The organism is Methylomonas sp. MgM2 (assembly GCF_054172045.1).
Map to the genome: position 1 here is coordinate 1 of NZ_JBSYXO010000028.1, position 54,181 is coordinate 54,181.

Genomic DNA, 54,181 nt, shown 5'->3' on the forward strand with positions numbered 1-54,181 from the left:
GGCTAGCAGACCACCCGGCGCTTCAAAAAATGGCGTCGAAACCGAAGGTATGGCGGCAAATTTCAACAGCCTGCTAAAGCTTTTTACTCCGAAAAACAACACGAAGCGCAAAGTTCTAGCTATTGCAATCGCCGACCCCTCTAAAAAAGCTAAAGCTTTTTACTCCCAAAAGCAACACGGAGTGCGATAGCTTTAGCTATCGCACCAAACGGCTTGTATTGCAAAACCGCTCATGTTAGCTCCAGGCGGTCTTTAAAACTTGCACCAACACCATCCGCGCCCGGCCGCATTGCTTCTATCTGCAACTTTGCAATCGCATGCCCTAACGACGCTGCTTTGGCAATCCACATGACGGCCAAATGCCGGTCCTTTTCGACCCCGAGGCCGTTTAAATAACACTCACCCAACCATTGCATCGCATCCGGAAAATTCTGTTTAGCCGCCGCCTCCAACCAATAGATAGCGCTCTTCCACTTCCCGTGCGATACGAAAACCAGGCCCAAGTCGTTTTGAGCGGCCGCCACCCCCGCATCCGCCTGTTCGACCAATTCGACATCGTCGGACGACAAGGGGATACACAAGTCCCGCTCAATCGATTCAAAACGAATCAGCGTCTTATTGTACGTTCCGCTTTCCTCCGCGCACGTCAAAGTACCATCGGCAATACGGCGCCTGATCGTGCGCTCGCTCCATTCGGTCAGAGTCATCGCGGCTTGCAGACTGATATTCGGGAAATTACTCATACCAATAGCCTTGTATGCCTATAAAAAAGCGTTTGTGTTTTATTAACTGTTACCGGAAACAATCAATATCGTGTCGTTTTTAAACCGGCACGAGCAAGCTTAGCATCATTCCGGCCCCAAACCGGCACTTGGCAGACAAATTTTTCCGGCAAAATCCGGTCTGGCACAGCCAACTATCTGCCAGACGGCGAATCCCGATCAATATCAACCGGCATCTTTGTTTTTTCTTAGGGCGTTCTTCGAGCGATAGAAAGTCGATCCGAGCTTGCCCGCAAGCAATGTAGATATATTTCAAATACTTATAAATACACAAGCATTACCATTTTTTAATAAATAAACATTGGCACACAAACTGCTTTAGTCATTTCGAACTTTTTCACCCCATGAGGATAACTCCATGAACACACTACCCATGAACAAAGTACAACAAGGTTTTACCTTGATCGAATTGATGATCGTCGTAGCGATCATCGGTATCCTGGCTGCAATTGCGATTCCGGCTTATCAGGACTATCTAGGAAGATCCCAAGCCGCCGAGGGTGCGGAACTCCTAGGCGGTTTAAAAACGCCTGTTGCCGAATATTACGGCACTTATGGAACGTTCCCTACCATCGCCCAACTCGGTAGCCCAACAACCCAAGGAAAATATGTATCTGGAATTGCTGCTGACACTACAGCCGGCACTTATACTGCGACATTCAAATCGACCGCCGGAAGCATTAACCCTAAACTTGCCGGCACTTCTATCGTAATGACTTTCAATACCGGCACCAATGATTTCACCTGGGGCTGCGGAAGCGTTCCTACCGGCATGCAACCAAGCATGTGCAAATAATACTAATATGCTCATAAAAGAGCACAAAACCAACGAACCCCTGCTAACGCAGGGGTTTTTTTTGATCGCCATTACTCTGGCTTACTGTTGGATCAGCCGCCCCGGTTTGGCCGGCGGATTCATCCTGGACGACTGGCCTAACCTGGCAGGACTTGATCAGGTCAAGATACACGGCCAATTATCATTGTTCAGCCTTAGCGGAGCCGCCAGCGAATTGGGCCGCCCTATCAGCTTACTGAGTTTCGCGTTACAAGCGCAGGACTGGCCCGATAATCCTTATCCTTTCAAACTCGCCGGCCTGATTATTCAGGTTGTCAACGCCTGGCTGGTCTACGCCTGCTGCTATCTGATCGGCCGAATCAGAAACTGGCCCCAACGCCATGTCTTCATTTTTGCCGGCAGCGTATTGATATTCTGGTTGTTTCTTCCCTTGAATATCAGCACGGTATTTTACGTCGTGCAGCGCATGACGCTGTTGGCCGGGTTGTTTTCCTTGATCGGTATCGCGGCGTTTTTATGGGGCGTCAAACAGCGTTCGAACACCGGCTTGGCCTATGCCACGCTAGGCCTGCTGATTACGTATGTTTGCGGCATTTTGTCCAAGGAAAACGCCATACTTTCCGGACTCTATCTCAGCGTGGTTTATGCTTTGTTGATACCCGAGCAATACAAGTCCAAGCTGTGGAACTGGTGGATCATTATTTTCGGGATTTTGCCGTCATTAACCGTCATCGCCTATCTTTGTATCGGTCTCGGTCAACATACGCGCCCCGAATTCGGTCCTTATGAACGCTTGTTGACCGAAACGGTGATTCTGCAGGATTACCTGAATCATATTTTGCTGCCCACACCGGGAAAATTGAATATTTTCAACGACGGCTATCCTGTTTATAAAAACCTGTTCGAGTCTTTTATCGGCATACAAGCGGTCTGTTTTTGGTCAGCCTTATTCGCCTTGGCCTTTTTCCTTAGAAGACGTGCCGTTTTTTTTGCATTCGGCGTTTTTTGGTTTTTAGCCGGCCATTTGCTCGAATCGACCGTTTTCGGTTTGGAATTATATTTCGAGCATCGAAACTACTTGCCTAGCTTGGGAATCATCATGGGCATAATCGGAACCACGGTCGAACTCAATGCAAGAACGAACACGCTTTCAGATACACGGCAAACGCTACTCAAATACGGATCGACTGCTTTATTGGCTATGGCGGCAGGCGGCCATATTTTGGTGTATGGGGCCGAAATATCGACTTGGAGCAGCCCCGGTGCTTTGGCAATTTCGGCATTGACCGAGCGTCCGCACTCGCTAAGAGCGCATCAAGAAGCGGCCGCCTACTTCGCCAATATCGAAGACTACGCCACTTCCACCTTATTATTGCAGTCTATCGAACAAAAATGGCCGGGCTATCCGGGCACCTACAGCCAATTGGTCATGCTGAGTTGTTTGGATAGTAATGTGATACTGCCTCAAGCCAAAGCCATCAAACAGCGGCTGCAAGCCGGCCGGTTTGACCGAGGCACGCTGGACGCTTGGCATCAGATTTACGAATTCAAGAAAAACGGAAACTGCCCGAATCTTTCTTGGGATCAATATCAAGAATATATAGAGCTTTTAATCAACAATAAGGATTACGGCTCTCAAAAAGACGATTTTATCGTGCTCTTAGCACTTAGCTTAAACGCGTCCGGCAGGTATTCGGAAGCGGCAAAGGCGCTCGATCAATTTCCGGAAAATATCGCCAGTTTGGACTTTCTCATTTTAAAAGCGCGGTTTTATGCCATGGCCGGCGATAAAGAAGAAAGCCTGCAAATCATAGAGCGGGCAAGAATCAAATACGCAAACGATTTAAGGGTATGGTTACCAAGGGAAAGTCGAATCAATACAATCAAAAAACAGCTCGAACTTAGTAAAGCCCCTTAGATTTCCCGATTCCCACGCGGAAACGTGGAAACGAACACCATAAATCCAAGGCAAAACTCAGGCTCTGTGCATCGTTTCCGCGCCGGGGAGTATCGTAAAAACCCCGTATTCTCGGCTAGAAAGAACTCCAGCGTCGCATTCAGGGGTTTCCCGGAAAAAGCTAAAGCTTTTTCGCTCCCGCTGGAGTGCAATAGCTTCAGCTATTGCTCGGCAAGCGCTAGAGCTTGCTCCAACCGCCGCCATGCTGCTTCGTCGGGCGGCAATCCGAAACGCACACTGATAGGGTCGGTAAACAAACGGGTCAATATTCCTTGTCGGGCAAGGCCTTGATGCAAGTGGGCGGCCGCCTCGCGCTTGACCCACTGAAACAATGCGCAACCGCCGTCGGGCGACCAACCGCTGTCGGTCAGTAACCGTTGCAGGCGCTGGCTCTGTTGTTGCAAGGCCGCTATAGCAGTTTGTTGCCATTCGGTATCGCTCAACGCCATGGCCGCCACGTAACGTCCAGGATGACTAATCGTCCACGGCCCCAAGAGATGTTGTAGCGCTTTCAGCAAAGCACTTTCCGCAATCACGAACCCGCAGCGTATGCCGGCCAATCCGAAAAATTTTCCTACCGAACGCAGCACTATCAGTCCTTTTTGTACCGGCAAGGGACACAAGCTGAAATCACCGGGGAACACATCGATAAACGCTTCATCGACAATCAGCCAGCCGCCTTTATGGCTGAGTTGCCGATGCCAATCCAGTAACCGGCGGCGCGGCCACAATGTGCCTGTAGGGTTATTCGGATTTATGACGATCAAAACGTCCAGTTCGTGCAGACTGGAATCGATCTCCGTTTCTTTGATAGTAGTCACTCGATGCCGGGCTCGCAGCCAATTGGCGGCATGCTCGGCGTAAGCCGGATGCAGCACACCGACATTCGACTTAGGCCGCAATAACGGCAGCGTTTGAATCGCGGCTTGCGAGCCGGCCACCGCTAGTAAGGATTCGCATTGATAATACCGGCGCGCCGCGGGGAGTAGCTCATCGTCTTCTTCCGGCAACCTTTGCCAAATCTTTGGCGGCAATTGCGGTACCGGCCATCCATTGGGATTGATGCCGGTCGATAAATCGAGCCATTCCGACAAGGGTATTCCATACTGGCTTGCGGCGCGATGCAAGCGCCCTCCGTGTTCAAGCAAGGCATTCTCCGTGTTTGATCGTTACTGTGAAAACCATGGCAGGAGCGACAGCGTCTCTCCTACAACCCTCTTTCTTTTTCCGGGGCGGTTGCTTCCGTTTCATCATCGCCAGGGAAAAGCTGAAGCTTTTTCACTCCGCCGCCTAACGGAGTGCGATAGCTTCAGCTATTGCCGAATCGCGTCCGCCGTTCGGCGCAGTTGTATCCGCCGGCCGGTTTAGCATGGACACCATAAACCATCGGCGTATAATTTGCCGCTTTCGACGGCAACGACTCGTATTTTGCCCTCCCCCCACAACATTATTCTCATCTATCTCTCTAAGTTTTCATGAAAATCGTCATTCTTGGCGCCGGTGTGACCGGCTCTTCGGTTGCAGGCGCATTAGCCAGTGAAGAAAACGACATTGTCGTCATCGATCAAAAGCCGCATTTGCTTTCCGCGCTAAAAGGCCGATTGGATATAGCCACGATAGAAGGCAACGCAGCTCACCCTACCACATTGGAACAAGCGGGGGTGCGTACGGCGGACATGGTCATCGCTGTGACCGATCGCGACGAAACCAACATGCTGGCCTGCCAGGTCATCAATACTTTGTACGAACGACCGAAAACCATCGCCCGCGTTCGCGCCATCGATTTTCTTAACCATCCCGAATTATTTCGGCCCGGCGGCATCGACATCGTCATCAGTCCCGAGCAAGTGGTCACCGAAGCCATTCACAATCTAATCAAATACCCCGGCGCGCTGCATGTTTCCGAATTTGCCGATGGTTTAGTGCGTTTGTTTTCGATTCGCGTGGCGCAAGCCGGCTTTCTGACCGGCAAGCGAATCCAAGCCGTCAAAGAAAAATTGGCCGACAGCATGATACGGATAGCTGCCATTTTTCGCGACGGCAAGGCCATACCCGTGAACGGGTCGGCCGTCATTTCCTCCGGCGACGAGGTGTTTTTCGTGTGTCCGCGCGACAAGGTGCGCAAGACGCTAGTGGAATTGCACAAGCTGGAAGCGCCGATCAAATCCATCATGCTGGCGGGAGGCGGTCATGTCGGCAAAAGACTGGCTTTAGCTCTGGAGAATAATTATCACGTCAAAGTCATAGAGCAAGACATAAGCCGCGCCAAGGAGATCGCCAACGATTTACGCAATACCATGATTTTGCACGGCGACTGCACCGACGAGTCCTTGCTGCACGAAGAGATGGTAGAAGACGTGGATTTGTTCTGCGCAATTACCAATAACGACGGCATCAACTTGATTTCGGCCGGCCTAGCCAAAAAACTCGGCGCCAAAAAAGCGATTTGTTTGATTAACAATAACTCCTATTTAAAATTATTGGACGGCACCGAAATCGATTTGGCGATTCAACCCAAGCTGGAGACCTTGGGTGGAATTCTAAAACATGTCAGAAAGGGTGACGTAGTCGGCGTTAGTTCGGTATGCGGCGGCTCCGCCGAAGCGATCGAAGCGATTGCTCATCGCAGCAAGAATGCGCCATCCGTTGTCGGTCTTAGGGTCGACCAAATTAATATACCGGAAGGGGTCATTTTGGGGGCCTTGATCCGCGATGGAGAGGTCATTGCCATACATCACGACACCGTATTTGCCGAAGGCGATCACGTCGTCATGTTCGCATTGAATAAAAAACTAATCAAAGCCATCGAAGGCTATTTTCAGCCGATTTAACTATCCCTGCCGATGAAGGCTAAAGCCTTGTTCGGCAACATCCCATTACCGCCACGGTTCAATGAGGAGGATAGGCTGTCTTCATGCACGGCCGTTAAAAACTGAATCAGCTGCATCTCGATCTTTATCTTTTCCTGCGGTTCCCGCGCATCCCACATCCGGTTCAACAATTGTTTGGCGTGATGATGAATCGTGTAAGCGACGGCCTCCGGCAAATGCGCGTAACTGTCGCGCAACGAGCGTTTAAGTTGGTCCAGCGCCTCCAAATATTGCTGGTAGTCCTTTAAATCCTGTTTACACTGGATTTTTACCATCGCCAATTCATTGTCATACTTAGCTTGATTAAGCTTCAGTTCCTGTTCCAAAACCTGTGCTTGTTTCTTTAGCTCGGTTAGCAATGCCTGCTCGGCCAAAACCCTGGATCTTCGCAATTCCGCCGAATCGGGCTGTCTGGCTTGCTGCCAGCGCAGATGCTCGTCCTTTTGATCGCGCCAAAACTTCAACGTACCATTTAACCAACGCTGGACGACTGACATAGTACTTGCTTACGCAAAGCCAACATTGCGTGCGTATTGGCTTGTTTGTGATGATGTATGAGTTCTTTGCGCACCGTTTTGTAATTCATTGGCTCCAAGCAACACTTAAACTCGGCATTGATCGCTCTAAACAACTCAACGTTATGCTTTCTGTCGTCGGTAAATAGTAGACGTTGCCGCTTTAATTGACTCAAATAATGCAATTGGCGTTTCTCCAACAGGAAACGCTGCCTTAAATCATGCTGACGTATCTGTAACATTGCCGCTCGACGCAAAGCTATGGCTTCCCGGCGGAAATACAGAGCCACTCCCTGATAAAAGCCTTGCAGGATCAAACCAACATGTAATAACAATAAAAGCGCGAATGCCAGCAAGATAGCCTTGGCGGCCACGGTGTAAAGCCCGGTAGCCAACCAAACCATACCGAACTGCCAAACCGTAAACCCCATAAGCAGTAATGTTACGGCAGTGGCAAACGCCAATAATACGCCACGCAAGATATTTGCGAACATTGCTTCAACCAGGGCGCTCGATAAACTCCAGAGCATTACCGTCTCTATCCCGGCAAAACAAAGCCTTGCGTCCGGAAATGCTGGCCGTATAAGCGATGCCGGCGGCTTCCAGCGTCTCCTTCAAGGCGTCAACAGAATTACAATGCATTGCAACATGGCGGTCGCGGCCGCCGTGCGCCGGCCGCCCGGTGGTGGGATCAGGATTATCCAGCTGCAGTAAATGAATCTGTTGATCGCCGAGTGTTAACCATGCTCCCGGAAACGGCAAGTCGGGACGTTCCGTAGGCTTCATACCCAAAACATCCCGGTAAAACCGCAGAGACTGCTCGGTATCGGAAACGATTAAGCTGGCGTGGTGTATGGTGAGATCAAATTTAGACATGAGTTTTTACCCTTCGTTTTCGCCGGCGTATTATATCGCGGCTAAGGGATAGCCTTAATCGGATTTAAACCAACTAAGACTGTCTACACTGTTTCCAAGCGGTTTATATTCAGCGCCGACCCATCCGTTATACGCCAAATCGGCGATGAGATTAAACAGTGAGTCAAAATCAAGCCCGCCCGTACCCGGCTGAGCTCTTCCGGGACAATCGGCGAACTGGATATGGCCTATTTGATGGATATGTTCTTTTAAAAATCCCGGGCAATCCTCATGCATCCGGCTCATATGATAAATATCGTATTGCAGGCGCAGACCGGGGTGATTCAAGTCGTGCAATACCTCCAGCATCGCCTTGCCGCTATCAACGATAAAACCGGGCATATCGATACTGTTGACGGCTTCGAATACGGTTGTCACGCCGATCTCCGCGAAGGTATCGGCCGCATAGAGCAGGTTAGCTAGAAAGGTTTGCCGGTATTCGTTTAATCGGTGCGGATTACGACATCGGCCGGGCAACACGTTGATCACATCCGGTTTTAACAGGCTTGCGTATTCCAGCGTCTGCGCTACCGCCCGGCGAAACCGGGCCTGTTTCTCCGGCACGGCTGCCAGGCCTTCGCCGCCTTGCAATAAGGTGTCGGCATCGACGTTAAACAAAACCAGTTTTAGATCGTACCGCTGCAACGCTTCCCGGATATGCTCGGCAGGCAACTCGTAGGGAAATTGAATTTCCACCGCGTCGAAACCGCACTGTTTGGCCGCATGAAAGCGCTGCAACAAAGGCAATTCGGTAAACAACAGGCTGAGATTGGCGGAAAAGCGCAGCATCAGGCTTTCCGATATAGCTTGATCAATGTCGAAGGATCGTGCTCGAGAAATCCTTGCGTGCCGTGTAACTGCATCAATTGCGCCGCCAGGCCCGACATCGGTATCGGACTGTTCTGGTCCTTGGCTAGACTTCCCGCCATGTTTAAATCCTTCAACAAGGTTTTGACCCGCCATTTGACCGGCTCGAATTGTGCAGCGGCCATTTCCGGCCCAACGATTTGCAAAGGCTTGGAATCGGCAAAACCGCCGGCCAGCGCCTCGGGAATCTTGCTGCCATCGACGCCTGATTTCTGCGCCAGCGCCATCATTTCCGCAATGACCAACACATTGCAGCCGACTATCATCTGATTACAGATCTTGGTGACCTGACCGCTGCCTACCGACCCCATGTGAGTCAAGCGGCTGTACAGAGGTTTCAACACTTCGCGGGCAATCGCGATATCGTCTATCTCTCCGCCGGCCATAATGGCCAATGTGCCTTGTTCGGCGCCAACCGTTCCGCCCGAAACCGGCGCATCAACCCAGCGCATACCGCATTGCTGTCGGATACGGAACGCAAGCTGCCGGGTAATCTCGGGATCTATGCTGGACAAATCAACGACTAATTTATCCTTGCCGCCATGCAGCAACAGATAATCGTTGGCGATAGCCTCGACTACCGAAGTATCGGCCAGACACAATAAAATGACATCGGAAGCATGCACTAAATCCGGAATATTTTCGTAAACCGACGCCCCCGCTTGCGCTACGGCCGAAAGTTTTTCGGAACTGCGATTCCAAACATTGACCGTAAAACCGGCCTGCAGCAGACGCAAAGTCATCGGCCTGCCCATCAGCCCGATGCCGATGAAACCTAAAGTCGGCATTGTTTGTGTCATGGCCTATTCGTACAGCGCGTCACTTAGATCCGGCGCCTCAGGCAGGGTTTCCTTTGCTAGGCGCCGGCTGTAGTCGCGTCCGGCACTGCCGGTGTCGACCGCACTTTTCATCACATTCTCATGCACGATACTGAATGCTTTATCGAAATCGGCATTCACAAAGCCTCTAGCCAGTTGTTCGGTAATATTGTACAGCGCCGAATAATGAACACTCTCTCCGGACGCACAGTCATTTATTTTATCGGCCAACACCCGCATGATGGACAGCACGGAACCGTCCTGGCGCCAACTAACCGAGGTCTTAACCACATCCTCGCCCCGGCATGCAATCGCAGCCAATGCGTTATAGGCCAAATCGACCAATCCAGCCAAAATTTTGGCCAAGTCACCCGAAGTAATGGCTTTGAACGTTTCACTACCGCAATCCATCAACAACGCTTGGCGCATGACGATATCCATATCCGACAAATGCACGGTTTCGGAATGTTCCGCTTGTTCTATCCCGAATCGGTCGTGGAATTCTCTGACTTTTTCTAAATGTTTGTTCATGGCCTATCCTCCCCGTTCAGAAATGAATGTTCTCGTTGCATAGTATAAGTCAGTAGGCTGGGCAACGCTTTTTTGCCCACCGATCAATGCTAATGCATACGACGACGGGACTGAATCAGCGATACAATAACGACCACGGTTAATACCGCTAACGACGCTTCCAGCAGCAAAAACGCGCCTATTTTGAAATAAGCGAAACCGGGATGCGCATAACGCACCAGCCAGCCGGCCGCTTCATCGGCAATGGCGGAAGCGTAGACCACCACGCTTAACCAAACTTTAAGCAAGGTCGGCAAATGCGTCATCAACATCAAATGCGTCAGAGTCAATACCAACATCCCCATCGCGAACAAATGGAAATGGGTGACTTCCAACAAGCTTTGGTAACTTTTAGGCTGGGTGAATTCTTGTTCCGAGCCCAAATAATACGTGATTACCGAGTCCGTACTTAAATCCATTTTATGAAAATACATTAATCCGTTACTAAGCCACAGTAACACGACATAAACCAAAAACATCAGAATTAAGGTATTGATCAGTATCTGGCGATTTTGTTCACCGGTAACGAAAAAGCGCATTAGTTTTGAGGCTGTTTGAGCATGACTTCGAATATGGCCAACACCTTGCGTGCGCTATCGATTGCGGCACGGCTGCTGAGGGTTGCACCGGTGATACCTTGAATATCCTTACCGTATCTCAATTCATCCAGACCATGATTGAGCAATTGGGCATACCAACGTTCCGGCGGCTGATATTCCGGGGGCTCGTGGAACGCCAGCGTGACGACTTTCTGTAAGTTGCCCTCGGGATCGAGGACCACCAGCAAGGTTTCCGGTTTGGTGCGGACATTGTGCGATTCTATCGCCGCATAGCCGACAATCTGTCCCTGCTTTTTCCCAACATAAAAACTAAACAGCTTGGACTCCATTTTGACTTTGGACAATTGTTCAATCTTTGCGACTTCCTCGTCGGTCGGGAATAGCGATTTCATCTCAACCGTGGCATCGTCTCCAAAAGCCAGTTGCATGGCTTCTTCCTTGCTGTAATAGACGGTTGCGAACCCGGGCGTTAAGAAAGCCGCCAAACTAAGCCAAAGCAATAACGGTCGAATACGTTTCAATATCTGCATAAAAATCGGGCCAATCTGAAGATGAACCCGTTATGATAGAGATTGGCTGTGGATTTGCCAAACGATTTGGCATCCACAGCCGGCACAATTTCCCAGGGCATCAACAAACGACGCCCTTTGTTTTAAAAAATGAAGCCTAGACCCAAATTAAAGTCGTCCGGTGCTGATCCGGCTTTTTGCACAAAGTTGCGGTAATCGGCTTTAATGACGACGTTCGGAATCGGTTTATAGTTAAGACCGACCTGGAAGACCTGCTTGTCTTTACTTGGGTCATCGCTCCATCCCGTCGGTGCGCTCGCAATCGTATCGATGTGTTCATATCGGAAGAACGGCGCCAGATATTGAGCGGACTCGGCAAACAAATGCGGCATGACGTCGTAGCCAATTTCGCTATACCAGCCGTAGTTCGAGGAACCCACCGTTTCTCCCTGATACTGACTCAACACGGCAGCGTCGTCGATATGGCCCCACGAACCCAAGGTACGGAACTCCAGGCCGCGATATTTCCATTGCACATGCGCCTCATACAGCTGGGTGAATACGTTGGCCTTCACCCCGTCGTATGTCTGGTTTTGCCCTGAATTACCCAAATAAGCCGAAGCGCCAATCGATACGCCCGGCACGAAATCGGGAATATAATCCACACGACCTACGTAGGCCAAATCTTCGGCCAATACTTCGCTGCCACTCTGACGGCCACCGCGAATACCGTTAGAAGTAAAACCCATCGCATCCAAACCATTCACCGCATAGGTTGTATAGGTCAAACCGGGCGCAAGTTCGCCGAACAAACCCGCACCGATTTCACGCCAGGTGGAAGGAATAATATAGCGCTCGGTTATCGGACGCTGATTGCCAAAGAAGAACGGCGGCTCATGAATCTGGTTGATAAAGCCCATGGGCATCAACACCATACCTGCACGCGCATTGGCCATTGGATCAATGAAAAAATCGAGTGCGGCGAACTCAACCGATACCTCTCCGTCTTTACCTGTCGAGGAATGTTCAAATTCGATCTCACTATTGAACAAAATGCGATCGTTAAACTTATAACCCGTATAAAGCACGAAACGCTGAAAATCGGCATTATTGGAGTTGTTGACCGTTCCATCGGAATTCGTACTCTTGTCGTCAAGATTCGCCTGATAGAAAGCCTCGCCGTAGCCCCCAATCGATAGCCCCTTATTCACGTGATAGACCTTCGACGCGGCGGGAGCCATGCCGTACTCACTCTTATATTCGGTTTTTTCCGGAATGACCAATTCGGTACGCAGTTTTTCCAGTTCTTCGGTCAACACGTCGGTTTTTCGCTCGATCTGGCTGACATCCGTTTCAGGAGCCGCTTTTTTCTCCGATACGGCTTCCAATTTTTTGGTCATCGTATCGATTTGCTGTTGCTGGGCCTGAATGATCTTCCACATTTCTTCCATCGTTTGTGGCTTTTGGGCCGGTGCGTTGGCCGCGTTGCCGACCGAGTTTACCGCTAGCAGCGCAATCGCTACCGCCAATTCTGAAGTCTTAAAGTTCATATCGCTCTCCAATGAAAAGTTAAGTTCAGTATAAAACTATATATAGCGCTAATGCAAATGATTCTCATCTTTGTTTTTTTAGATAGTACTTTTCCCGGTGAATTGCTTGCATTACTTTAAGCGACGGTGTGCATCCACTTTCCAGGCGGCCGATTCAAGCACGCCAACAAAATGCTTTGTTGTCAGATAACAGCGTATACCAAAATCGATATTAGTGATTCGGAAACAACGTTGCGTTCCCTCGCAATCACTCAATCTGATATTTCTTCCGTTTACGCCAAAATGTTGCTCTACTCATGCCGGCATAGTGCGCGGCCGAGGTCAAATGACCCTTGCATGCATGCAAGGCTTCGCGGATCAATTCGGCTTCGTTCAGATGTCGAATACGCTGGAGCGCTACGTCTGAATTCCCCTTGTTTGTCTGGGTTTCCCGAAATTCCGGCGGCAAGTCATCTAAGGTAATTTCATTGCCTCGTCCCACCGCAAAGGCATACTCGACGACGTTTTTCAGCTCCCTTACATTACCCGGCCAACGATAGTCTAATAAAGGGCGCATTGCCTCCGGTGCGATGCTGTCGACATGGCGCGGGCCTTGTTGATTGTGCTTCTGAATGCTGTGCCACAACAGCAAATTGACATCCTGGCGGCGCTCGCGCAAGGGTGGCAGGAATACCGGAACGACACGCAGCCGATACATCAGGTCTTCGCGAAAACGACCTGCTTTGACTTCCTCCCTAAGAGAACGGTGCGTCGCGGCGATGATGCGCACGTCGACATGAATCGAACTATCGCCACCGACAGGAATAAAACTTTGTTCCTGCAATACACGCAATAGTTTGGCTTGCAGTTCCATCGGCAACTCGGCAACTTCGTCCAGAAACAAGGTGCCGCCATTGGCACGTTGAAACAGGCCGGCATGGTTACGCACAGCTCCGGTGAATGCCCCTTTAACGTGACCGAATAACTCGCTTTCAAGCAAACTGGGCGTTAATGCCGCACAGTTGATAGCCAAAAACGGCTTGTCTCGGCGAGTACTTTCCAGATGCAAGGCCTGCGCAACTAACTCCTTGCCGGTTCCGGATTCGCCTCGTATCAATACAGTAGCCTCTGTTTCAGCGACATTGCGGATGATTTTGATGGCCTGCCGCATAGCGGGATCGCGCGATAAGATACCGTGAAAACTATCGTACTGATCTTGCGTATCCGTCGCGGGCACGACTGCCGCGCGCGGCTGTAAAAACTCGATCGCACCGGCAAACTCACCACTGGCGTCGAAAAACGCCCGCGCGGTGCGATAACAATTGACTGCCCCGCCATTCGGCCTTTTCAAAGCCACCATCTGCGATTTGATGCTGCCGTGTTCCGCCAGCCCGCAAGGATCGCTACCTTCCTCGCACCCCAAAGCCTCGGTACAGTTCCTTCCCAGCACCGATTCGGCGGTCCGCCCGAACAGATTTTCCGCGCCCTTGCTCCAAAACAATATCTTGCCGCCGGCATCAATCACGAACACTGCGCCGGCATCAACCAATTCGGTCAAAATAGCGACGACTCGGTCTGGGCCGATCTGACTCAGCCAGCGGTTAAAAAAAGGGGAAATTTGACTCACGTAGTTACACCATTAGTTTCAAAGCGATGGATTAACGTATCACGATGAGTCAGTTTGAAACAAACCAACTCTGTGGTTCTCACCTCCAAATTTCCCGGGGTTTGACTTTTTGTGCTCATTTGTTTTAATAAAAAAGCCTCGCAGGTCCAAATGACGCTAAATTCGGCACGGTTATCCAGCCAATCGTTCACCGACCACAGCGGTATGTCGCGATGCATTAGCCGAATAGCGATATACAATTTGCCGGAATAGACATAGTCGAGCTAAGGAACCACTATCTTTATATTCAGGCATTTATGCCTTAAAACAGGAATTTTCAGCAAGGAACGCCTAAAACGCTTAACCATCAGCTTGCTTGTCGGCGGTCTTCTGTCAGGCAGCATGGCCTGTGCATCACCCAAGATTAATAGCGATACAAAACTAGCAACCGCCGGCTACTTTCAACTTCGCTGGCATGATGAATCGGACGGATCGTTCCAACTTCAACAAGCATCCAACCTCGATTTTGCTGACGCCGTGACGATCTACCAAGGCCCGGACCAAGCCACCGTCGTCAGCGGTTTGCCGGACGGCGACTATTTCTACCGGATACGCGGTAACGGACAAGCGTGGAGTGAACCGCTCAAGGTCAGCGTTCAACATCATTCCCTAGCCAAAGCCTTCGCTTTCTTCGGACTGGGCGCCGGCATGTTCGTCGCGATGTTGGCCGTTTTACTTAAAGGCGTACGCTGTAAGGAAGGTTAATGGATCTGCCAAGCATCGATGCCAAACGACTACAGCAAGACATAGAAGTCCTGTCGACCATAGGCCGCGGCGAAGACCAAGGCATATACCGTCCCGCCTTCAGCGCGGCCGATATGGAAGCGCGCGGCTGGTTGAAACGGCAAATCGAAGACGCCGGCTTGACGGTTTATCAGGACGGGGCCGCCAATATACATGCCAGGCTGGCCTGGGACGAAACCAAGCCCAGCGTGATGACCGGTTCGCATCTGGATTCGGTGCCGGGCGGCGGTCATCTGGACGGCGCCTTGGGCGTACTGGCGGGCCTGGAATGTCTGCGTCGCCTGAAGGAACTCGACGTCAAACTAAACAGGCCGCTGGAGGCCGTGGCCTTTTCCGACGAAGAAGGCCGTTTCGGCGGCATCCTGGGCTCCAGCGCCATCTGCGGACGCTTGACGCCTGACACGCTGTTCCAAGCCCGCGACCTCAATGGCGTCACGCTCACCGAAGCAATGGCCGAGCACGGTCTCAACGCGATGGACGCATTGAGCGCCGCGCGCCGGCCGTACAGCATACATGCCTTCGTCGAACTGCACATCGAACAAGGCCCCATCCTGGAGCAACAACGCCTACACTTGGGCGTGGTCGACGCGATCAACGGCCTGAACAAATGGAACGTACGTCTGATCGGCCAAGCCGCCCATGCCGGTGCCACGCCGATGGACATGCGGCGCGATGCGTTTCAAGGACTGGCCGAATTCGCCTGCGGCCTGCCCGGACTGCTGGAAAACCACGGCAGCCCCCGCAGCGTCGCAACCATAGGCCGGGTGGAATTGTCGCCCGGCGCGGCCAATGTGGTGCCGGGCCTGGCCGAGTTTTCCCTGGACATTCGCGACTGCGATGCGGATAGCCTGCAAACCGTGACCGATGCCTTACGCCGATCGCTATCCGAAATCGCCCGCCGCCGGCAGCTGATGTTCGAGTTCGACATACTCAGCAACATCCCGCCCGTTACCTGCGATCCCGATATCTGCCGGACCTTGGATAGCGTCGCGACCAGTCTGGGCATCAATCATACCCGCATGGGCAGCGGCGCGGCGCACGACACCCAAATCATGGCCGGATTCACGCGCAGCGGCCTGATTTTCATCCCCAGCAAGGGCGGCCGCAGTCATTCACCGGCCGAATGGAGCGACTGGCAGGACATCGTCAACGGCGCCAACGTGCTGCTGAATACGCTTTATCAACTGGCAAACCAACCATGACACTGAAACACACCAACTATATCAACGTCGACCCGTTGGCGGAGGCCTACCGGGAATCGATCGCGGAAGCACCGGCGGTCACGGCCTCGCTAAAACAACACCACACGGCCTTGCTCTGCATAGACTTGCAGTACCTCGATGCCGCGCCGGGTTGGGGCGTATTCGCCGACGCGGAAAAATCCGGCGTGCCGATAGAAGCCCAGGAATATTACTTCAACCGGTTGGAAGAGCTAGTTTTGCCCAATGTCCACAAACTACAAGGCGGCTTCCGCGCTTGCGGGTTGGAAGTCATTCATACCCGTATTCAGTCTTTGACCAGGGACGGCCGCGACCGCGGCCCCGGTCATAAGCGCCTGAATCTGCACGCGCCTCCCGGCTCCAAGGAAGCCGAGTTTCTGGAGCAAGTTGCGCCTATCGGCGATGAAATCATCATCAACAAAACCGCCAGCGGCGTGTTCAACTCCACCAATATCGAATATCTGCTGCGCAATCTGGGCATTACCGGCTTGTTCATCGTCGGCGTATACAGCAACGAATGCGTATCGACCGCGATCCGCGACGCCTGCGACCGCGGCTTCCATGTCACGCTGATTTCCGACGCCTGCGCCACGGTGACGCCGGAATTGCAACAAGCCACGATCACCACGATGAAAGACCGCTACGCCCGCGTCTTGAGCACCGAAGAGGCCTTGGCCGAACTGGCCGAATTGGTCGAATTGGTCGAGGCCGGCTAATGGAAGCGATGTTGGATCAACAGTCCGCGATCCTGCCGATTGAAATCGCCTGGCTCATCATCGGCGCTTTCAGCACCTTATGGATCGCGATCGGCTGGTGGCTGGGCCGAAACAACACCGGCTTGGACAACTATATGCTGGCCGGACGTAAAGTCGGGCTGGCGCTGGCTTCGGCCACCGCGATGGCCACCTGGGTCACCAGCAACACCACGATGGCGGCGCCTCAGCTGGCCTTGCAGTTGGGCATCTGGGGCATGATCGGTTATTCCTTGGGCTCGGTCGGCTTGTTGCTGTTCGCTCCGATGGCGCAACGCATCCGCGACCTGATGCCCAACGCTTACACCAGCGGCGATTTTTTCCGCCTGCGTTACGGCAAACCGGCCTGGCGCATTTATCTGCTGATTTCCTTCGCCTACGGCATGGGCTGGCTGATCAGCCTGGGCATGGCCGGCGGCGTGTTGATCAACGCCTTGAGCGGCATCGATTACCGCATCGGCATGAGCGTCATTCTAAGCATTTGCGTCATTTATACGCTGCTCGGCGGCCTGAAAGCGGTGATCGGCACCGACTTTATCCAGACCGTGGTCATATTGCTCGGCATCATCGTGCTGGCCTGGTTTGCAATCAACGAAGTCGGCTTCGAGCGCATACACGCCACGGTGCGCGAACAGCGGCCGGAACTATTGAACCTGTTATTGCCGGCCGCCTTGATGTTTTTGTTCAACAACCTGTTTTTCGGGGTCGGCGAAATCTTCCACTCCAACGTCTGGTGGAGCCGGGCCTTTGCCTTCGGTCCCGGCGTCGGCTTTCGCGCCTACATCCTGGCCGGTTTGCTCTGGTTTCCTATTCCGATCGTCGCCGGTTTCGTGGCGCTGGCCACGCCGGCCCTCGGCTTGAACGTACCCGCCGCCGACATGGTCGGGCCGATGATCGCCGCCAAGCTGATGGGCATCGGCGGCGCGATTATCGTATTCATCGTCGTGTTCGCCGCGCTGGCGTCCAGCTTGGATTCCTTGCTGGCCGCCACCGCGGACCTGATCACCCAGGATATTTATAAAGGCCATCTGCGCCCGGACGCCGACGAAGCGGAACTGCGCGTGGCCGCCAAATTCGTCATCATCGCTCTAGGCGTCGTGACCTGGCTATTGTGCATGCCGCGCCTGACCACCCTAGGCGAATTGCTGTTCTTCATGGGCGCTTTCGTCGCCAGCACGATCTGGCCGATACTGACCGGTCTTTACTGGAAACAGGTCAATCCCACGGGTGCGGCTTTTGCGATGCTGTTCGGCACCGCGGCCGGTTTGATCGCCTATTTTCAAATCGGTTTCTACGTGGCCGCGCTGGTCTCCACCGCCGTTTCGATGCTGATCGTGCTGAGTTCAACCTATTTGCGCCCGCACGCCTACGACTGGCAACGCTTAAACGAGGCCGAAAACGCATGATGATTTCCGCCACTTTCTTATCCGTTATGGTCGGCAGTGCGTTGGCGCTTACCGTCGCCGCGCCTATTATTTTACTTTTTCTTTTCATACGTGACTGGATCAAAGGAGTCTTGTGGTGAAACCCGTTCCGTCCCTATTACGCGAATCCGTCAAACCGGCCAAATGGCGCGATGGCATAGAGCGTCCGAAAAAACTGATGCATATCGTCATCGAAGACCCGGAACCGCTGGTCGCGCTGGCCGGCCTGCCCATCGTCTCGGCCAGGCAGTTCGACAGGGCCAAAATTGCACAACTATGCCGGTTTGCCGCCTACTACGAAGTAACCTCCAATATCTTTCCGCTGCCGCTGAAAGGCAAGATTCTGATCAACGCCTTTTACGAACCCAGCACCCGCACCCGCTTGTCCTTCGAAAGCGCGTGGCACAGGCTGGGCGGCGACGTCATGAGCATCACCGATCCGGCCACGACCGGGATCGCCAAGGGCGAGTCCTTGCAGGACGTGGCCGAGATGTTCAACCACTACGGCGACGTCGTCGTGCTCAGAGATACCCGCGAACAGGCGATCTACGACATGCTGCCTTCCCTGCGCATACCGATCGTCAACGCCGGCAACGGCATAGACGAGCATCCGACTCAGGCCTTGACCGACCTCTATGCCATCTTCAAATGGCGTCCGCAATTGATAGAGCCGGAAGTCGCCGAGGCCGACAAAATCCGCATAGGCATCATCGGCCTGCCCAGCCGCATGCGGACCGTGCGCTCGCTGCTATTGATGCTGTCGCTGTTTCCGCAGGCCATACACGAGATCGTGATCATTTCCGATCAGACACAGCCTTTCGACCCCGAACAGCGGGAAGAATTGGAACAAGCAGGCCTGAACATCAAGATCAGCCAATCGCTGAATGCCGAATTACCCGATTTGGACGTGGTGTACATCAATTCCATCGCCTGGGTGGGCGACAGTTTCGAAAAACTGGGCAAGGATTTGAAGCTGAATGCCGCTTCGCCGTTGAAAGCCGGCGCCATCATCATGCATCCTTTGGCGCGCGGCGCCGAGCTGGATACCGACTTGGACAACACCCCGCATAATTGGTATTTCGCCCAGGCCCGAGGCGCGGTGTTCATACGCATGGCTCTATTGACCAGCGTGGTGCAGCGGGTGGCGCAAGTCATAGACACGCCGCCCGAACTGCTGTAACGATAACTATCGCAATCACAAAACCCACAAAAAACACGAAATCATTCCCCGGAGTCTTTTCCTGTTTTTTGTGAATCCAACCTTTTTCGGAATCACTTAACAAGGTAAACAACCATGTGCGGAATCGCAGGCTATATGCACGCAGAACCGGCCAAACCGGTCGACCCCCAAATCCTGGCCAACATGGCCGCCATACAATACCACCGCGGCCCGGACGGCTTCGGCGTCAAAACCATGAGCGACCGCGGCATCGGTTTCGCCCATGCCCGGCTATCCATCATCGACCTGAACGAACGGCGCGGCCGCCAGCCCTTCTTGTCGTCCGACGGCGAATTGATGCTGACCCAAAACGGCGAGCTTTACGATTACAAGCGCATCAGAGCCGACCTGACCACGCGCGGCGCCCGCTTTCAATCCAAAAGCGACTCGGAACTGGTGCTGCATTTATACCAGCGCTACGGCCTGGACGAAACCTTGAAGCACTGCCGCGGCGAATTCGCCTTCGCCTTGTACGACAAGAAAAAAGACCGGCTGATGCTGGTGCGCGACCGCTTCGGCATCAAGCCGCTGTATTGGACGGAACGGAACGGCACCCTGGCGTTCGGCTCAGAACTGAAGGTCTTGTTCGCCCACCCGGAAGTGCCGCGCAAGTTCAGCGCCGAAGGGGTTTACCACCAACTCATGCAAACCATGGTGCCCGGCACCACGGCCTTTGCCGGCATACACCAGGTCAAGCCCGGCCACGCGGTCGTCATCGAACGCGACGGCCAAGGCGGCTTCGAAATCCGGGATAAAAAATACTGGGACATGGACTATCCCAAATTGGGCGAACGCGACGAATCCCGGCCCGAATCGTTTTACATCGAGGCGGTGCGCGAAAAATTGCTGGAAGCCGTGCAGTTAAGGCTGGAAGCCGACGTGCCGGTGGCCTGTTACTTGTCCGGCGGCATCGATTCCTGTTCGACCTTGGGCATGGCCGCCGCCAGCCAGCAATCGCCGGTCAAGGCCTTCACGATAGGCTTCGACGACGCCGAATACGACGAAAGCGTCATCGCCGCCGAAATGGCGGAAAGCGTGGGCGCCGACCAAGACATCATGCGCCTGGACGCCGGCCACCTGTACGACAACTTCGAAGAAACCCTGTGGCACGCCGAGCGTACGATCTACAACACCTTGGGCGTCGCCAAATTATTGATGAGCCGCCACGTCAAGCAAGCTGGCTATAAAGTCGTCGTCACCGGCGAAGGCTCCGACGAATTGTTTTCCGGCTATCCGGCGTTCCGGCGCGACATGTTCCTGCATGGTCTGGACACCCTATCGCCCGAGGAGCGCAAGGAATGGGAAGCCATGCTGGGCGAAAGCAACAAATTATTCAAAGGCGCGATGCTGGCCGAAAACGAGCTGCACGACGAGGCCTTGGATAAACTGGTCGGCTTCACCCCCAGCTGCTTGCAGCCCTGGCTGGCGGCCGCCGAACACGTGCCCGGCTTGCTGCATCCCGATCTGCGCGCCCAAACCGACGGCTATCAACCCGGCAAGGCCATTGCCGACGCGCTGGACGCCGACATGCTGGAAAACCGGCATCCACTCGATAAAACCCAATACGTCTGGATCAAGACCATGCTGGAAGGCCAAATCCTGACCTGGGGCGGCGACCGGGTCGATATGGCCAATTCAATGGAGGCGCGCCCGCCGTTTCTGGATCACCACCTGGCCGAACTGGCGACAAAACTGCCGCCTTCGATGCGGATCAAAGGCCGCACCGAAAAATACGTGCTGCGCGAAGCGATGAAGGGCCTCTTGCCCAAAACCCTGTACGAGCGCGAGAAATTCGCCTTCATGGCGCCGCCGGCCCATACCGATCCCAAGAAATGGCAGGCCATGAAACAATTGGCCGACAAGTATTTGTCCGATGAAGCGATCGAAAAAGCCGGCTTGCTGGACAAGGACGGGGTCAAGGCCATCTTCGAGTTACACGAAGCCGACGATACCGCGGCGGCCACCAAGGTGCAGCTGGATGCGGTGATCAATCACCTGATCGGCGTGCAGGTATTGCACAGCCATTTCGTCGAGCAGGATATTCCGGCCGTGGCGCAAAACCGGGCCAAGGATCTGGGCTGGCTTGTGTAATCGAGTAGAAGCTACTGATCGGGGGATACCTGTTTCGCTAGAATAAACCGTAGTAGGTCAAACTCGATCAGACATTTTTAAAAGCTAGCCGCAATCAATTTGATGTTCCGAATTGTGAACGGCTTACCATGGAAAAAAGACTCAGCGAAGTGATATTTCATTCCGAAACGCCGACCGGGCGGCGGTTTGATCTTGCGATGATCGCTATGATTTGCCTCAGCATCTTGGTCGTCATGCTGGATAGCATCGATGATGTTAGAAGCCGGCATGCGCAACTGCTCTCCAGCCTGGAATGGACATTTACGGCATTATTTAGCGCCGAATATGTCCTGCGCATACGCTATGTCCAACGACCCTGGCTTTATATGCGGAGTTTTTCCGGTATCGTCGATTTTTTATCGATTTTGCCAAGCCATACCGCTCTGTTCTTTCCAGGCGCTCAGTAAGTGCGCGCATTACGCTTGCTACGTATTTTCAGGGTGTTGAAATTGTCTGTCTATTCGAGCGAAGCGGCTATTCTGGTCACCGCCTTGACCAATTCACGGCAAAAAATCACGGTCTTTCTTTCCACGGTGTCAATGCTGGTGGTGATTTGCGGCGCGTTAATGTACGCGATCGAAGGCAAAGCGTCCGGATTTACCTCCATACCGCGCAGCATGTATTGGGCGATTGTCACTTTAACCACGGTGGGTTACGGCGATATTGCCCCCGCCAGCGCATTCGGGCAATTCGTCGCCTCCGTCATGATGATCATTGGATACGGCATCATCGCGGTTCCGACCGGTATCTACGGCGTAGAGGTGGTAAAAGCCATGCAACGGGCCAACCTGCGTAATGATGCTTGCACTCACTGTGGCGCCATCGGCCATCAGAACGACGCCAGGTTTTGTAAATATTGCGGCCATGATTTGCCTATTTAAGCGCCCATCTGTCCCGCATTCTTCTTCAGCAAACTAAGGCCGCCAGAAGCTCGGGGTAAATAGGACGACCAGCGTGAATATTTCCAAACGCCCTAATAGCATCGTGATCGCGCAAATCCAGGTTTGAAAATCGTTCAGTCCTGCGTAGTTGGTGGCCGGACCCAATTGATTCAAACCGGGTCCTGCGTTATTGATGCAGGCCAGTATCGCACTGAGCGCCGAAATGGCATCCAAACCGGTGAAAATCAGGATAAAGGTCATCGTGGCCACCGAGATGAAATACAAGAATATGAAAGCCAGTACCGCGAAGATTGCTTTATTGGCAATCGGGGTATTTCCTATCCGTACCGGATTGATGGCCCGGGGATGCAGGATGCTAAACATCTCCCGCCGGGCCTGTTTCCACAATAATAAGGTCCTAAACATCTTGATGCCGCCGCCGGTCGAACCGGTGCATACCGTGATGCAGCTCAAATAAAGCATCCACCACGGCACGAACGGCGGCCACTGATCGAAATCGCAGGAGGCAAAACCGGCATCGGTCGCAATCGAGATCAGATTGAAACCGACGTAACGCAGGCTGATGTCGAAGCTGGGGTAAACGCCGAATTCGATCAAGTAAAGGCTGCAAACCAGAATGCTGACGAACAGCAAGGCCAACATCGGTAAAGCTTCCGGATCGAACGCATACGGTTTGAAACTGGCCTTGGACAAGGCGGTGTAATGGGTCGCGAAGTTCAAGGCGGCGATCACCATGAAAAGCATGATCACCGATTCGACGGCCACCGAATCGAAATAACCGACACTGGCGTCGTGGGTGGAGAACCCGCCCAAGGACAAGGTCGAAAACGCATGGCAAACCGCATCGAACCAGGTCATGCCCACCAGCTTCAAACACGCGGCGCAAAGCAGCGTGAAACCGGCATAGACAAACCATAGCAAGCGGGCGGTTTCGGCGATACGCGGCGTTAGTTTGCTATCCTTGACCGGCCCGGGAATCTCGGCCTTGTACAACTGCATGCCGCCGACACCCAACAACGGCAAAATGGCCACGGCCAACACGATGATGCCTAAGCCGCCGATCCAGTTCAGCTCATGCCGCCACAGATTTAAAGACGGGGCGAGATTATCCAGGCCGACCAAAACCGTGGCGCCCGTGGTGGTAAATCCCGACATCGCCTCGAAAAACGCATCGGTAAAGGAAAGACTCGGCATGCCCCATAGCAAGGGCAGCGTGGCAGCCGATGCCATCAAAAGCCAAAAGAATGCCACCAACAGGTAGCCGTCCCGGTTCTTGATTTCCCCGCGAAATTGCATGGTCGCGCCGGCCATGATGCCGCCGACGCCGATATTGAGCGACATGCCGCGTAGAAAGTGTTCGGTCATGCCGTCGTCGAATACCAGCGATGTGACGATAGGCAAAATGTAAGTCAGGCCGAAGATCATCAAGATCAGGCCGAACGCGAAGGCGAGAGTACAAAAACGTTGCATGAATTCGATCGTTAAAAAGCACGCACTTGGCGCGGCATTTCAAAAAGGTCGAAAAATCGTAACAGATGGTTCTTAGCAAACAATTGGCTACCCAATATTTATACGGTATTTATATTTCTTGTTCGGTACATTCAGCCTATACGGTACGAGCGGTTACGAATAAATAACCGGCTTGCGACCCGTTAAATTGCCGGTTTGAAGATTGAAAGGGGGATTTATGATCTGGATATATGGGTTGAGTGGCGGCTTGGCGCTGGCCGTATTCGTTTATCTCGTCATAGCGTTGTTTTATCCGGAGAAGTTCTGATGACAGAGCAAGGCCTTTTGCAAATCGGTCTGTATTTGGGCGTACTGCTGTTATTGGTTAATCCGCTTGGAAGCTACATGGCACGGATTTATCTTGATGAGCCGGCCGGTTTGAACCGCTGGGTAGGGCGAATCGAGCTTGGCTTGTATCGCTTAAGCGGTGTCGATCCCAACCGCGAAATGAACTGGCGGCAATACTCGACCGCAATGCTGCTGTTCAACCTGCTCGGGATAGCCGCGGTTTTCGGCTTGCAGCGCATGCAGGCTGTTCTGCCGCTGAATCCGCAAGGGCTGCCCGCCGTCGGCGCCGATTCCGCGTTGAATACGGCCGTCAGTTTTGCGACCAATACCAACTGGCAAGGGTATGGCGGCGAAACCACGATGAGTTATCTGACCCAGATGCTGGGCTTGACGGTACAGAATTTCCTGTCGGCCGCCGGCGGCATGGCGGTTTTGGTGGCGTTGATTCGCGGGTTTGCTCGGCACAACGCCGAAACCATAGGCAATTTCTGGGTGGATATGACGCGCAGCGTGCTCTATATTCTGCTGCCTATATCGCTGCTTTTTGCCGTTACGCTGGCCGGACAAGGCGTCGTGCAAAGCCTTGCGCCTTACCGGACAGCCGCGACCGTTGAAGCACAAAGCATTAGCAATGCGAAAAGCGAGCAACAAACCATCGCCATGGGGCCGGTCGCTTCGCAACTGGCGATCAAACAACTCGGCACCAACGGCGGCGGTTTCTTCAACGTCAATTCCGCTCACCCGTTCGAAAATCCCACGCCCTTGGCCAATTTCCTGGAAATGCTGGCGATTTTGCTGATCCCGGCGGCCTTGTGTTACAGCTTCGGCGTCATGGCTGGCGATACCCGCCAAGGCTGGCTGATTCTGGCAACCATGGCGGCGATATTCATCCCCTGCGTATTGCTGACCGCGGCCGCCGAACAAGCCGGCAATCCGCTGCTGGCGAATCTGGGTGTCGATCAAACCGCATCATTGGTCCAAGTCGGCGGCAACATGGAGGGCAAGGAAACCCGTTTCGGCATCGTCAATTCGGCCTTATGGGCGGTGGCGACCACGGCGGCGTCCAACGGCTCGGTCAACGCCATGCACGACTCGTTCACGCCGCTGGGCGGCCTGATCCCAATGGCGCTGATACAACTCGGCGAAGTGGTGTTCGGCGGCGTCGGCTCCGGTCTGTACGGCATGCTGGTATTTGCATTGGTTGCGGTATTCATCGCCGGCCTGATGATAGGCCGTACCCCGGAGTATTTGGGTAAGAAAATCGAAGCCTTTGAAATGAAAATGGCGGCCTTGGTGATTTTGATCCCGCCGCTGCTGGTGCTGGGCGGCACGGCGCTTGCCTTGATGATGGATGCCGGCAAGGCTTCCATCTTCAACCCAGGCCCGCACGGTTTCAGCGAAGTGCTGTATGCCTTTTCGTCGGCGGGCAACAATAACGGCAGCGCCTTTGCCGGGCTGAATGCCAACGTGCCTTTCTATAACCTGAGCCTCGCCATCGCGATGCTGATTGCCCGTTACGGGTTGATGGTGCCGGTACTGGCCATTGCCGGTTCCCTGGCGGCGAAAAAGACCGTGCCGGTTGGCGCCGGTACCTTGCCGACGCACACGCCGTTGTTCGGCTTGTTGTTGCTGGTTGTGGTCGTGATGGTCGGCGCCCTGACCTTCGTGCCGGCATTGGCGCTGGGGCCCATTGTCGAACACTTGCAAATGAGCGGTCTGCGTTGATCGGAAGGGTGGCATCATGACTAAGAAAACACTTTCGACGGCTTTATTCGACAGCGACATCCTGCAACAGGCCGTGGTCGCAGCCTTTGCAAAATTGACGCCCCGGCAGCAGTGGAAGAATCCGGTGATGTTCGTGGTCTATCTCTGCAGCCTGTTGACCAGCGTGCTTTGGCTGCAAGCCTTGCGCGGCCAAGGCGACGCGCCTAGCGGTTTTATTCTGGCCATTACCTGTTGGTTGTGGTTTACCGTATTGTTCGCCAATTTCGCCGAAGCGGTCGCCGAGGGCCGTAGCAAGGCACAAGCCTCGTTTTTGCATAGCAGCAAGCGCGATATTATCGCCAAGAAGCTGGATGACGCCCATTACGGTAGCCCTTTCCGCGCAGTGGAAGCCTCCCTGCTGCGCAAGGGTGATCTGGTAGTCATCGAAGCCGGCGATTTCATACCGGGCGACGGCGACGTGATCGAAGGTGTAGCGTCGGTGGACGAGAGTGCGATTACCGGCGAAAGTGCACCGGTAATTCGCGAATCCGGCGGCGACTTCAGTTCCGTAACCGGAGGTACGCGCGTGTTGTCGGACTGGCTGGTGGTGCGCATCAGCGCCAATCCGGGAGAAACCTTTCTGGATAGAATGATCGCGATGGTGGAAGGCTCCGAGCGGCAAAAAACGCCCAACGAAATCGCGCTGACTATTTTGCTGGTGGCACTAACGCTGGTGTTTTTGATGGCCACCGCGACCTTGTTGCCGTTTTCTGTGTACAGTGTCGAGACCGCCGGCAGCGGCCAGGCCTTGTCGATTACCGTATTGGTCGCCTTGCTGGTGTGTCTGATCCCCACCACCATCGGCGGCTTGTTGTCGGCGATCGGCGTGGCCGGCATAGGCCGTATGATGCAGAAAAACGTCATCGCCACTTCGGGCCGGGCGGTGGAAGCGGCCGGCGACGTCGACGTGCTGTTGCTGGACAAGACGGGCACTATCACGCTTGGTAACCGCCAGGCAACCGCGTTTATCCCAGCCAAAGGGGTCAGCGAAAAACAACTGGCGGATGCCGCACAGTTATCGTCGCTGGCCGACGAAACCCCGGAAGGCCGCAGTATCGTGGTACTCGCCAAGCAAAAGTTCGGCTTTCGAGGCCGCGATGTACAGGCTTTGGGTGCAACCTTCGTGCATTTCAGCGCCCAAACCCGAATGAGTGGCGTCAATTTGAAAGGCCGACAGATTCGCAAGGGTTCTGAAGATGCGATTCGTAGCCATATCACCGAGCAAGGTGGACACTTTCCGGCGGATACTGGAAAAATTGTGATCGATGTTTCCCGCCGCGGTTCGACACCATTGGTGGTAGCCGAAGACAACAAGGTCCTGGGCATCATAGAATTGAAGGACGTGGTCAAGGGCGGCATCAAGGAACGTTTCATCGAACTCAGGCAAATGGGCATCAAGACCATCATGATCACCGGCGACAACCGGCTGACCGCCGCCGCGATCGCCGCCGAGGCCGGCGTCGACGATTTTCTGGCCGAAGCCACCCCGGAAGCCAAATTGGCCTTGATTCGCCGGCACCAAGCCGAAGGCCGCTTGGTGGCGATGACCGGCGACGGCACCAACGACGCGCCGGCCTTGGCGCAAGCGGATGTCGCGGTGGCGATGAACAGCGGCACCCAAGCCGCCAAGGAAGCCGGCAACATGGTCGATCTGGATTCCAACCCGACCAAATTGATCGAAATCGTCGAGACCGGCAAGCAAATGCTGATGACGCGCGGTGCCTTGACCACCTTCAGCATCGCCAACGACGTGGCCAAATACTTCGCGATCATCCCGGCCGCCTTCGCCGGCACCTATCCGGCCTTGAACGTGTTGAACGTGATGCAGCTGGCGACGCCGGCCAGCGCGATTCTGTCGGCGGTGATATTCAATGCCCTGATCATCATCGCCTTGATTCCGCTGGCCTTGCGCGGCGTGAGGTACAAGCCGGTCGGTGCCGAGCAGCTATTGCAAAACAATCTGCTGGTCTACGGTTTGGGCGGCTTGGTAGTGCCTTTCATCGGCATCAAGCTGATCGATGCTTTGCTGGCCGGTCTGCATCTGGTTTAACGGGAGGCGTTATGTCTACTTATCTGAAACCCGCCGTTGCGTTGTTTACACTGCTGACGCTTTTGACCGGCGTCGTTTATCCGTTATTGGTGACGGCTTTAGCGCAAGGATTTTTTCCGGTGCAAGCCAACGGCAGCTTGATCAAAGACGACAAAGGTGAAATCATCGGTTCCGAATTGATCGGGCAACAATTCAGCGATCCTACCTATTTTTGGGGCAGGCCGTCGGCGACCTCGCCTTATCCTTATAACGCCGCCGCGTCGTCCGGTTCCAATCTCGGGCCGATCAACCCGGCTTTGGTCGATACAGTCGCGGCAAGAGTCAAGGCGCTACTCGACGCCGATCCCGGCAATCGTGCGTCGATTCCGGTTGACCTGGTCACCGCCTCCGCCAGCGGCCTCGATCCGCACATCAGCATCGTAGCCGCCGAATACCAAGTACCGCGCATTGCCAAAGCGCGCCACATCGACCCTGCCAAACTGCGCAACTTGCTTGCAAAACACACCGAAGGCCGGCAATGGCAAATCTTCGGCGAGCCCAGAGTCAATGTGCTGAAACTAAATTTGTCGTTAGCTGGTTTGGGTGGTAAGGATTAAAGGGTTTGTTGACCGGCTCGGGCCGGCCAAAACCGGACTGTCATATTGCCGGGGCATTGACAGCGGTTGATTCATTCGCCGCCGGTCAGTAGTTTAGCCGTCTATGCATGATTGCAAGTCCATATTGGCGATTTTTGCCCATCCCCTCGAAAAAGTAAAAATTAGCAATATTTAATAGGCTTGCATGCAATTTCCACCATTTTATCTGGCACATAATCCCCCCCGCTATTATCCATTTCAACACCAGCCCTTACGTTTGGCCGAGTCAGTCTATTGACAAACGTAGCCTATGGGCTACACTTAAAGCATGGTCGATATAAAGAAAACCGATGTTTATGCCCGATGGCTGGACGATCTTCGTGACATTCGTGCTCGCGCACGAGTTTTGGCCAGGGTCGAACGTCTAGCTGCCGGCAATCCGGGTGACGTGAAGTCGGTAGGCGAAGGCGTATCGGAAATGCGCATCGACTATGGCCCCGGCTATCGGGTGTATTTCACGCGACGCGGCGACGAAATCATCATTTTATTGGCTGGTGGCGATAAAAGCACACAGGATGCCGACATTAAAACCGCTCAAAGTCTTGCCCGTAACTTGTAGGATAACGTAATGACAAAAACTATCACCAGCCGCTACGATGTGGCGGAGCACTTGAGAACCACCGAAGAAATGGCGGCCTATTTGGACGCCTGCATCGCGGAGGCCGACGGCGATGCAGCCTTCATAGCCAAGGCACTTGGTGATATTGCCCGTGCACGCGGCATGTCGCAGATTGCCAAAGACACCGGCCTTTCCCGCGAAAGCCTGTATCGATCCCTGGACGGCGAGCACATTCCCAGTTTCGATACGATCCTCAAGGTAACGAAGGCGCTAGGCATTCATCTACATGCCGATCCGGCCTGATCTTGGGATTGAAATCCGACAGGTCGAAAACGTACGTTAGCATCTAATATAATTCGATTATTGGCTTTCTTGAGCAGGCTGACGGACAACACCCGGTCATTATGTGAAGTTTCCTTTTGTGCGCAACAGCTTTGGCGCAACCGTGATGTAAGCCGGCTTTGAAGCCTGTAACATGCTCGCAATCTTTGCATAATTTCCATGATTTGAAACAAGCTTTCAAATTCACCAAAAAGGAGCAATATCAGCATTTATTCCCGTCGATGCGATCACCCCTATCGAACTCTCACTTTTTATCGACTTGAAGGATAAATTCCGCATGATTGTTTCCGTGTTGGGAACTATTTTAAGTAGAAAAAGGCTATCTGGTGTGCTGAGTATCGTTTCCTGAATTGAACAACAGAAAATCCTTTCCTGAAGTTTGCAAAAATTATGTCCAGCTTTTTATCTGACTGCCTGGCTCAATCCGCTTGATTCCTGATGTCAACTAGTCGAAACCAAGGCACTGTGCATAACGGCCATGAGCGGCCGCTGTAGATGCTGACGAAATTTTTCATCCCTAACCGCAACGAATGACAGCTTTTCGGCATGCAACCTTGAGTTCTTTTTGGTTCGACCCGGCTAAAAGCTGAGCTTCGGGGTTCGTTTCTGAATGGCCGGTTTATGTCAGAAATTGCTCGTTTAACGTAAAGTTGAGGGGCGTGTCTCTCTCAGACGCCATGTTACGCGCTTTGAGGTTTTGCACCAGGAAACCATTCAATGTGTTGGTCACCAACGCGCCCCCAATAAGTAACACGCTTGCCGCGTAGAAACGCAATATAACCCTGAACACCTGCATTCATAGCCCGCTTGGTGAAGTCGCGGTAATGCTGACCATTTTGCTGGCTGTCGAGAATTGCAGCCCGAAGCCCTTCAACATCGAACTCACGTGCAACAGAAGGCAGACCCTCATAATTGATTGGAGTCTTAATAATCTCCCCCGAGGCACTGTAATAAGTTTTTTGCAGCGCCACATAATCGACGTGGTAATACTCAACACCTGTTTCTAACAACCTGCGTACAACCTCTGGAAAAGGGATGCTTCCATCAAGGGTTGCGCGGGCAACTTCAGCAACAATTTTAGATTCCATATTGTTTCCTAATTTTCTATGGATGGAATAAAAGCCTAACGATAAGCCCACCTGACCAAAAACCGCATACCGGTTTTTGGTCGAGTGAAGTGTTTCGTTAGACTGGGATGCGTAGATTTAAGCTTACCCATCCCCCAGTTAAATTTAAATTTCTTGGAGTGCTCCATTAGAATAGACATAGTAATTCCAAGGGATTGTATCGCATGCGACCTCCCTCATGTCTTGATTGGAAAATACTGCCGACGAATTTTTTCCGGCAAATCAGCCGTCAATCAAACACCTCCCCAATCGGGTTGTCAACAAAAGCCCGATAAAATCAAAAGAGATTCCAACTAGAAAAGTGTCTTTCGGGCTTTTTCCAACTAGGCCTTAGCCGTTTAGATCGATTATGTGGCTGAAGAGGTCTGTTTGCTGCGGCGCTCGGCCAGTGCATCGGCCAGTGCCCGGACCCGCAGTGGAATATAACGATGACTGGGATAAACCAAAGAAATCGGCATGGGTGCCGGTGTATAGTTTTGAAGCAGTTCCACCAGACTACCTTTCCTGACCTCGTGCTCGGCTATGTAGCTCGGCACCTGAATCAAGCCCAGCCCCAGCACCGCAGCCTGTATGAGGGCATCGCCATCGCCCAACCGTATGTCGCCTTCCGGTACAAACGAGTAATCCCGCTTGCCGAGCCGAAATTGCCAGGATCGATCCCGACCGCTCGTGGGCATGCGAAACGACAGGCAGGTATGCGCTTTCAGTTCATCCGGAGATTCGGGTTTGCCGTGCTCGTTGATGTAGGCAGGACTCGCACACGTCCATAGGACTTGCTGATCAAACATGCGTCCGACCAGGCGGGAATCGGCCAATGGACCGATGCGCACCGAGGCATCCAAACCTTCCTTGATGGTATCGACCATTTGATCGGAAAAACGCGCATCGATATTTAATGCCGGGTTCAGCATTTTGAGCCTTGCAAGCACCGGCAAGATAAACATACGGCCATATACGACCGGCATGTCGATGCGCAACGTGCCGCGCAGTTCGGTTCGTGCGCCCACCGCTGCTGCTTCAAACGCTTCGACTTCCTCGAGAATCCGCAAGCATTGCGGAAAGAGCTCCTCCCCATCCGGGGATAAGCTGACCTGCCGCGTGGTACGGTGAAACAGACGCACGCCCATACGTTCTTCCAGGCGCGCGACATTTTTGGCAACAGCCGATGCCGATAAGCCTAAGTCACGCGCCGCGCCTGCAAAGCTTCCATGGCGGGCAGCCGACGCAAAGGAAACGATGAGATCAAAACTGGCCATCGGCAAATACCTCCGCAATTAAAGACAATTTGTCCTTAATATTATGACATCTATTGCCGTTCACAAGTTAATCGGCACCCATCATACTTTAGCCGTCGGGTTCGATGACTCGGTCAACTCTAATAGATCAATCAAGGAGATCAACATGAATGTTATTCAAAATTCTCAGCTCCCGCGCACGGCCTTGCCAGGCGTCGAAAATACAACGCTCGCGGGTTCACAGAACGGCCTGAATGGACTTTCCGTCTGGCGTTCGACTATCGCTCCCGGCGGAGCCACTCCTCCGCATCGTCACGACTGCGAGGAAGTAGTACTCATCCAAGCGGGCTGCGGAGAGTTACATCTAGACAACCAAGTACAACGCTTCGGGCCGGATACGACGTTAATCGTGCCACGCAATGCTCCACATCAGATTATCAATGTCGGCGACGTGCCAATGGAGCTCATCGGTGTGTTTTCTGTGGCACCGGTGGAAGTGTTTTTCCCTGACGGCCAACCGATCGAATTGCCCTGGCCTTCTTGATATCTGCACGGCAGATCTGATCACTGCATAGGTTATATGTGGGATTACTGCCGCTCGCCAATCGCGGTCTTTGCCACTCATTTTTAAAATTCATGGAGTACCAACATCATAACTACCAATACTTTTCGCCTCGTTGTTACCGTCTTTCTGCTCGCAAGCTTTTCCTCTTTGGCGCACGCCGCTCCGGAAGAAGTTCGAGAAGCGTCTGCAAAGCATTGTCAATTTGTAAGTAGCGTCAACGGATCGTCCGGATATGGAAAGCATTCGCGCTGGAAGCCAATTGCACAGACTAATGCTATGCAAAAAGCGAGCACCCTTGGGGCGACCCATATGGTTTATGGCAATTTTAGAGCGATAGGAACAACGAACGGTGTAGCCAGTGCCCGGGCTTACGTTTGTCACTAATAGAGATTCCCAGCTCATAGCGGATTTCGGGGTGGGAAATTATCAGCCTTGCGATAGGTGTTCTGTAGCGCAACCGAAAATAAGGATATCCGTCCGGCCCCACTGATGTCATGAATTGACAACATCAGGGACACGCCGTGTACTGCACCGCGTCCGCAAAGCTTTCAATTCGCAATTAGCACGAAAGGCAGGTCACATATGAATACTTTAATTAAATTCTGTAGCATTGCTTCATTCTTAATTTGTTTTAGCGCGTCAGATTCCTTTGCCAACGACGCGAAAAAAAATGCACCTCCAAACACTGAAGAAAAATATCTTTTTGTCTGGGCGGGTGATCAGGAACACGATGATCCTGATTTTCTTGCTGTAATCAATTTTGACTCGAAATCTGATGACTATGGAAAAGTCATTACCACTGTGCCATTACCGCCTCCGGGTGAAACCCACAATGAACCGCATCATTGCCACCTATCCAAGGACAAAAACATTTTGGCTTGCGGCGGACTGCTGAGTCTTCTGAAAAATCAAGACAGTATATTCTTTTTTGATGTCTCAAACCCTGAAATGCCGGTGTTTCTTTCCTCTACGAAAGCGGCTCTCTCCGATATAACCGATGATTTTCTTCCGCTCGACAGCGGCGGATTCCTGATAACCAATATGGGTTCGGAATCGGGGTTTACGCCCGGAAGGTTAGTTGAACTGGATGCCAGGCAGGGGATAGTCAATGAATGGCCCATTCTAACCCCTAGCGATGACGCATCGACGCTCGACGATTTTAACCCGCACGGAATCAGCGCTAGACCCGAAGTTAATCTGATGGTGACCTCCGACTTTCTCGAACCCGCATCAACACTTAATGACGTACCAGGTGAGTCGGTGCTTCGAAGCAGCGTACGGGTATGGAATTTCCAAAAGCGCCGCATCACTCGAACCATACCGATTGTTTCGCCTACTAGCGGGAGTGCGGGCGTAGGAACGATGGATATCAAACTGATTCCTGGCGATCCGCACAAACGAGCATTCACAGCCGGAATGTTCGACGGCTGGATTTACTTGGTCGATACGGTCAAGGGAAAAGCGACTCCCGTATTCGACTGCGAGGACATTGTTCCGCACGTCGAGGTTGAAGTTCGAGGCGGCATGATTCAGTTGCTCGATATTACCAAATCAGGCAAAAGCAGATTGTTGACCGGCGCATTTCAGGCTGGGCAAGTCATTATGTTAGATGTTTCTGACCCTGAAAATCCCAAACAGGCAGCTGTCGTCGATCTGGGCAAAGGTGCGGGCCCTCACTCTCTCTATTTGAGCGCAGATGACAAACGATTAGTGGTCACTGACTACTTCCTCGAAGAAGAGGACTTCGGCAAGATCCACTTCGAAGGAGATCACAAGGTTCACGTTATCCAAGTCGATGAGAATAATCTGCAGCTCGATCCTCGTTTTACACTTGATTTCAATACCGCATTTTCCACGGGTCCCGCTCGACCTCATGGATTTGCTATGAAATGATGTAGAAATTTGATAAAGCGGTCTCATCCGATTCCGGCACGAAGAAAGCAGAATATGGATCAAATTAATCCGAACGGGCGGGGGTGACGGGATTTCGTCCGTCGCCTCTCCCACACTACCGAGCATGCGGTTTTCCCATAGCCGGCGGTTGAACCCAGCGACTTAGTTCGTCGCAATTTCGTTTCACTGCCGAGAGCGAAACGTTGGCCCCCGTGCAACGCGATGAGTTCAGGGAAGCCTGGAACACCGATATGTCGGCTATCGAAGCCGAGCAACTGCAAGATGACAGCCCATGTAATATTAGCACGCGTCCGAAGCGCTCGGGTTGGCCGCCAACCTTTGGCGGACCATCTGCGATGATCGAACGCCGCCATGAATCCGAATCCGGCGCTTGTGAGAAATGCGGGAAAAACTTGGTCAAGATCGGCGAAGACGTAACTGAAAAATTGGATGTCGAGCCGGTTAAGTTTTTCGCGCATCGTAATTTATGCCCTGTGGGAATGCCCCTGCTACGCGCCACATCCGCCATTCAAGGCGGTCGTACCGTAGCAACGAGTTGCAACTCGGACCCAAGATCATCGCCTTCGGCTATCAAGGCGAGGCCTTAGTGGCCGGCATGTCAGACAGATTTTACAAGACTAGCAGTACCACCTCATGGTTGATGACTATGGTGATTTCAAAGCCTCGTTTGCGCATGCAGGGATCAGGGCAGGGTTATCAGTAATAAAAATCCCTATCTCGACAATATGACAGAATGCAGCCATTCGATGGCATATCTCGACTGGCGACTCTTGGCAGCTGGGTTGAGGTCGCCACCGGCTGCTTTGTAGTCCTCCAGCTTCCAAATCTGGCCTTAACCGACGGGCCGCTTTGGAGAAATGCGAGTGGCAGGAATGGGTCGATTTTGCCGTACCCCCCCTCGGCATTTTACTCATTGTCTCCGGCAGCTCGCAGCCGCTCTGCTATCCCAAACCGTCTGTAAAAAATTTTGTAAGGAATTTCGAACGGCTCCGACTGATGGAGCAGGAAGGCATTGTTGCTTGTCCTGATCATTCATTTATCTATCGGAGAGAACACTATGAACAAAAAAACCTTGTCTTTGACACTTGGCGGCGCGTTGGCTTCAACCTTGATGGGCGCGGTTCCGGCCATTCAAGCCGGCGAAAATCCGTTTGCGATGTCCAGCATAAATCCTACTCAGTTGGCGACAGCTGAGGATAAAGCCAAGGAAGGTAAATGCGGCGAAGGCAAATGTGGGGCCGATAAGGCTAAGGTTGCGTCAGACGATAAGGCGGCAGAAGGCAAATGCGGTACTGACAAAGCCAAGGAAGCCAGTTGCGGCGCCAACAAAACAGAAGGTACTCAAGCCGCACCCACTGGCAAATAAGATTGGGGTTACCGCCGATGACTACTGACTATCCTTTCGATCTTACGGGTTCCGGGTTAGGTTTGCGACGAGCGCTGTTGCCCGCGTTGCAATCCGACGTACCGGACAACATCGACTTTTTCGAGGTATCACCGGAAAATTGGATGGGCGTTGGCGGTCAACTCGGCAAACAGTTTCGTCGCCTGACCGAGCGCCACCGCTTCGTGGCGCACGGTTTGGCCCTGTCTTTGGGCGGTCCGGCGCCGCTTGATACTGCATTTTTAGGTGAACTGAAACAATTTCTGGATCATCACGATTTTGCCCTGTACACCGAGCACTTGAGCTTTTGCAGCGACGAAGGACATTTTTATGACTTATACCCGATCCCGTTTACCGAACAGGCGGTCAGGCATGTCGCCCGCCGTATCCGCCAGACTCAGGAGATTCTGGAACGCCCCATCGCCCTGGAAAACGCCTCTTACTATGTCCAGCCGCCCCAAGCGGAAATGGACGAACTGACATTCATCAATGCGGTACTCGGCGAAGCCGGTTGCTTTCTGCATCTGGACGTCAACAACATCTACGTCAACAGCGTCAATCACGGCTACGACCCGATCGCGTTCTTACGCGGCTTGCCCGGCGAGCACATCGTCTATGGGCACGTTGCGGGTCACGATCAGGAACCTTCGGGCTTGATCATCGACACCCACGGCCGGAATACGATCGAACCGGTTTGGGACTTGCTGGCCGAGGCCTATCGAAATTATGGCGTGTTTCCGACCTTGGCGGAACGCGACAGCAATATTCCGCCATTGGCCGACTTATTGATCGAAGTGGAACGAATTCGTGACTTGCAAAAGTGTCATCGGTTCTGCCGCAACGCACATGACATCAGCGAGGTGGCGGCATGAACACGACACCTACATTTCAACAACAGCAACGGCATTTTCTGAACTATTTGCGTCAACCGCAAGCAGCTCGATTACCTGCGGGATTCGCCCCTGAACGGCTAGCCGTGTATGTCGATCTGCTCTATAACAAATTCGACGAGAGCCTGACGGCTTGTTTTCCGGTCATGCACAGCCTGCTGTCGAAAGAGGACTGGCAAAAGTTGCTGCTGGATTTCATCGCCGAACATCGCTGCCTGACGCCGTATTACCGGCAAATTCCCGATGAGTTTTTGCATTATCTGCAACAGGAGCGTCAGCAGCCTGGCGATTGGCCGTTTTTAGCCGAACTGGCGCATTTCGAATGGATCGAATTGCAGTTGTCGATCGCCGAGTCGGAGCCGGTAACCCGAAAGACGCTGTCCGCCGCCGATTTACTCAACCATGTCCCGGTATTGGCGCCGGTCATGCAGTTGCTGCATTACCGCTGGCCGGTACAGGACATCGGCCCAAACTGCCTGCCGAGCCAGCCGCCCGAAACGGTCAACCTCATCCTGGGTTTTCGCGACCGCGACGATCAAGTGCGATTTATCAACCCAAGCCCGGCCACGGCGCAATTGATCGTGCTGCTCGATAGCGGTTTGACTGGACAGCAAGCCTTGCAGGCCCTGAACGGCGACGAATGCCCAACCCCCCAATTTCTGGAATTCGGCCGGCGCATGCTGGTCGAGTTGCACCAACAGGATGTGATTGTCGATGTCCAACCGATTTGATCTTTGGAGCTTTGACCATGACCGACCTCATAAAATCTGCCGAAAACGCTTGCACGACCTGCCTGATTCCGTCCTGCATCGAGCGGTTGGGCACTATTTTCAACCGGCTTTCTCGCTGGTTTGATCGTCACCTGCACGGCTTGGCGCCGATCTTTCCACGCCTGTTGCTGGCTTACGAGTTCGGCGAAGCCGGTCTGGAAAAGCTCCACGGCGAGAATTGGTTTGCCGATTTGAGCTTTCCGTTTCCGTTCAGCTTATTGTCAGCCGACTTGAGCTGGACCTTGGCCGCCGGTCTGGAAATCATCGCCCCGATTGCACTAGTCTTAGGTTTTATGACCCGTTTCTTCAGCGCGGCACTGATGATGTTGACCGTGGTTGCCATCGCCGCCGTGCATTGGCCTACCGAATGGCACAGCCTGGCCGAATTATGGCAAGGCTATGCCATCACCGACCAAGGCCATGGCAATTACAAACTGCCGTTAATCTATTTGTTCCTGCTCGGCTCGCTGCTATTGAGCGGCAGCGGCCGGGTGGGCGTTGATGCCTGGTTAAAACGACGCGCTGCTTCAGTATCGGCAAAATCCCCGCAAAAGCGGGGATCGGGTTATTGATTATTCCGGGTTTCCGCTCGGACGGGAACGATCAAGATGAATCATTCTGCGCATACCTTGACCAGCTACGCGTTCAAGTACACTGCCGGCTGCCGCATTGCGCCGGTTCGTCCCAGGCTTCGGCCTGGAATGCGGGATCCAGCGGAGTATGAATGATATGGCTGGTGTAGTTGCTCAAGGTTTTGAACGCCACGCCCAGCAACACTTCCAATACCTGCGCCCGGCTGTAGCCTGCCGTGATAAATTTGTCCAAGGTTTGCCCGCCAACTACGCCGCGGTTTTTCACCACCGCGCGGCTAAAACTTGCCAGAGCGTCCAATTTGGCGTCCGGTAGCGGTTTACCGTTGCGCAAGGCTTCGACAATCGCCGGATCGGCTTTGACCATGTGTTTGGCGATCATCGAATGCGCAGCGACACAATAAGTGCAATGATTCTCGGCGCTAATGGCCAGCAAAATGACTTGCCGTTCGGTCGTGCTAAACGACGTTTGATCGAACAAGGCGGTTAATTCGATATAGGCTTTCAGAGCCGCCGGCGCTTCGGCCAAGCCGCCGTGCAGATTGGGCACGAAGCCATATTTTTTCAGCGAGCCTTCCAGTAAAGGTTTTGCCGTGGCATTGGCGGTCAGAATGGAATGAATTTGAAATTGGGACATGATGTCTCTCCTTTAATTTAAAAACACAAGGTGGAATGCCGATGCGAATTCGTTTCGACGGGAATAGGTTAAGAAAAACGTCCGGTTCATCCCATGCGCACGCTTCCGGCGTGCTTGTCCGAAATTCCGGGAATCAGCGATGGATGCCTTGACCTCGCTGATCAACGGCCTGAATCTACATGCCAAATTGGTCTACTCGGGTGGGGTGTGCGGGCGCTGGTTGATGGACCATAATTCGGAAACCTCGGTTTGGTTTCACTTGGTCAGCAAGGGACGCGGTTTTGTCCATTCGCCGCGCTGGCCCGACCCCTTGGCGCTGGATGCCGGCGATTTGATTCTGTTTTTGCCGCATGCAGCGCGACATTTTCTGTCGTACAGCGCCGAGGATTTGCCCGGTGATGCGACCGACACGCATATGACGCCTTGGCAGGACAGTGAAGCCGGTTTCGTCTGCGGCGAAATTCAATTGGCTGTCCCAAAATCCCTGTTATGGCAGGCGCTGCCAGCCGAAATCGTGATCCGGCAAACCGAGGCGGGAACAATCTTGACGCGATTGCTCGAACTGGTGATTGGCGAAGCCTCAACGCCCCGTTTTGGCAGCGATTCGGTCGTGGAGCGCTTGTGCGATAGTGTGTTCGTCTTGGCGATTCGTCATTGCATCGAGCAAGACTTGGTGCGCGAAGGCGTGTTTGCGGCCATGCAGGATAAGCGCTTGGCCAAAGCGCTGGGCTTGATCCACGAGCAGCCTTGGCAGGCCTGGACGCTCAGCGAATTATGCATTCAGTCCGGCGTTTCCAAGTCGGTGTTGTCGGAGAAATTTACCGCCTTGATCGGCTATTCGCCCATCGAATACCTAACGCTATGGCGCTTGCAAATCGCCGCTCACTGGTTGATGGAGCCGAGCATGACAGTGGAACGCGTGGCGGAAAGGTGCGGTTACGAGTCGGCGCCGGCGTTTAGCAAAGCCTTTAAACGCCATATTGGGGTCGCACCTGGCTCATTTAGACGCGCTTAGAAACTTATCTTCAAAGGAAGTGTTAGTTATTGAAAGGCCGAACTTAAAGCAAAAGCAACCATTCAACAGATTGATTCTGAGTTATTTTGGATGTCTTGTTCATTGGCCGATAGCGGCGCCGGTTTCGACATGCAAATGCTGACGGCAATCGGCGGCCGCGAACGCGCCATGCCTGAATGGCAAAGACTGTTCGATCAAAGCGGCCGGCGCCTGGAGCGGCGGGTCAGGCTGAGAGGCGTGGGGGCGTTGTTACTATGGCGACAAGCAGGCTGCCGGCGCGTCGGCTTGGCGTTCGCCGTGAATAGTATGGACAGCGGTTGCCCGGTCTCCGGATTTACGGGTTCGCGAATTTCGGCGATCTCGAAGCCGTTACCTGCGAATAAGTCCGCCCAACCGGCCAGGGTTCGGAAATACCACGGCGGCGGGTGGCTGAAGTCCGGGCTGAACCCCTGCCACGAGCCGGCGCGCCAGCCGTCTTTGTAAGGCTGGTCGCCGCAGGCTGCATGCGGATGCAGGGTTTGCACGATCAAGCGGCCGTGGGCATGCAATAAGCCGGCAGCGGCGGTAAACAGCGCTTCGACCGAGGTTTTTCCGAACAGGGAAAAATTGCAGACCAGTGCGTCGGCCTGAAACCGGAACCGGCCTTGGGCGATGTCCTGGTAAGACGCCAGGTAATAGGCTTCCGGGCCGGCTTGGCGGGCTTGTTCGATCAACGCCGGAATGGCGTCGACGCCGGCCGCCTGAATGCCTCGTTCGGTCAGTGCCCGTACCAGCCAGCCTTCGCCGCAGCCGATATCCAGTACCGACTGCGGCGCACAAGCGACGACGGCGTCGATGATGGCCCGGTCGGTGGCCAGGCGGCGGCCGGCGATTTGCCCTTCGCGTACGGCGGCCGTCCACGGCCCGGCATTGGCCGCCCACGACGCCAGAATGCGGCGGTCGTTGGCTTGATCGGCTGCGGCCGCAGGCGATTCGGTGTTATCGTTCATGCCGTCACGGCGCGCCTGCGGACCGCGATTAGCGCCATCACCAACACGCAGGCCGCCGCGATCGTCACCGGAAACAGCAGCGTGGTTGGGGAATAGTGCTCCAACGCCAGGACAACCAACACATTGCGCAGCGCAAACAAGCCGAAAAACCCGGGCGATTCGCTGTACGGTTGTGCATAAACCTTACGCAATATCGGCCCGAAACCCAGCACGTCGACGACCGTCAATACCGTCACCGCCCAAAACGGATCGGAGGTCAGATACCCCAACGGCAAGGCCGATAAAGCCGCGGCGAAAAAGCCCCAGTCGCTACGGGTAATAGTTAAGTCGCCCCGCCGCCGAAAGGCCAGAAACGCAATCAGAATGGTCAAACTGCCCGACACGCCTATGGGCCAAGCACCGACACCGCCGCGGTCCGCCAGTTGCGCCAGGAACACCACGAAAGTCGTGCTTCCCCAAATCACCCAGGAAAACACGTGCGCTTGCACGGCGCCGCGCAAGATCGCGCGGATGTAAGGCAGCAATGCGACTATGGTTAAGGCAATGGCCATGGCGCTGAGTAAGGGTTTGAACGGCATTTTGATTCGGAACGAAGAGGCTAGCACGCATTCTAATCGGCAATGCGGCGCATGCCTATCGGCCGGTTGCCTGTTTCCGTAAAAAATTTGCATTCGGAAGAAGACTGCCGTCGCGCAGTGGCCGGCTAAGCGAGTCCGCCCGAAAATATCGGCTTTAACATAGCAATTACGGTCAGGATACCGCTTGCGGAGCATGGCAGAATAAGCTCCGCCTAAAAGATATTCGTGACTGCAGGAACAATGACCGAGCTAGCCAAACAAATCAATTCGTATCAAGAGCGAATGGACCGCGTATGCGACTACATCCGCGGCAATCCGGATGAAGAATTAACCGTTGACCGCTTGTGCCGGATTGCGCTGTTTTCCAAATATCATTTCCATAGGCAATTTTCTGAATATATGGGGATTAACGTCTTCAGATTTATTCAGTTAACGCGCTTGAAGCGGGCATCCTACCAGTTGGCATTTCGCCCGGATTTGCGGATTATCGATATCGCTTTCGAGGCCAAATTCGAAAGTCCGGAATCGTTTGCCCGCGCATTTAAAAAACAGTTTGGCCAGACGCCTTCGCAATTCCGAAAAGAACCCGACTGGCAAACCTGGCATCAAAAATACCGTTTACCCGGACCAAGAGGAAAAATCGACATGCAGGTAAATATCGTGGAATTTGAACAAACTAAAGTCGCCGTGTTAGAGCATCGCGGAGCGGTTGATACCTTAAACGACTCGATAGCGGTGTTTATCGAATGGCGCAAGACCAGCCGATTATCGCCGCCAACCACCAGCAATACCTACGGACTCGCCTACGACGACCCCGAAACCACGGCTCCCCGTGATTTCAGATTCGACCTCTGCGGCTCGGTCCAAGCGGATGTACCGGACAATCCGCAAGGAGTCGTCACCAAAACCATCCCGGGCGGACGTTGTGCGGTGATCCGCCATGTAGGCCCACACGAAGCGATGGACGATAAGATACGTTTTCTGTATCGGACATGGCTGCCGGAAAGCAATGAAGAATTAAGGAATTTTCCTTGTTTCTTTCATTACCTAAACCTGTTTCCGGATGTGCCGGAAAATGAATTAGTCACCGACATCTATTTGCCTTTGAAAGACGCTTGAATTCCGGCATCATGCCGGCGGCGGCCGGAGCCGCTCATATCAACTCCTTTAGCTGGTTTTTGCTTTCGGTGTTGTTGGGATAAGCCCGACCTACGCCGACTTAGCATGCACCGGTCGGAACAGGGTTTATTGTTTATGAGTTTTACAGATAAGTCGTTCTAATAATATCGTTTTATTTCAGAAACCGTTCTCTGTATTCTCCAAACCGTATTAACGGTTTTCGAGGAACGAGAGATGATCAAGAGCACACTAGACGCCGTCAGAGACGAGTTGGAACGTGTCCTTTACCTGAATCTGGACGACTTCCGGCTGGAAATCGAACAGGATGAAGTATTGAGCCGCTTCATCGGTTTGCGTTTACGCAGCGCGTTTCAACCGATTTTCGACACCCGAACCTCCGAAGGCTTATTGGGATACGAAGCCTTGCTCAGACCTTCCACAGGTGTTGAAGCGGTTACCCCCGGCCTTGCTTTTAGCGTAGCGGACAACGAAGGCAGACTGGTTAAACTGGACCGAGTTGCCAGAACGTTACACATGCTCAACTACCTGACGCTACCCGAAAGACGCGGCAAGCTGTTTTTGAACGTACATTCGAAATTATTGGCTAGCGTGACCGCGCACGGCAAAGTATTCGAACAAGTGCTGCATAGGCATTCGGTGCCTACGCGAGAGGTTGTGATCGAAATCAGAGAAAATGAGGTCGATTCGGATAGCACCTTGCTGCATGCGGTCGATAACTACCGTGATCGGGGTTATCAAATCGCCATCGACGACTTTGGCGGCAAACATTCGAATATCGACCGACTTTGGAAACTGTCGCCGCATTTCGTCAAATTGGACGTATCGCTAATCAAGCAAGCGCAGAACGATAGCAAGTTGCGGCGAGCATTACCCAATCTGATCGAATTGGTACATACTCTTGGCGCACAATCCATTATCGAAGGCATAGAAAACGAAATTCAATTGGACATTGCCCTCGAAAGCGGCGCCACACTGTTGCAAGGTTATTATCTGGGGCGCCCGGCCGACGCCAAACAGTGGCAACAGCCGCCGCATACAGCGTCAAAGTCTGCGTTAATGTCCGGCGCGCCGCACCATTTCGGCAGTTTTAGTTTATCGGCACAATGCTGAGTTGAATTGCCTTGTCGTCATTGCCTCCGACAAGCAATCTGTCCCGCCCAAGTGGCGGGATTTTTTTGCCGAACAGCATGAATAGGCATCCGCTCTCATTCACGAAAAAAATAATCCATGTGGTACCCCGATAATTTGCAATCCATTGGCCGCACGCCGCTGATTCGCCTTAATCGTTTGACCGAAGGCTGTAAAGCTAAGGTGTTAGCGAAGGTGGAAGGGCGCAATCCATCCTATTCGGTGAAATGCCGAGTCGGGGCTGCACTGATTTGGGATGCAGAACGCCGAGGTTTGATCCGTCCAGAAACGATTTTACTGGAAGCCACCAGCGGTAACTCCGGCATCGCATTGGCGGCCATGGCGGCGGCTCGCGGTTTGTCCGTGACCTTGACGATGCCCGACAACATGAGCCAAGAACGGCAACGCCTTCTGAAAGCTTACGGCGCCCAATTGATTTTGACCGATGGACAACTCGGCATGCCGGGCGCCATCGCCAAGGCTCAAGCGTTGGCCGCGGCAGACCCGGATCGTTATCTATTGTTGGAGCAATTCAGTAATCCCGCCAATCCCGCCATTCATCGCCAAACCACCGGCCCGGAAATCCGGCGCGACACCGAAGGCGACATCGATATCTTCATTGCCGGGGTCGGTACAGGGGGAACCCTGACCGGCGTCAGCCGCTACTTGAAACAAGATTGCGGCCATTCACTTTTGTCGGTTGCCGTAGAACCCGCGAGCAGCCCGGTACTGACACGGCATACGGTGGGATTGCCATTGAAAGCCATGCCACACGCCATTCAGGGCATAGGTGCAGGCTTCATTCCCGAAAATCTGGATTTGAGTTTGGTCGATGCCATCGAAACAGTGGAGGATGAAGAAGCCATCGAATTCGCCCGCCGCCTGGCGAAAGAGGAAGGCATTTTGGCCGGTATTTCCAGCGGCGCGGCTGTGGCGGTTGCATTGCGTTATGCCAGGCAAGAACCATTCGCAAAAAAAACCATCGTCGCCGTCCTGCCGGATTCGGGTGAGCGCTATTTGACGACTCGGTTATTTTAAAGATAGTCGGTATGAAAAATATCGATATTAATATCTATTATTGGCATATCGTCAGTTTAGAGATGGTTATCGATAATTACCGTTTTATTTGATCCTCTATTTTGATTAAGATTAATTCCAGCGAATAAATCATTCAAATATTAGGATGAATTAAATGAATACAACCCTTGATGCAGACTTTATTAAATTACCGGAAAATCAAGAAATAGCACGACAAATCATTACCATATTGCAGGACATTCGTTTCGGCTCGATTGAAATCGTCGTGCATGACGGACGTATTGTTCAAATCGATAGACACGAGAAGTTTCGAATAAAGAACTCGGCCATTAATCATTAATCCTATCTACCGTACCCTCGGCGATACCACTCAAAGAAATAATCGGCGGATTGACCGGATAACCGGAAGCAGCTGAACGATCAAGGAATTTATCGACATGACACAGAAACGAAAACGGGCGCTGATATTGGCGTCAACCGGCGTTTTTGCGCCTTCGGCTTGGGCGGAGGAAGGTTCTATCATCGAATCGGCCTACGACCGAGCCGAAAAGGCGTATTTTTCCAAAGAATGGAAGGAATTGCCCGACGAAGTGCTGATCCGGTCAAGCCGAATCAAATGGAACCGCTTGGCCAAGGCCGCATTGAACCTGCCGGAGTGGATGGAATTCAGCTTAAGCCAACGCACCCGTTACGAAAATGTTTCCAATAACTGGCGAGACGGCCAGCGAGACGCCAACAACTCCCAGTTGCCGCTGCAATCGCGCGTCCACATCGGGGTAAATCATGGCCCCTTCTGGCTGATGTTCGAAGGCCAGGACGCACGTACGAATTTCAACCAGCCAGGCGACTTTATCGGCCGCATGATAGACGAGTTCGATATCCTGCAGTTGTTCGGTTCGGCGACCTTTAAAAACGTGTGGGATTCGGGACTCAGAACCGATTTGCATGTCGGCCGTTTTACCCTCGAGCTTGGCAATTCCCGGCTGATCGGCCGGAATGACTTTCCGAATACCACCAATACCTTCGACGGCGGTCATTTTGCTCTGGGGAACGACAAAGACTGGCGGGTGCGCGCGTTCTTAACAGCGCCGGTTACCATTTATCCCACTTCCCTTGATCGCAGCAGCGACAAAAACCTGTTCTGGGGAACCGCGTTCGAATCCAAGCAATTGAAGTGGCTGAACGGCGAAGTTTATTATCTCGGCATCAGCGACAGCGAGGATCCCGCTAAAAGCCGGAATTTTTCAACCTTCGGCGCGCATGGCTACCGAAAAGCGGTCAAAAAGAAGAGCGATTTCAAGGACGGCGAGTTCGGCCGCTGGGATTACGACTTCGAAAGCGCGGTGCAGACCGGCGAGCGCAGGGGCAAAAACCAATTCGCTTGGATGGGCTTCGCCGACGTCGGCTACACCTTCAATGCGCCCTGGATTCCGCAACTGGTCGCCGAATATACCTATGCCAGCGGCACCGCCGATCCAAGCGGCAATGAAAGCCATACTTTCGACAGATTATACGGCTTACGCCGTGCGGATTACGCACAGACCAGCCTATACGGCCCTTTCGGACAATCCAATATCGAAACCGCCGGTTGGCGTCTGACGGTAAAACCTAAAGACGACATCAAGGTTTACTTCAAATACCACGCCAACTGGTTGGCCGAGGCTAAGGATGCTTTAGACGGTTCGGCCTTGCCGGGCTTCAAAAATCTGCAGGACAAAAGCGGCAGCTCCGGACGCTGGCTAGGCAACGATATCGAACTGATCGCCGAATACGATTTCGGCTCCAACTGGATTCTATCGGCCGGCTATTCGCATTGGTTCAAGGGCGATTATTTCGATCGCCTGGCCAGTCTGCCCAACCGCGGCGGTTTGCCGCAAGACGGCGAAAAAGACACCGATTATTTCTTCGCCCAGACCCTACTCAGATTTTAAACCCGGCTTTTTACCGGTTCATTCAAGAGAACTACCATGAAAACACTGAAAACCCTTGCTTTAAGCGCATTGCTTGCGAATTTGTCGTTCAGTCCGTTGGCGCAGGCCGATCGATCGTTGTTGAACGTGTCTTACGACCCCACCCGCGAGTTGTATCAAGAGTACAACCGGGAATTCAGCAAACACTGGAAGGAAAAAACCGGCGAAACCGTCGAGATCAAACAATCGCACGGCGGTGCCGGCAAACAGGCCCGCGCGGTCATAGACGGACTGGATGCCGACGTGTTGACGTTAGCCTTATCTTACGACATAGACCAAATCGCCGAGAGAGCCGGCGTATTGAACAAGGACTGGCAAAGCCGCTTGCCCAACAACAGCGCGCCATATACGTCCACTATTGTATTTCTGGTACGTAAAGGCAATCCGAAAGGGATTAAGAACTGGGATGATCTAACCAAGGAAGGCGTATCGGTCATCACCCCCAACCCCAAAACCTCGGGCGGCGCCCGCTACAACTATCTGGCGGCCTGGGCGTTTGCGGAAAAGAGTCTCGGCAGCAAGGATGCCGCCAAGGACTTCGTCAAAAAACTGTACAAAAACGTACCGGTACTCGATTCCGGCGCGCGCGGTTCCACCACCACCTTCGTGCAGCGCGGTATCGGCGACGTGTTGATCACCTGGGAAAACGAAGCCTTTTTATCGGTGAAAGAACTAGGCCCGGATGAACTCGAAATCGTCGTGCCGCCCACTAGTATTCTGGCTGAAACGCCGGTCACGGTCGTGGACAAGGTCGTCGACAAGCACGGCACGCGCGATTTAGCCGAGGCTTATCTGGAGTACTTGTATTCGCCGGTCGGACAAAAGTTGGCGGCCAAATACTACTATCGTCCATCCAAACCGGAATTGGTCGATCCTGCCGATTTGGCCCGCTTCCCGAAACTGGAACGCTTCTCGGTAAACGACGTTTTCGGCAGTTGGAAAAGCGCCCAGGAAACCCATTTCAACGACGGCGGTACCTTCGACCAAATTTATACCCCTTGATCGGTGCTAACTGTTGCGGGGATGGTGACAGCCGTCCCCTCTTCGCCGCCACTTCCGGCGGACAAAAAACGGATGAGAGATATCACACCGCTGTTTTTTAACTTAAAGAATTTATCAATTTATGCCCCAAAGTCACATCATGCCCGGTTTCCGCCCTGCGCTGGGATTTACCTTGCTTTATTTGACGCTGATCGTGTTGATTCCGCTCAGCGCCTTGTTGCTGAAAACCCTGCAACTCAGCCTGGACCAGTTCTGGGCCATTTTGACCAACAAGCGGGTCGTCGCCTCGTTTCAGATCAGTTTCGGCGCGTCATTACTGGCGGCGGCGATTGCCGCCGTATTGGGCTTCGTCATCGCCTGGACCTTGGTGCGTTACCCCTTTCCCGGCAAAAAGCTGTTCGACGCGATAATCGACTTGCCGTTCGCGCTGCCGACCGCTGTCGCCGGCATCGTGCTGGCGACTCTTTACGAGCCGAAAGGCTGGATAGGTCAATGGATCGCCCAGGCAAGCGGGATGCAGATCGCCTATAAACCGGCCGGCATCGTGGTGGCCTTGATCTTCATCGGCCTGCCGTTCGTGGTGCGCACGGTCGAACCGGTTTTGCAGGAATTCGACAGCGCCATGGAGGAAGCCGCCGCCAGTTTGGGGGCCGGCCGTTTACAAACCTTTCTGAAGGTGATTTTGCCCAATGTGCTGCCGTCGGCCATCACCGGCTTCGCGTTGGCGTTCGCTCGCGGCGTCGGCGAATACGGTTCGGTGATTTTCATTGCCGGCAACATGCCCTATGTGTCGGAAATCGTGCCGCTGCTGATCATCACCAAACTGGAACAGTACGACTACGCCGGCGCTACCGCCATCGGTTTGATCATGCTGCTGCTGTCGTTCCTGTTGTTACTGCTCGTCAACACGCTGCAATGGTGGGTGCGCCGCCGTAGCGGTCAACTGTGAGGAAAGTCCATGAACAGTTCAACCATTACTCTGAATAGACCGGCAAAAGATTTGAGTTTGGGCGACCCGCATTGGGTGCGCCGGCTGATGATTGCCGGCTCGCTGGCTATCATCACCTTATTGCTGATTCTGCCGCTGGCGGCCGTGCTGATCCAGGCCTTCGCCAAAGGCTGGCCAGCTTACGCCGATAGTCTGACGCATCCGGATACGCTGGCGGCGATGCGCCTGACTTTGCTGACGGCCGCCGTGACCGTGCCGTTGACGACCGTATTCGGCATCAGCGCCGCCTGGGCCATCGCCCGCTTCGAGTTTCCCGGCAAGAGCTTTTTGATCACGCTGATCGATTTGCCGTTTTCGGTGTCGCCGGTGATAGCCGGTTTGATTTATGTGCTGGTATTCGGCGCCCAAGGCTGGTTTGGCTCCTGGCTGTCGGCACACGACATCAAGATCGTGTTCGCCGTGCCCGGCATCGTGCTGGCAACGCTGTTCGTGACTTTCCCGTTCGTGGCCCGCGAACTGATCCCGTTGATGCAGGAAATCGGCCACGAAGAGGAAGAAGCCGCGCTGTCACTCGGAGCCAGCGGTTGGCAAACCTTTTTCAAGATCACCCTGCCCAATATCAAGTGGGGCTTGTTGTACGGCGTGCTGCTGTGCAACGCCCGCGCCATGGGCGAATTCGGCGCGGTGTCGGTGGTGTCCGGCCACATTCGCGGTCTGACCAACACCCTGCCGCTGCATGTGGAAGTCAGCTACAACGAATACGACTTCGTCGGCGCCTTTGCCGGCGCTTCGGTGCTGGCCGGTCTGGCGGTCGTCACGTTGATCGTCAAAACCCTGCTGGAATGGAAGCAGCAACAAGCCCTGAAAGCGGCCCGCGCCGCCAATGCCCCGACCTAACTAAACCGCATCGAGAGCGTTTCATCATGAGCATACAGTTAAACCACATCAGCAAACAATTCGGCGCCTTCACGGCTTTGGACGACATTAATCTGGAGATTCCGGAAGGCGATTTGGTCGCCTTGCTGGGCCCTTCCGGTTGCGGCAAAACCACGCTGCTGCGCATCATCGCCGGCCTGGAACAGGCCGACCACGGCGAGGTGTATTTGCAAGGCGCCAACGTCACCGCCCAGCCGGTCAAGGAGCGGCAGATCGGCTTCGTGTTCCAGCATTACGCCCTGTTCCGGCATATGACGGTGTTCGACAACATCGCCTTCGGACTCAGGGTCAAACCGCGCAAACAGCGGCCGACCGAAGCGCACATCAAGGACAAAGTACACTCGCTGTTGCAACTGGTGCAGCTGGATTGGCTGCACGACCGCTTTCCGGACCAACTGTCCGGCGGCCAGCGCCAGCGCATTGCCTTGGCCCGTGCCTTGGCCGTGGAACCCTCGGTGTTGCTGCTGGACGAACCCTTCGGCGCGCTGGACGCCGGCGTGCGCAAGGACTTGCGCCTGTGGCTGCGGCATTTGCATCAGGAACTGCATGTTACCAGCATCTTCGTCACCCACGACCAGGAAGAAGCCATGGAGGTCGCCAGCCGGATCGTGGTGCTGAATCACGGTAAGATCGAACAAAAAGGTTCGCCCAGCGAAATCTACGACCAGCCGCAAAGCGATTTCGTGTCGCGCTTCATCGGCCAGACCAATGTGTTTCATCTTAAAAATGAAGACAGCGTCTGGTTGCAAAACATGGGCATTATCATCGATGAGCCTAAAGGCATCGTGGCCCATGTTCGGCCGCATAACATTGGCGTGGAAAAGCTCACCGAACCCGGCTCTTCGCCGGTTTATCTGAAAGACTGGCAACATCTGGGCGGCACGATACGGCTGGAACTTAACCGCGACGGTCACAATGGCTCGGCCGCCATCATCTACGCCGAAATGCCGAACGAGCAATTTCGCGAGTTAGCCTTGCACAAAGGCGACAAGGTTGCGCTGCGGATCAAGCATGCGCATTGGTTTAATTGAATTGGCACAGATGCGCAGGGAAAGATAAGCATGAATTTCAATCAACTTGAGTTGCTGCGGTTTTTGCAAGAGACCAATTTCAACTTGTCCAAGGCCGGTGACAAGCTCAATGTGGTGCAATCCGCCGCCAGCCGGCAGATCCAGTTGTTGGAGGAGGAATTGGGTAGTCCGTTATTACAGCGGGTGGGGAAGAAGTTAGTCGGTTTTACCCCGTTAGGCGATAGAATCCTGAAAGAAATAGAGGCTATCGATTTGGCGCGGCGGAATATCCACAACATCGCGCGCGACTATAAAAACAACCGTAACGGCACCTTGCGCATAGCCACCACGCACACTCAAGCCAAGTATTTTTTGCCGGAGCCCATCGGACATTTTCGCGATGACTATCCGCAAATCAGCATTTACATGGTGCAGTCGTCACCCGACCAGATCATCGACTTATTGCATAGGCACCAAGCCGATTTGGCGATTTGTACCGAAAAACTGGATGCCGATGAAAAGCTGGTGATACTGCCTTGTTACGATTGGCATCATGTCGCGATCGTGCCGAAAGATCACCCATTGACAAAGACTCAAATAACCTTGAAACGCTTGGCCGTATTTCCGTTGCTGACATACTCGCCGGGTTTTACCGGACATTCCAATATCGAAAAGGCCTTTCACGAAGCGGGCCTGACTTTGGATGTCACGCTGTCCGCAGCCGATTCGGATGTCATCAAAACCTATGTAAGACAGGGTTTAGGGGTTGGCATCATAGCCGGCACGTCTTACGAAACGACCAATGATCAAGATTTGGAAGCCATTGATCTTTCGGATTTGATTCCGAAATCGCGCACTAAAATCGCGTTTCTCAAGCAATTGTATTTGCCGGGTTATTTGCAGCATTTCATAGGGCTCCTACAAACAGAAAGCAATTTTGATGCTTGACAGGCGTAGCGCGCGACTTTGAATCTAACAGCGGTTGAACATGTCGTCCAACGATTGGCTGTTCGGCTCGGTAATGTTATGCCCCTTCCCGCTCGGGTCAAGTTCGGCACGACACTAGCAGCGCCTCGTAGGCCGCCAGTGCCTCGAGGTGGTTGCTGTCGGCCCGGAGGCCGACATGTCCGTCGGGCCGCACGACCAGAAGCGTGACCTCGCTGACGCCAAGCCGGCCGGATGCGGCTGGCGCAATCCAAGCGCACTGATTCCGATCGTCGGATCGGGCAGTGAGCAGGACGCTCGCTTCGATGATCGACGCGGCGCGACCGATCCGTAGGGAGCTGTCGAGCTGTGCGAGTCTGTTGCAGCACACCGACAATCCCCCGATGATCAGCGCAGTGTGGTTGGCACGGAAGCACAGTTCGTGCAGCATGCAGGTCTTGCCGTTGGCGAGGTAAACCATGATGGTGTCGGGAACCCGCTGACCCGGCGCGAGCACATCGTTCTTATCTCCCATGACGATCGGTGAGTTGCCGTAGTCAATGTCGAGCTCCGCTTCGGCGATCGATTCGCGGTGCCGCGACGCCGGGTCGGCAAACACTTCTCGGAATGTTTCGTCGCGGCCGCGTCGTTCGTCCGGGTCGGTCATGCTTTGGGCGCGCTCAACCTCGTCACCCGAGGCGGTGACCGCCTCCGCCACCGGACGCCGCTCTGCGTCGTAGCTGTCGAGCAGGGCATGAGTGCAGTACCCTTGGCAGACGAGCGCCAGCTTCCAGGCGAGGTTAAACGCGTCCTGAAGGCCGCTGTTCATGCCGTGGCCCTGAGCAGGCGAGCAGACATGCGCCGCGTCCCCCGCTAGCAAGACGCGACCGGACCGGTACCGCGTTGCGACTTTCGAGTGGCATTGGAAGCGTGCCGGGTTGCTGACATCGTCGAAGCCGATCGTGGGAAGGTAGCGTTTGATCGTGGAAGCAGCATCGGTCACGAGGTCGGATTCGGGGGAACTCGGCCGCAGGTAGACGCGCCAGCGCCGATGGGGAAGCGCGGTCAGGATTACCGGGATCTCGTCCAGATAGGCGTAGTTGGCCTCGTACGAGTCTGGCCAGCCCGCAAGGGTCGCATCGAACACAGCCCAAGGCTTGGTCAGGTCGTACCCGGACATCTCGATTCCACTAAGCTTCCGGGTAGAGCTGTGGTATCCGTCGCACCCTACCACCCAGCGGACGAAGACTCGCTCCGTTGTGTCATTGCGTAGGATGGTCGCGATCAGGCCGTTCTTGTGATCCGCCAGTTCGACGAGCTTCGCGGAGCGAATGACCTTGCCACCCTGCCGGTGGAGGTACTCGGTCAGAATCGACTCGGTCACTTCTTCCGAGATGCCGATGTTGAACCCGTAGCGGCTGCCGCAAGTCGAGAGGTCGATCTCGCCAAGCACGCTACCCGCCGAGTGAAGTCGGGTCATGCGCTGCTTGACGCCTGCAGCTAGCAGAGGTTCGAGAATCCCCAGTGACTCGAATACCTCCAACGAGCGTGGGTGCACCACCGTCGCCCGGTCCCAACGCATCGGTGATGGATGTGCATCGATGACGCGACACTCGACGCCGCGGCGACAAAGTTCCGCAGCCAGGAGCAATCCGGTCGGGCCTGCGCCCACCACAAGAACACTTGCATCTGTAACCATGTCGAATCTGCTCGATGTTAACCGCTACGGCATGCGGCACAAAGAAGAGATCGCGCGGCTTCTCGACAAACGGCCAATAATATTCTCGGCATAGACTCACTCAACAGGTTTATACCAGGGGAACGCCGCAGCTTTTGGCAGTCCGAGTGGATTTGCATTGTTATGTTTTTTGCCAATTGTTGTTTTCCCCTTCGCACAAATCGATCTAAATCCATTTCCTTAAGAAGATTATCTCTCCTGAGACTCATCACTAATTTACCAGCGCTTGAATAGTCTAAATCTTGTTCATTGCCGGACATTAAAATAATTAACGGAGGTGGTCAATTAGCGCTTCTTGGTACGAGATATAGGGGTGGAAAACTTACAAAAGCAAACAAAAACGTGGACAATAGTTGAAGCAGGGCACGACTATCCAAAAATTTATCGGGAATTCGTTGAAGGGTTCCCTGACAATGAAATCGCACATGGATTTGATTGGGGCCACCGTAACATATAGGGGGTGGAGGCGCAAGCCAAAGCCGACAGACAATAGGCACCATTCATACACAGAGCTCGTTCCTCCGACGAATCGGTTTTACTCGTGCAATTGCGACCGAGTGATTTATCCAATTCGTCGTGTTGTTTCATCACGTCATTGGCTCTTGACTAATTCGGCACCCGGCGATCCGCCCGCGGCCCCGTCTAGCGTAGCATCATCGAAGGAACGGGAGCCTGCATGCCTACGATTGGAGAGTAGTCGCGACGCTTGCGCGTCGCGACCCTCGCAGAACCGGACTTGGAGCGTTACACCATCCGGCTC

52 protein-coding genes and 2 pseudogenes are annotated in these 54,181 nt (G+C 53.7%); 35 read left to right on the forward strand and 19 right to left on the reverse strand.

All coding sequences use genetic code 11. The features are described from left to right. A partial coding sequence (locus ACW73I_RS17455) for a hypothetical protein (protein ID WP_458030711.1) occupies window positions 1-190 on the forward strand: 190 nt, incomplete at its 5' end. A gap of 40 nt (window positions 191-230) precedes the next feature. On the opposite strand, the gene ACW73I_RS17460 is transcribed toward ACW73I_RS17455, so the two are convergent. Further along, window positions 231-743: a tetratricopeptide repeat protein gene (locus ACW73I_RS17460; RefSeq protein ID WP_458030712.1), complete on the reverse strand. Its 513-nt coding sequence runs from the start codon at window positions 741-743 to the stop codon at window positions 231-233. Between the two features lie 397 nt (window positions 744-1,140). Here ACW73I_RS17460 and ACW73I_RS17465 point away from each other — a divergent pair, with 397 nt between their 5' ends. Both ACW73I_RS17465 and ACW73I_RS17470 read left to right on the forward strand, forming a co-directional pair. Continuing rightward, window positions 1,141-1,578 carry a pilin gene (locus tag ACW73I_RS17465; protein WP_458030713.1) on the forward strand — a complete coding sequence of 146 codons (438 nt, stop codon included), beginning with the start codon at window positions 1,141-1,143 and terminating at the stop codon, window positions 1,576-1,578. A 7-nt stretch (window positions 1,579-1,585) separates the two neighbouring features. Continuing rightward, window positions 1,586-3,496, forward strand: a complete 1,911-nt coding sequence (locus ACW73I_RS17470) for a tetratricopeptide repeat protein (RefSeq protein WP_458030714.1) — start codon at window positions 1,586-1,588, stop codon at window positions 3,494-3,496. Between the two features lie 200 nt (window positions 3,497-3,696). Here the strand turns inward: ACW73I_RS17470 and cobD are convergent, their stop codons facing one another. Next, window positions 3,697-4,683, reverse strand: coding sequence for a threonine-phosphate decarboxylase CobD (gene cobD / locus ACW73I_RS17475; protein WP_458030715.1), 987 nt, complete (start codon window positions 4,681-4,683; stop codon window positions 3,697-3,699). A 327-nt stretch (window positions 4,684-5,010) separates the two neighbouring features. Between cobD and trkA the strand changes: the two genes are divergently transcribed. Beyond that, complete coding sequence (gene trkA / locus ACW73I_RS17480; protein ID WP_458030716.1) at window positions 5,011-6,366, forward strand: Trk system potassium transporter TrkA; 1,356 nt, start codon at window positions 5,011-5,013, stop codon at window positions 6,364-6,366. Here trkA and ACW73I_RS17485 read toward each other — a convergent pair. From ACW73I_RS17485 to ACW73I_RS17530, 10 genes are all read right to left on the reverse strand, one after another. Continuing rightward, the gene (locus ACW73I_RS17485) at window positions 6,363-6,902 is read right to left on the reverse strand and encodes a hypothetical protein (RefSeq protein ID WP_458030717.1); all 540 of its coding nucleotides are present in this window, start codon (window positions 6,900-6,902) and stop codon (window positions 6,363-6,365) included. The genes trkA and ACW73I_RS17485 overlap by 4 nt on opposite strands. After that, complete coding sequence (locus ACW73I_RS17490) at window positions 6,878-7,414, reverse strand: hypothetical protein (RefSeq protein ID WP_458030718.1); 537 nt, start codon at window positions 7,412-7,414, stop codon at window positions 6,878-6,880. Before ACW73I_RS17490 ends, ACW73I_RS17485 begins: the two co-directional genes overlap by 25 nt. A 4-nt stretch (window positions 7,415-7,418) precedes the next feature. Continuing rightward, window positions 7,419-7,796, reverse strand: coding sequence for a VOC family protein (locus ACW73I_RS17495; protein WP_458030719.1), 378 nt, complete (start codon window positions 7,794-7,796; stop codon window positions 7,419-7,421). Window positions 7,797-7,850: 54 nt separating this feature from the next. Beyond that, window positions 7,851-8,624: a hydroxypyruvate isomerase family protein gene (locus ACW73I_RS17500; RefSeq protein WP_458030720.1), complete on the reverse strand. Its 774-nt coding sequence runs from the start codon at window positions 8,622-8,624 to the stop codon at window positions 7,851-7,853. Continuing rightward, window positions 8,624-9,502 carry an NAD(P)-dependent oxidoreductase gene (locus tag ACW73I_RS17505; RefSeq protein WP_458030721.1) on the reverse strand — a complete coding sequence of 293 codons (879 nt, stop codon included), beginning with the start codon at window positions 9,500-9,502 and terminating at the stop codon, window positions 8,624-8,626. Before ACW73I_RS17505 ends, ACW73I_RS17500 begins: the two co-directional genes overlap by 1 nt. A gap of 3 nt (window positions 9,503-9,505) precedes the next feature. Beyond that, window positions 9,506-10,051 (reverse strand): nucleoside triphosphate pyrophosphohydrolase family protein, encoded by a 546-nt coding sequence (locus ACW73I_RS17510; protein WP_458030722.1) that lies wholly within the window; start codon window positions 10,049-10,051, stop codon window positions 9,506-9,508. Window positions 10,052-10,140: 89 nt separating this feature from the next. Next, window positions 10,141-10,629, reverse strand: a complete 489-nt coding sequence (locus tag ACW73I_RS17515) for a hypothetical protein (RefSeq protein WP_458030723.1) — start codon at window positions 10,627-10,629, stop codon at window positions 10,141-10,143. After that, complete coding sequence (locus ACW73I_RS17520; protein WP_458030724.1) at window positions 10,629-11,180, reverse strand: FMN-binding protein; 552 nt, start codon at window positions 11,178-11,180, stop codon at window positions 10,629-10,631. The genes ACW73I_RS17515 and ACW73I_RS17520 overlap by 1 nt, the downstream gene beginning before the upstream one ends. A 122-nt stretch (window positions 11,181-11,302) precedes the next feature. Then, window positions 11,303-12,709, reverse strand: coding sequence for a hypothetical protein (locus ACW73I_RS17525; protein WP_458030725.1), 1,407 nt, complete (start codon window positions 12,707-12,709; stop codon window positions 11,303-11,305). A gap of 247 nt (window positions 12,710-12,956) precedes the next feature. Next, window positions 12,957-14,315 (reverse strand): sigma-54 interaction domain-containing protein, encoded by a 1,359-nt coding sequence (locus ACW73I_RS17530; RefSeq protein WP_458030726.1) that lies wholly within the window; start codon window positions 14,313-14,315, stop codon window positions 12,957-12,959. Between the two features lie 381 nt (window positions 14,316-14,696). Between ACW73I_RS17530 and ACW73I_RS17535 the strand changes: the two genes are divergently transcribed. From ACW73I_RS17535 to ACW73I_RS17565, 7 genes and pseudogenes are all read left to right on the forward strand, one after another. Continuing rightward, window positions 14,697-15,059 (forward strand): hypothetical protein, encoded by a 363-nt coding sequence (locus ACW73I_RS17535; RefSeq protein ID WP_458030727.1) that lies wholly within the window; start codon window positions 14,697-14,699, stop codon window positions 15,057-15,059. Beyond that, entirely contained in the window at window positions 15,059-16,300 is a 1,242-nt protein-coding gene (locus ACW73I_RS17540; protein ID WP_458030728.1) for an allantoate amidohydrolase, read from the forward strand. The genes ACW73I_RS17535 and ACW73I_RS17540 overlap by 1 nt, the downstream gene beginning before the upstream one ends. Then, on the forward strand, window positions 16,297-17,034 hold the full coding sequence (locus tag ACW73I_RS17545) for a cysteine hydrolase family protein (protein ID WP_458030729.1): 738 nt from the start codon (window positions 16,297-16,299) through the stop codon (window positions 17,032-17,034). Before ACW73I_RS17540 ends, ACW73I_RS17545 begins: the two co-directional genes overlap by 4 nt. Continuing rightward, window positions 17,034-18,476 carry a sodium:solute symporter family protein gene (locus ACW73I_RS17550; RefSeq protein ID WP_458030730.1) on the forward strand — a complete coding sequence of 481 codons (1,443 nt, stop codon included), beginning with the start codon at window positions 17,034-17,036 and terminating at the stop codon, window positions 18,474-18,476. Before ACW73I_RS17545 ends, ACW73I_RS17550 begins: the two co-directional genes overlap by 1 nt. Before the next feature lie 115 nt (window positions 18,477-18,591). Beyond that, entirely contained in the window at window positions 18,592-19,674 is a 1,083-nt protein-coding gene (locus ACW73I_RS17555) for an aspartate/ornithine carbamoyltransferase family protein (RefSeq protein ID WP_458030731.1), read from the forward strand. Between the two features lie 114 nt (window positions 19,675-19,788). Then, the gene (gene asnB / locus ACW73I_RS17560) at window positions 19,789-21,804 is read left to right on the forward strand and encodes an asparagine synthase (glutamine-hydrolyzing) (protein ID WP_458030732.1); all 2,016 of its coding nucleotides are present in this window, start codon (window positions 19,789-19,791) and stop codon (window positions 21,802-21,804) included. 128 nt (window positions 21,805-21,932) lie between these two features. After that, window positions 21,933-22,724: pseudogene (locus tag ACW73I_RS17565) on the forward strand (ion transporter). A gap of 33 nt (window positions 22,725-22,757) precedes the next feature. On the opposite strand, the gene ACW73I_RS17570 reads toward ACW73I_RS17565, so the two are convergent. Further along, on the reverse strand, window positions 22,758-24,215 hold the full coding sequence (locus ACW73I_RS17570; protein WP_458030733.1) for a TrkH family potassium uptake protein: 1,458 nt from the start codon (window positions 24,213-24,215) through the stop codon (window positions 22,758-22,760). Window positions 24,216-24,432: 217 nt separating this feature from the next. Here ACW73I_RS17570 and ACW73I_RS17575 point away from each other — a divergent pair, with 217 nt between their 5' ends. The 6 genes from ACW73I_RS17575 (at window position 24,433) to ACW73I_RS17600 (ending at window position 29,853) form a co-directional block, all read left to right on the forward strand. Next, window positions 24,433-24,522, forward strand: a complete 90-nt coding sequence (locus ACW73I_RS17575; protein WP_458030734.1) for a potassium-transporting ATPase subunit F — start codon at window positions 24,433-24,435, stop codon at window positions 24,520-24,522. Beyond that, entirely contained in the window at window positions 24,522-26,267 is a 1,746-nt protein-coding gene (gene kdpA / locus ACW73I_RS17580) for a potassium-transporting ATPase subunit KdpA (RefSeq protein WP_458030735.1), read from the forward strand. The genes ACW73I_RS17575 and kdpA overlap by 1 nt, the downstream gene beginning before the upstream one ends. Before the next feature lie 16 nt (window positions 26,268-26,283). Then, window positions 26,284-28,356: a potassium-transporting ATPase subunit KdpB gene (gene kdpB, locus ACW73I_RS17585; protein ID WP_458030736.1), complete on the forward strand. Its 2,073-nt coding sequence runs from the start codon at window positions 26,284-26,286 to the stop codon at window positions 28,354-28,356. A gap of 11 nt (window positions 28,357-28,367) precedes the next feature. Next, window positions 28,368-28,952, forward strand: coding sequence for a potassium-transporting ATPase subunit KdpC (kdpC, locus tag ACW73I_RS17590; protein WP_458030737.1), 585 nt, complete (start codon window positions 28,368-28,370; stop codon window positions 28,950-28,952). Between the two features lie 307 nt (window positions 28,953-29,259). Continuing rightward, window positions 29,260-29,550, forward strand: a complete 291-nt coding sequence (locus ACW73I_RS17595; protein WP_458030738.1) for a type II toxin-antitoxin system RelE/ParE family toxin — start codon at window positions 29,260-29,262, stop codon at window positions 29,548-29,550. Window positions 29,551-29,559: 9 nt separating this feature from the next. After that, complete coding sequence (locus ACW73I_RS17600; RefSeq protein ID WP_458030739.1) at window positions 29,560-29,853, forward strand: addiction module antidote protein; 294 nt, start codon at window positions 29,560-29,562, stop codon at window positions 29,851-29,853. 719 nt (window positions 29,854-30,572) lie between these two features. Here ACW73I_RS17600 and ACW73I_RS17605 read toward each other — a convergent pair. After that, window positions 30,573-30,980, reverse strand: a complete 408-nt coding sequence (locus ACW73I_RS17605) for a DUF1398 domain-containing protein (RefSeq protein WP_458030740.1) — start codon at window positions 30,978-30,980, stop codon at window positions 30,573-30,575. 386 nt (window positions 30,981-31,366) lie between these two features. Then, entirely contained in the window at window positions 31,367-32,275 is a 909-nt protein-coding gene (locus tag ACW73I_RS17610; RefSeq protein ID WP_458030741.1) for a LysR family transcriptional regulator, read from the reverse strand. 145 nt (window positions 32,276-32,420) lie between these two features. On the opposite strand from ACW73I_RS17610, the gene ACW73I_RS17615 reads away from it, so the two are divergent. The 7 genes and pseudogenes from ACW73I_RS17615 (at window position 32,421) to ACW73I_RS17645 (ending at window position 38,349) form a co-directional block, all read left to right on the forward strand. Further along, window positions 32,421-32,798, forward strand: a complete 378-nt coding sequence (locus tag ACW73I_RS17615; RefSeq protein WP_458030742.1) for a cupin domain-containing protein — start codon at window positions 32,421-32,423, stop codon at window positions 32,796-32,798. A 603-nt stretch (window positions 32,799-33,401) separates the two neighbouring features. After that, on the forward strand, window positions 33,402-34,712 hold the full coding sequence (locus ACW73I_RS17620) for a selenium-binding protein SBP56-related protein (protein WP_458030743.1): 1,311 nt from the start codon (window positions 33,402-33,404) through the stop codon (window positions 34,710-34,712). Between the two features lie 173 nt (window positions 34,713-34,885). Then, window positions 34,886-35,206: pseudogene (locus tag ACW73I_RS17625) on the forward strand (IS66 family transposase zinc-finger binding domain-containing protein); the annotation flags it as partial. A gap of 584 nt (window positions 35,207-35,790) precedes the next feature. Further along, window positions 35,791-36,099 (forward strand): HvfA family oxazolone/thioamide-modified RiPP metallophore, encoded by a 309-nt coding sequence (locus tag ACW73I_RS17630; protein WP_458030744.1) that lies wholly within the window; start codon window positions 35,791-35,793, stop codon window positions 36,097-36,099. Between the two features lie 17 nt (window positions 36,100-36,116). Then, on the forward strand, window positions 36,117-36,989 hold the full coding sequence (locus ACW73I_RS17635) for an HvfB family MNIO-type RiPP peptide maturase (RefSeq protein ID WP_458030745.1): 873 nt from the start codon (window positions 36,117-36,119) through the stop codon (window positions 36,987-36,989). After that, window positions 36,986-37,738, forward strand: coding sequence for an HvfC family RiPP maturation protein (locus tag ACW73I_RS17640; RefSeq protein WP_458030746.1), 753 nt, complete (start codon window positions 36,986-36,988; stop codon window positions 37,736-37,738). The genes ACW73I_RS17635 and ACW73I_RS17640 overlap by 4 nt, the downstream gene beginning before the upstream one ends. A 17-nt stretch (window positions 37,739-37,755) precedes the next feature. Then, on the forward strand, window positions 37,756-38,349 hold the full coding sequence (locus ACW73I_RS17645; protein ID WP_458030747.1) for an HvfX family Cu-binding RiPP maturation protein: 594 nt from the start codon (window positions 37,756-37,758) through the stop codon (window positions 38,347-38,349). A gap of 73 nt (window positions 38,350-38,422) precedes the next feature. On the opposite strand, the gene ACW73I_RS17650 is transcribed toward ACW73I_RS17645, so the two are convergent. Continuing rightward, on the reverse strand, window positions 38,423-39,004 hold the full coding sequence (locus tag ACW73I_RS17650) for a carboxymuconolactone decarboxylase family protein (protein WP_458030748.1): 582 nt from the start codon (window positions 39,002-39,004) through the stop codon (window positions 38,423-38,425). 139 nt (window positions 39,005-39,143) lie between these two features. On the opposite strand from ACW73I_RS17650, the gene ACW73I_RS17655 reads away from it, so the two are divergent. After that, complete coding sequence (locus ACW73I_RS17655) at window positions 39,144-40,019, forward strand: AraC family transcriptional regulator (RefSeq protein WP_458030749.1); 876 nt, start codon at window positions 39,144-39,146, stop codon at window positions 40,017-40,019. Window positions 40,020-40,213: 194 nt separating this feature from the next. Here ACW73I_RS17655 and ACW73I_RS17660 read toward each other — a convergent pair whose 3' ends face one another. Together ACW73I_RS17660 and ACW73I_RS17665 are read right to left on the reverse strand one after the other, a co-directional pair. Further along, complete coding sequence (locus ACW73I_RS17660) at window positions 40,214-41,008, reverse strand: class I SAM-dependent methyltransferase (protein WP_458030750.1); 795 nt, start codon at window positions 41,006-41,008, stop codon at window positions 40,214-40,216. Continuing rightward, the gene (locus ACW73I_RS17665; RefSeq protein ID WP_458030751.1) at window positions 41,005-41,586 is read right to left on the reverse strand and encodes a hypothetical protein; all 582 of its coding nucleotides are present in this window, start codon (window positions 41,584-41,586) and stop codon (window positions 41,005-41,007) included. The genes ACW73I_RS17660 and ACW73I_RS17665 overlap by 4 nt, the downstream gene beginning before the upstream one ends. A gap of 240 nt (window positions 41,587-41,826) precedes the next feature. Here ACW73I_RS17665 and ACW73I_RS17670 point away from each other — a divergent pair, with 240 nt between their 5' ends. The 10 genes from ACW73I_RS17670 (at window position 41,827) to ACW73I_RS17715 (ending at window position 51,707) form a co-directional block, all read left to right on the forward strand. Then, window positions 41,827-42,705 carry an AraC family transcriptional regulator gene (locus tag ACW73I_RS17670; RefSeq protein ID WP_458030752.1) on the forward strand — a complete coding sequence of 293 codons (879 nt, stop codon included), beginning with the start codon at window positions 41,827-41,829 and terminating at the stop codon, window positions 42,703-42,705. A gap of 234 nt (window positions 42,706-42,939) precedes the next feature. Beyond that, window positions 42,940-43,836, forward strand: a complete 897-nt coding sequence (locus ACW73I_RS17675; RefSeq protein WP_458030753.1) for an EAL domain-containing protein — start codon at window positions 42,940-42,942, stop codon at window positions 43,834-43,836. A gap of 117 nt (window positions 43,837-43,953) precedes the next feature. Continuing rightward, window positions 43,954-44,892: a cysteine synthase A gene (gene cysK, locus ACW73I_RS17680; RefSeq protein ID WP_458030754.1), complete on the forward strand. Its 939-nt coding sequence runs from the start codon at window positions 43,954-43,956 to the stop codon at window positions 44,890-44,892. Window positions 44,893-45,046: 154 nt separating this feature from the next. Then, window positions 45,047-45,232, forward strand: a complete 186-nt coding sequence (locus ACW73I_RS17685; protein ID WP_458030755.1) for a YezD family protein — start codon at window positions 45,047-45,049, stop codon at window positions 45,230-45,232. Between the two features lie 97 nt (window positions 45,233-45,329). Beyond that, the gene (locus ACW73I_RS17690; RefSeq protein WP_458030756.1) at window positions 45,330-46,823 is read left to right on the forward strand and encodes an alginate export family protein; all 1,494 of its coding nucleotides are present in this window, start codon (window positions 45,330-45,332) and stop codon (window positions 46,821-46,823) included. Window positions 46,824-46,859: 36 nt separating this feature from the next. Beyond that, the gene (locus ACW73I_RS17695; protein WP_458030757.1) at window positions 46,860-47,864 is read left to right on the forward strand and encodes a sulfate ABC transporter substrate-binding protein; all 1,005 of its coding nucleotides are present in this window, start codon (window positions 46,860-46,862) and stop codon (window positions 47,862-47,864) included. Window positions 47,865-47,985: 121 nt separating this feature from the next. Then, window positions 47,986-48,813 (forward strand): sulfate ABC transporter permease subunit CysT, encoded by an 828-nt coding sequence (gene cysT, locus ACW73I_RS17700; protein ID WP_458030758.1) that lies wholly within the window; start codon window positions 47,986-47,988, stop codon window positions 48,811-48,813. Between the two features lie 9 nt (window positions 48,814-48,822). After that, on the forward strand, window positions 48,823-49,710 hold the full coding sequence (cysW, locus tag ACW73I_RS17705; RefSeq protein WP_458030759.1) for a sulfate ABC transporter permease subunit CysW: 888 nt from the start codon (window positions 48,823-48,825) through the stop codon (window positions 49,708-49,710). A gap of 26 nt (window positions 49,711-49,736) precedes the next feature. Further along, on the forward strand, window positions 49,737-50,780 hold the full coding sequence (locus ACW73I_RS17710; protein ID WP_458030760.1) for a sulfate/molybdate ABC transporter ATP-binding protein: 1,044 nt from the start codon (window positions 49,737-49,739) through the stop codon (window positions 50,778-50,780). Window positions 50,781-50,810: 30 nt separating this feature from the next. Further along, window positions 50,811-51,707: a LysR substrate-binding domain-containing protein gene (locus ACW73I_RS17715; protein ID WP_458030761.1), complete on the forward strand. Its 897-nt coding sequence runs from the start codon at window positions 50,811-50,813 to the stop codon at window positions 51,705-51,707. Between the two features lie 97 nt (window positions 51,708-51,804). On the opposite strand, the gene ACW73I_RS17720 is transcribed toward ACW73I_RS17715, so the two are convergent. Continuing rightward, complete coding sequence (locus ACW73I_RS17720) at window positions 51,805-53,382, reverse strand: FAD-dependent monooxygenase (RefSeq protein ID WP_458030762.1); 1,578 nt, start codon at window positions 53,380-53,382, stop codon at window positions 51,805-51,807. Window positions 53,383-54,181 lie beyond the last annotated feature (799 nt).

What these genes read in the sequence shown, in the direction of transcription:
- ACW73I_RS17525 (WP_458030725.1), bottom strand. Translation starts at nt 12,709, where the DNA reads ATGAACTTTAAGACTTCAGAATTGGCGGTAGCGATTGCGCTGCTAGCG.
- ACW73I_RS17600 (WP_458030739.1), top strand. Translation starts at nt 29,560, where the DNA reads ATGACAAAAACTATCACCAGCCGCTACGATGTGGCGGAGCACTTGAGA.
- cysT (WP_458030758.1), top strand. Translation starts at nt 47,986, where the DNA reads ATGCCCCAAAGTCACATCATGCCCGGTTTCCGCCCTGCGCTGGGATTT.
- ACW73I_RS17620 (WP_458030743.1), top strand. Translation starts at nt 33,402, where the DNA reads ATGAATACTTTAATTAAATTCTGTAGCATTGCTTCATTCTTAATTTGT.
- ACW73I_RS17540 (WP_458030728.1), top strand. Translation starts at nt 15,059, where the DNA reads ATGGATCTGCCAAGCATCGATGCCAAACGACTACAGCAAGACATAGAA.
- ACW73I_RS17515 (WP_458030723.1), bottom strand. Translation starts at nt 10,629, where the DNA reads ATGCGCTTTTTCGTTACCGGTGAACAAAATCGCCAGATACTGATCAAT.
- ACW73I_RS17550 (WP_458030730.1), top strand. Translation starts at nt 17,034, where the DNA reads ATGGAAGCGATGTTGGATCAACAGTCCGCGATCCTGCCGATTGAAATC.
- ACW73I_RS17645 (WP_458030747.1), top strand. Translation starts at nt 37,756, where the DNA reads ATGACCGACCTCATAAAATCTGCCGAAAACGCTTGCACGACCTGCCTG.
- ACW73I_RS17610 (WP_458030741.1), bottom strand. Translation starts at nt 32,275, where the DNA reads ATGGCCAGTTTTGATCTCATCGTTTCCTTTGCGTCGGCTGCCCGCCAT.
- ACW73I_RS17710 (WP_458030760.1), top strand. Translation starts at nt 49,737, where the DNA reads ATGAGCATACAGTTAAACCACATCAGCAAACAATTCGGCGCCTTCACG.
- ACW73I_RS17490 (WP_458030718.1), bottom strand. Translation starts at nt 7,414, where the DNA reads ATGTTCGCAAATATCTTGCGTGGCGTATTATTGGCGTTTGCCACTGCC.
- ACW73I_RS17535 (WP_458030727.1), top strand. Translation starts at nt 14,697, where the DNA reads ATGGCCTGTGCATCACCCAAGATTAATAGCGATACAAAACTAGCAACC.
- ACW73I_RS17545 (WP_458030729.1), top strand. Translation starts at nt 16,297, where the DNA reads ATGACACTGAAACACACCAACTATATCAACGTCGACCCGTTGGCGGAG.
- ACW73I_RS17660 (WP_458030750.1), bottom strand. Translation starts at nt 41,008, where the DNA reads ATGAACGATAACACCGAATCGCCTGCGGCCGCAGCCGATCAAGCCAAC.
- ACW73I_RS17635 (WP_458030745.1), top strand. Translation starts at nt 36,117, where the DNA reads ATGACTACTGACTATCCTTTCGATCTTACGGGTTCCGGGTTAGGTTTG.
- ACW73I_RS17655 (WP_458030749.1), top strand. Translation starts at nt 39,144, where the DNA reads ATGGATGCCTTGACCTCGCTGATCAACGGCCTGAATCTACATGCCAAA.
- ACW73I_RS17460 (WP_458030712.1), bottom strand. Translation starts at nt 743, where the DNA reads ATGAGTAATTTCCCGAATATCAGTCTGCAAGCCGCGATGACTCTGACC.
- ACW73I_RS17665 (WP_458030751.1), bottom strand. Translation starts at nt 41,586, where the DNA reads ATGCCGTTCAAACCCTTACTCAGCGCCATGGCCATTGCCTTAACCATA.
- ACW73I_RS17715 (WP_458030761.1), top strand. Translation starts at nt 50,811, where the DNA reads ATGAATTTCAATCAACTTGAGTTGCTGCGGTTTTTGCAAGAGACCAAT.
- ACW73I_RS17690 (WP_458030756.1), top strand. Translation starts at nt 45,330, where the DNA reads ATGACACAGAAACGAAAACGGGCGCTGATATTGGCGTCAACCGGCGTT.
- ACW73I_RS17695 (WP_458030757.1), top strand. Translation starts at nt 46,860, where the DNA reads ATGAAAACACTGAAAACCCTTGCTTTAAGCGCATTGCTTGCGAATTTG.
- ACW73I_RS17650 (WP_458030748.1), bottom strand. Translation starts at nt 39,004, where the DNA reads ATGTCCCAATTTCAAATTCATTCCATTCTGACCGCCAATGCCACGGCA.
- kdpA (WP_458030735.1), top strand. Translation starts at nt 24,522, where the DNA reads ATGACAGAGCAAGGCCTTTTGCAAATCGGTCTGTATTTGGGCGTACTG.
- ACW73I_RS17505 (WP_458030721.1), bottom strand. Translation starts at nt 9,502, where the DNA reads ATGACACAAACAATGCCGACTTTAGGTTTCATCGGCATCGGGCTGATG.
- ACW73I_RS17575 (WP_458030734.1), top strand. Translation starts at nt 24,433, where the DNA reads ATGATCTGGATATATGGGTTGAGTGGCGGCTTGGCGCTGGCCGTATTC.
- ACW73I_RS17720 (WP_458030762.1), bottom strand. Translation starts at nt 53,382, where the DNA reads ATGGTTACAGATGCAAGTGTTCTTGTGGTGGGCGCAGGCCCGACCGGA.
- ACW73I_RS17605 (WP_458030740.1), bottom strand. Translation starts at nt 30,980, where the DNA reads ATGGAATCTAAAATTGTTGCTGAAGTTGCCCGCGCAACCCTTGATGGA.
- cysW (WP_458030759.1), top strand. Translation starts at nt 48,823, where the DNA reads ATGAACAGTTCAACCATTACTCTGAATAGACCGGCAAAAGATTTGAGT.
- ACW73I_RS17670 (WP_458030752.1), top strand. Translation starts at nt 41,827, where the DNA reads ATGACCGAGCTAGCCAAACAAATCAATTCGTATCAAGAGCGAATGGAC.
- ACW73I_RS17675 (WP_458030753.1), top strand. Translation starts at nt 42,940, where the DNA reads ATGATCAAGAGCACACTAGACGCCGTCAGAGACGAGTTGGAACGTGTC.
- kdpB (WP_458030736.1), top strand. Translation starts at nt 26,284, where the DNA reads ATGACTAAGAAAACACTTTCGACGGCTTTATTCGACAGCGACATCCTG.
- ACW73I_RS17630 (WP_458030744.1), top strand. Translation starts at nt 35,791, where the DNA reads ATGAACAAAAAAACCTTGTCTTTGACACTTGGCGGCGCGTTGGCTTCA.
- ACW73I_RS17485 (WP_458030717.1), bottom strand. Translation starts at nt 6,902, where the DNA reads ATGTCAGTCGTCCAGCGTTGGTTAAATGGTACGTTGAAGTTTTGGCGC.
- ACW73I_RS17510 (WP_458030722.1), bottom strand. Translation starts at nt 10,051, where the DNA reads ATGAACAAACATTTAGAAAAAGTCAGAGAATTCCACGACCGATTCGGG.
- trkA (WP_458030716.1), top strand. Translation starts at nt 5,011, where the DNA reads ATGAAAATCGTCATTCTTGGCGCCGGTGTGACCGGCTCTTCGGTTGCA.
- ACW73I_RS17520 (WP_458030724.1), bottom strand. Translation starts at nt 11,180, where the DNA reads ATGCAGATATTGAAACGTATTCGACCGTTATTGCTTTGGCTTAGTTTG.
- ACW73I_RS17465 (WP_458030713.1), top strand. Translation starts at nt 1,141, where the DNA reads ATGAACACACTACCCATGAACAAAGTACAACAAGGTTTTACCTTGATC.
- cysK (WP_458030754.1), top strand. Translation starts at nt 43,954, where the DNA reads ATGTGGTACCCCGATAATTTGCAATCCATTGGCCGCACGCCGCTGATT.
- ACW73I_RS17500 (WP_458030720.1), bottom strand. Translation starts at nt 8,624, where the DNA reads ATGCTGCGCTTTTCCGCCAATCTCAGCCTGTTGTTTACCGAATTGCCT.
- ACW73I_RS17640 (WP_458030746.1), top strand. Translation starts at nt 36,986, where the DNA reads ATGAACACGACACCTACATTTCAACAACAGCAACGGCATTTTCTGAAC.
- ACW73I_RS17495 (WP_458030719.1), bottom strand. Translation starts at nt 7,796, where the DNA reads ATGTCTAAATTTGATCTCACCATACACCACGCCAGCTTAATCGTTTCC.
- ACW73I_RS17685 (WP_458030755.1), top strand. Translation starts at nt 45,047, where the DNA reads ATGAATACAACCCTTGATGCAGACTTTATTAAATTACCGGAAAATCAA.
- ACW73I_RS17570 (WP_458030733.1), bottom strand. Translation starts at nt 24,215, where the DNA reads ATGCAACGTTTTTGTACTCTCGCCTTCGCGTTCGGCCTGATCTTGATG.
- kdpC (WP_458030737.1), top strand. Translation starts at nt 28,368, where the DNA reads ATGTCTACTTATCTGAAACCCGCCGTTGCGTTGTTTACACTGCTGACG.
- asnB (WP_458030732.1), top strand. Translation starts at nt 19,789, where the DNA reads ATGTGCGGAATCGCAGGCTATATGCACGCAGAACCGGCCAAACCGGTC.
- ACW73I_RS17595 (WP_458030738.1), top strand. Translation starts at nt 29,260, where the DNA reads ATGGTCGATATAAAGAAAACCGATGTTTATGCCCGATGGCTGGACGAT.
- ACW73I_RS17615 (WP_458030742.1), top strand. Translation starts at nt 32,421, where the DNA reads ATGAATGTTATTCAAAATTCTCAGCTCCCGCGCACGGCCTTGCCAGGC.
- ACW73I_RS17470 (WP_458030714.1), top strand. Translation starts at nt 1,586, where the DNA reads ATGCTCATAAAAGAGCACAAAACCAACGAACCCCTGCTAACGCAGGGG.